Origin of the sequence: Streptomyces cyaneus, from assembly GCF_004028635.1 — a bacterium.
In the GTDB taxonomy this organism is placed as follows: domain Bacteria; phylum Actinomycetota; class Actinomycetes; order Streptomycetales; family Streptomycetaceae; genus Streptomyces; species Streptomyces cyaneus.
The window spans coordinates 1-53,007 of sequence record NZ_RQJW01000026.1; the positions used below are offsets into that span (position 1 = coordinate 1).

At 71.0% G+C, this 53,007-nt stretch carries 50 protein-coding genes and 1 pseudogene; 38 read left to right on the forward strand and 13 right to left on the reverse strand.

The window, feature by feature from the left end; translation table 11 throughout:
- Positions 1-296 precede the first annotated feature (296 nt).
- The gene (locus EHO50_RS42795) at positions 297-1,325 is read left to right on the forward strand and encodes a 4-hydroxy-3-methylbut-2-enyl diphosphate reductase (RefSeq protein ID WP_128437297.1); all 1,029 of its coding nucleotides are present in this window, start codon (positions 297-299) and stop codon (positions 1,323-1,325) included.
- A 29-nt stretch (positions 1,326-1,354) separates the two neighbouring features.
- The gene (gene ppgK, locus EHO50_RS42800; RefSeq protein ID WP_128437298.1) at positions 1,355-2,104 is read left to right on the forward strand and encodes a polyphosphate--glucose phosphotransferase; all 750 of its coding nucleotides are present in this window, start codon (positions 1,355-1,357) and stop codon (positions 2,102-2,104) included.
- 51 nt (positions 2,105-2,155) lie between these two features.
- On the opposite strand, the gene EHO50_RS46225 is transcribed toward ppgK, so the two are convergent.
- Positions 2,156-2,557 carry a DUF6542 domain-containing protein gene (locus EHO50_RS46225; RefSeq protein ID WP_425472384.1) on the reverse strand — a complete coding sequence of 134 codons (402 nt, stop codon included), beginning with the start codon at positions 2,555-2,557 and terminating at the stop codon, positions 2,156-2,158.
- A gap of 707 nt (positions 2,558-3,264) precedes the next feature.
- On the opposite strand from EHO50_RS46225, the gene ychF reads away from it, so the two are divergent.
- On the forward strand, positions 3,265-4,353 hold the full coding sequence (gene ychF, locus EHO50_RS42810) for a redox-regulated ATPase YchF (protein ID WP_128437300.1): 1,089 nt from the start codon (positions 3,265-3,267) through the stop codon (positions 4,351-4,353).
- A gap of 44 nt (positions 4,354-4,397) precedes the next feature.
- Here ychF and EHO50_RS42815 read toward each other — a convergent pair whose 3' ends face one another.
- Positions 4,398-5,558, reverse strand: a complete 1,161-nt coding sequence (locus EHO50_RS42815) for an MFS transporter (RefSeq protein ID WP_128437342.1) — start codon at positions 5,556-5,558, stop codon at positions 4,398-4,400.
- 38 nt (positions 5,559-5,596) lie between these two features.
- Positions 5,597-6,166 carry a Chromate resistance protein ChrB gene (locus EHO50_RS42820; RefSeq protein WP_128437301.1) on the reverse strand — a complete coding sequence of 190 codons (570 nt, stop codon included), beginning with the start codon at positions 6,164-6,166 and terminating at the stop codon, positions 5,597-5,599.
- 235 nt (positions 6,167-6,401) lie between these two features.
- Here EHO50_RS42820 and EHO50_RS42825 point away from each other — a divergent pair, with 235 nt between their 5' ends.
- The 3 genes and pseudogenes from EHO50_RS42825 (at position 6,402) to EHO50_RS42835 (ending at position 8,539) form a co-directional block, all read left to right on the forward strand.
- On the forward strand, positions 6,402-6,617 hold the full coding sequence (locus EHO50_RS42825; protein ID WP_128437302.1) for a hypothetical protein: 216 nt from the start codon (positions 6,402-6,404) through the stop codon (positions 6,615-6,617).
- A gap of 141 nt (positions 6,618-6,758) precedes the next feature.
- Positions 6,759-7,082 (forward strand): annotated as a pseudogene (locus tag EHO50_RS42830) (helix-turn-helix domain-containing protein); the annotation flags it as partial.
- Between the two features lie 38 nt (positions 7,083-7,120).
- The gene (locus tag EHO50_RS42835; protein WP_128437303.1) at positions 7,121-8,539 is read left to right on the forward strand and encodes an ATP-binding protein; all 1,419 of its coding nucleotides are present in this window, start codon (positions 7,121-7,123) and stop codon (positions 8,537-8,539) included.
- Between the two features lie 93 nt (positions 8,540-8,632).
- On the opposite strand, the gene EHO50_RS42840 is transcribed toward EHO50_RS42835, so the two are convergent.
- A complete protein-coding gene (locus EHO50_RS42840) occupies positions 8,633-9,073 on the reverse strand; it encodes a nuclear transport factor 2 family protein (protein ID WP_128437304.1) in 441 nt (146 codons plus the stop codon).
- A 73-nt stretch (positions 9,074-9,146) separates the two neighbouring features.
- Here EHO50_RS42840 and EHO50_RS42845 point away from each other — a divergent pair, with 73 nt between their 5' ends.
- The 10 genes from EHO50_RS42845 to EHO50_RS42890 all read left to right on the forward strand — a co-directional run bounded on the left by EHO50_RS42845 (position 9,147) and on the right by EHO50_RS42890 (position 18,144).
- A complete protein-coding gene (locus EHO50_RS42845; RefSeq protein WP_128437305.1) occupies positions 9,147-10,070 on the forward strand; it encodes a 3-hydroxyacyl-CoA dehydrogenase NAD-binding domain-containing protein in 924 nt (307 codons plus the stop codon).
- Positions 10,070-11,056 (forward strand): quinone oxidoreductase family protein, encoded by a 987-nt coding sequence (locus tag EHO50_RS42850; protein WP_246101834.1) that lies wholly within the window; start codon positions 10,070-10,072, stop codon positions 11,054-11,056. The genes EHO50_RS42845 and EHO50_RS42850 overlap by 1 nt, the downstream gene beginning before the upstream one ends.
- A 109-nt stretch (positions 11,057-11,165) precedes the next feature.
- A complete protein-coding gene (locus EHO50_RS42855; RefSeq protein ID WP_128437307.1) occupies positions 11,166-11,804 on the forward strand; it encodes a hypothetical protein in 639 nt (212 codons plus the stop codon).
- A 30-nt stretch (positions 11,805-11,834) separates the two neighbouring features.
- Positions 11,835-12,755: an NADP-dependent oxidoreductase gene (locus tag EHO50_RS42860; protein ID WP_128437308.1), complete on the forward strand. Its 921-nt coding sequence runs from the start codon at positions 11,835-11,837 to the stop codon at positions 12,753-12,755.
- Entirely contained in the window at positions 12,752-14,374 is a 1,623-nt protein-coding gene (locus tag EHO50_RS42865) for an MFS transporter (protein WP_128437309.1), read from the forward strand. The genes EHO50_RS42860 and EHO50_RS42865 overlap by 4 nt, the downstream gene beginning before the upstream one ends.
- 1 nt (position 14,375) lies before the next feature.
- Positions 14,376-14,771: a PPOX class F420-dependent oxidoreductase gene (locus EHO50_RS42870; RefSeq protein WP_128437310.1), complete on the forward strand. Its 396-nt coding sequence runs from the start codon at positions 14,376-14,378 to the stop codon at positions 14,769-14,771.
- A 122-nt stretch (positions 14,772-14,893) separates the two neighbouring features.
- On the forward strand, positions 14,894-15,727 hold the full coding sequence (locus tag EHO50_RS42875; RefSeq protein ID WP_128437311.1) for a DUF6081 family protein: 834 nt from the start codon (positions 14,894-14,896) through the stop codon (positions 15,725-15,727).
- A gap of 38 nt (positions 15,728-15,765) precedes the next feature.
- Positions 15,766-16,650, forward strand: a complete 885-nt coding sequence (locus EHO50_RS42880; protein WP_128437312.1) for an NmrA/HSCARG family protein — start codon at positions 15,766-15,768, stop codon at positions 16,648-16,650.
- The gene (locus EHO50_RS42885) at positions 16,647-17,810 is read left to right on the forward strand and encodes an acyl-CoA dehydrogenase family protein (RefSeq protein WP_128437313.1); all 1,164 of its coding nucleotides are present in this window, start codon (positions 16,647-16,649) and stop codon (positions 17,808-17,810) included. Before EHO50_RS42880 ends, EHO50_RS42885 begins: the two co-directional genes overlap by 4 nt.
- Positions 17,803-18,144 (forward strand): antibiotic biosynthesis monooxygenase, encoded by a 342-nt coding sequence (locus EHO50_RS42890; RefSeq protein ID WP_128437314.1) that lies wholly within the window; start codon positions 17,803-17,805, stop codon positions 18,142-18,144. Before EHO50_RS42885 ends, EHO50_RS42890 begins: the two co-directional genes overlap by 8 nt.
- Here EHO50_RS42890 and EHO50_RS42895 read toward each other — a convergent pair.
- Entirely contained in the window at positions 18,110-18,940 is an 831-nt protein-coding gene (locus EHO50_RS42895) for a TetR/AcrR family transcriptional regulator (RefSeq protein WP_425472386.1), read from the reverse strand. The two genes, EHO50_RS42890 and EHO50_RS42895, sit on opposite strands and share 35 nt — an antisense overlap.
- A 90-nt stretch (positions 18,941-19,030) precedes the next feature.
- Here EHO50_RS42895 and EHO50_RS42900 point away from each other — a divergent pair, with 90 nt between their 5' ends.
- The 3 genes from EHO50_RS42900 (at position 19,031) to EHO50_RS42910 (ending at position 23,824) form a co-directional block, all read left to right on the forward strand.
- Positions 19,031-20,767, forward strand: a complete 1,737-nt coding sequence (locus EHO50_RS42900; RefSeq protein WP_128437315.1) for an MFS transporter — start codon at positions 19,031-19,033, stop codon at positions 20,765-20,767.
- Entirely contained in the window at positions 20,768-22,903 is a 2,136-nt protein-coding gene (locus tag EHO50_RS42905; protein ID WP_128437316.1) for an MMPL family transporter, read from the forward strand.
- A 153-nt stretch (positions 22,904-23,056) separates the two neighbouring features.
- Positions 23,057-23,824, forward strand: coding sequence for an AfsR/SARP family transcriptional regulator (locus tag EHO50_RS42910; RefSeq protein WP_128437317.1), 768 nt, complete (start codon positions 23,057-23,059; stop codon positions 23,822-23,824).
- Positions 23,825-23,920: 96 nt separating this feature from the next.
- On the opposite strand, the gene EHO50_RS42915 is transcribed toward EHO50_RS42910, so the two are convergent.
- Positions 23,921-24,706 carry a 3-oxoacyl-ACP reductase gene (locus EHO50_RS42915; protein ID WP_128437318.1) on the reverse strand — a complete coding sequence of 262 codons (786 nt, stop codon included), beginning with the start codon at positions 24,704-24,706 and terminating at the stop codon, positions 23,921-23,923.
- A gap of 75 nt (positions 24,707-24,781) precedes the next feature.
- Between EHO50_RS42915 and EHO50_RS42920 the strand changes: the two genes are divergently transcribed.
- Genes EHO50_RS42920 through EHO50_RS42955 form a run of 8 tightly spaced genes read left to right on the forward strand, consistent with a single transcriptional unit; the run spans position 24,782 to position 31,939 of the window.
- Positions 24,782-26,191, forward strand: a complete 1,410-nt coding sequence (locus EHO50_RS42920; protein ID WP_128437319.1) for a beta-ketoacyl-[acyl-carrier-protein] synthase family protein — start codon at positions 24,782-24,784, stop codon at positions 26,189-26,191.
- Positions 26,188-27,411 carry a ketosynthase chain-length factor gene (locus EHO50_RS42925; protein WP_128437320.1) on the forward strand — a complete coding sequence of 408 codons (1,224 nt, stop codon included), beginning with the start codon at positions 26,188-26,190 and terminating at the stop codon, positions 27,409-27,411. The genes EHO50_RS42920 and EHO50_RS42925 overlap by 4 nt, the downstream gene beginning before the upstream one ends.
- Before the next feature lie 35 nt (positions 27,412-27,446).
- Positions 27,447-27,707 (forward strand): acyl carrier protein, encoded by a 261-nt coding sequence (locus tag EHO50_RS42930; protein ID WP_128437321.1) that lies wholly within the window; start codon positions 27,447-27,449, stop codon positions 27,705-27,707.
- Positions 27,704-28,693, forward strand: a complete 990-nt coding sequence (locus EHO50_RS42935) for an aromatase/cyclase (RefSeq protein WP_128437322.1) — start codon at positions 27,704-27,706, stop codon at positions 28,691-28,693. Before EHO50_RS42930 ends, EHO50_RS42935 begins: the two co-directional genes overlap by 4 nt.
- Positions 28,690-29,583, forward strand: a complete 894-nt coding sequence (locus EHO50_RS42940; RefSeq protein ID WP_128437323.1) for an MBL fold metallo-hydrolase — start codon at positions 28,690-28,692, stop codon at positions 29,581-29,583. The genes EHO50_RS42935 and EHO50_RS42940 overlap by 4 nt, the downstream gene beginning before the upstream one ends.
- Before the next feature lie 10 nt (positions 29,584-29,593).
- Positions 29,594-30,127: a flavin reductase family protein gene (locus tag EHO50_RS42945; protein ID WP_128437324.1), complete on the forward strand. Its 534-nt coding sequence runs from the start codon at positions 29,594-29,596 to the stop codon at positions 30,125-30,127.
- 19 nt (positions 30,128-30,146) lie between these two features.
- On the forward strand, positions 30,147-31,724 hold the full coding sequence (locus EHO50_RS42950; protein WP_128437325.1) for an acyl-CoA carboxylase subunit beta: 1,578 nt from the start codon (positions 30,147-30,149) through the stop codon (positions 31,722-31,724).
- On the forward strand, positions 31,721-31,939 hold the full coding sequence (locus EHO50_RS42955) for an acyl-CoA carboxylase epsilon subunit (protein ID WP_128437326.1): 219 nt from the start codon (positions 31,721-31,723) through the stop codon (positions 31,937-31,939). The genes EHO50_RS42950 and EHO50_RS42955 overlap by 4 nt, the downstream gene beginning before the upstream one ends.
- Positions 31,940-32,010: 71 nt before the next feature.
- On the opposite strand, the gene EHO50_RS42960 is transcribed toward EHO50_RS42955, so the two are convergent.
- Positions 32,011-32,940, reverse strand: a complete 930-nt coding sequence (locus tag EHO50_RS42960) for a LysR family transcriptional regulator (RefSeq protein ID WP_128437327.1) — start codon at positions 32,938-32,940, stop codon at positions 32,011-32,013.
- A 55-nt stretch (positions 32,941-32,995) separates the two neighbouring features.
- Between EHO50_RS42960 and EHO50_RS42965 the strand changes: the two genes are divergently transcribed.
- Positions 32,996-33,826 carry an oxidoreductase gene (locus EHO50_RS42965; RefSeq protein ID WP_128437328.1) on the forward strand — a complete coding sequence of 277 codons (831 nt, stop codon included), beginning with the start codon at positions 32,996-32,998 and terminating at the stop codon, positions 33,824-33,826.
- A gap of 200 nt (positions 33,827-34,026) precedes the next feature.
- Entirely contained in the window at positions 34,027-35,604 is a 1,578-nt protein-coding gene (locus EHO50_RS42975; RefSeq protein WP_128437329.1) for a S8 family peptidase, read from the forward strand.
- A 28-nt stretch (positions 35,605-35,632) separates the two neighbouring features.
- Here the strand turns inward: EHO50_RS42975 and EHO50_RS42980 are convergent, their stop codons facing one another.
- Positions 35,633-36,793 (reverse strand): serpin family protein, encoded by a 1,161-nt coding sequence (locus EHO50_RS42980; protein WP_246101835.1) that lies wholly within the window; start codon positions 36,791-36,793, stop codon positions 35,633-35,635.
- A 132-nt stretch (positions 36,794-36,925) separates the two neighbouring features.
- Here EHO50_RS42980 and EHO50_RS42985 point away from each other — a divergent pair, with 132 nt between their 5' ends.
- The 6 genes from EHO50_RS42985 (at position 36,926) to EHO50_RS43010 (ending at position 43,752) form a co-directional block, all read left to right on the forward strand.
- A complete protein-coding gene (locus EHO50_RS42985; protein ID WP_128437330.1) occupies positions 36,926-38,155 on the forward strand; it encodes a DUF4190 domain-containing protein in 1,230 nt (409 codons plus the stop codon).
- Positions 38,156-38,302: 147 nt separating this feature from the next.
- Entirely contained in the window at positions 38,303-39,055 is a 753-nt protein-coding gene (locus EHO50_RS42990; RefSeq protein ID WP_128437331.1) for a GntR family transcriptional regulator, read from the forward strand.
- 391 nt (positions 39,056-39,446) lie between these two features.
- On the forward strand, positions 39,447-39,638 hold the full coding sequence (locus EHO50_RS42995) for an SPOR domain-containing protein (RefSeq protein ID WP_128437332.1): 192 nt from the start codon (positions 39,447-39,449) through the stop codon (positions 39,636-39,638).
- Between the two features lie 44 nt (positions 39,639-39,682).
- Positions 39,683-40,090, forward strand: a complete 408-nt coding sequence (locus tag EHO50_RS43000; protein WP_128437333.1) for a (deoxy)nucleoside triphosphate pyrophosphohydrolase — start codon at positions 39,683-39,685, stop codon at positions 40,088-40,090.
- Between the two features lie 255 nt (positions 40,091-40,345).
- Entirely contained in the window at positions 40,346-40,756 is a 411-nt protein-coding gene (locus tag EHO50_RS43005; protein WP_425472388.1) for an ATP-binding protein, read from the forward strand.
- A gap of 296 nt (positions 40,757-41,052) precedes the next feature.
- Positions 41,053-43,752, forward strand: coding sequence for a SpoIIE family protein phosphatase (locus tag EHO50_RS43010; RefSeq protein ID WP_128437335.1), 2,700 nt, complete (start codon positions 41,053-41,055; stop codon positions 43,750-43,752).
- Positions 43,753-43,820: 68 nt separating this feature from the next.
- Here the strand turns inward: EHO50_RS43010 and EHO50_RS43015 are convergent, their stop codons facing one another.
- Positions 43,821-45,497 carry a hypothetical protein gene (locus tag EHO50_RS43015; RefSeq protein WP_128437336.1) on the reverse strand — a complete coding sequence of 559 codons (1,677 nt, stop codon included), beginning with the start codon at positions 45,495-45,497 and terminating at the stop codon, positions 43,821-43,823.
- A gap of 414 nt (positions 45,498-45,911) precedes the next feature.
- On the opposite strand from EHO50_RS43015, the gene EHO50_RS45525 reads away from it, so the two are divergent.
- Together EHO50_RS45525 and EHO50_RS43025 are read left to right on the forward strand one after the other, a co-directional pair.
- Complete coding sequence (locus tag EHO50_RS45525) at positions 45,912-46,037, forward strand: hypothetical protein (RefSeq protein WP_425472389.1); 126 nt, start codon at positions 45,912-45,914, stop codon at positions 46,035-46,037.
- A 5-nt stretch (positions 46,038-46,042) separates the two neighbouring features.
- Entirely contained in the window at positions 46,043-46,366 is a 324-nt protein-coding gene (locus tag EHO50_RS43025; protein WP_128437337.1) for a hypothetical protein, read from the forward strand.
- Here EHO50_RS43025 and EHO50_RS43030 read toward each other — a convergent pair.
- From EHO50_RS43030 to EHO50_RS43045, 4 genes are read right to left on the reverse strand one after another with little or no spacing between them, the layout of a single operon-like run.
- Positions 46,347-47,117, reverse strand: a complete 771-nt coding sequence (locus EHO50_RS43030; protein ID WP_128437338.1) for a succinate dehydrogenase/fumarate reductase iron-sulfur subunit — start codon at positions 47,115-47,117, stop codon at positions 46,347-46,349. The two genes, EHO50_RS43025 and EHO50_RS43030, sit on opposite strands and share 20 nt — an antisense overlap.
- The gene (locus EHO50_RS43035; protein ID WP_128437339.1) at positions 47,114-49,057 is read right to left on the reverse strand and encodes a fumarate reductase/succinate dehydrogenase flavoprotein subunit; all 1,944 of its coding nucleotides are present in this window, start codon (positions 49,055-49,057) and stop codon (positions 47,114-47,116) included. Before EHO50_RS43035 ends, EHO50_RS43030 begins: the two co-directional genes overlap by 4 nt.
- Positions 49,058-49,077: 20 nt before the next feature.
- Positions 49,078-49,899, reverse strand: coding sequence for a hypothetical protein (locus EHO50_RS43040; protein ID WP_128437340.1), 822 nt, complete (start codon positions 49,897-49,899; stop codon positions 49,078-49,080).
- A 31-nt stretch (positions 49,900-49,930) separates the two neighbouring features.
- Positions 49,931-50,221, reverse strand: a complete 291-nt coding sequence (locus EHO50_RS43045) for a hypothetical protein (RefSeq protein WP_128437341.1) — start codon at positions 50,219-50,221, stop codon at positions 49,931-49,933.
- 395 nt (positions 50,222-50,616) lie between these two features.
- Here EHO50_RS43045 and EHO50_RS43050 point away from each other — a divergent pair, with 395 nt between their 5' ends.
- Positions 50,617-52,860 (forward strand): ABC transporter family substrate-binding protein, encoded by a 2,244-nt coding sequence (locus EHO50_RS43050; RefSeq protein ID WP_128437344.1) that lies wholly within the window; start codon positions 50,617-50,619, stop codon positions 52,858-52,860.
- Positions 52,861-53,007 lie beyond the last annotated feature (147 nt).

The window sequence follows — 53,007 nt, forward strand, 5'->3', positions numbered from 1 at the left end:
CCTACCCGTCCCGTCCTTGAAGGGGCTCCGCCCCTTCGACCCCGCCAGGGGGCTCTGCCCCCTGGACCCCCGCTCCTCAAACGCCGGAGGGGCTGAGTTACTCAGCCCGTCCGGCGTTTGAGGACGAGGCCCCTTCAGGGCCGAAGCGGGGGTCTGGGGGCCGCAGGCCCCCAGGTACGGGACGGGTAGGGGCGGCGGGGGCGAGGAACCCGGGCCCTCACCCTCACAGCCCACCGTCACTCTCCCCACCAACCCGTCACCCGCGCGATCTTCGACCCCCCGGACGCACCCTTACGATGGGACGCATGACTGCTTCGTCTGGCCGCCGTGTTCTGCTCGCCGCCCCCCGTGGCTACTGCGCGGGTGTGGACCGCGCCGTGATCGCCGTCGAGAAAGCCCTGGAGCAGTACGGCGCTCCGGTGTACGTCCGGCACGAGATCGTCCACAACAAGTACGTCGTGCAGACCCTGGAGAAGAAGGGCGCCGTCTTCGTCGAGCGGACGGAGGAGGTGCCGCCGGGCAACATCGTGATGTTCTCGGCGCACGGCGTCGCCCCCGTCGTCCACGAGGAGGCCGCGCGCGGCAAACTCGCCACCATCGACGCGACCTGCCCGCTGGTCACCAAGGTCCACAAGGAAGCCGTCCGCTTCGCCAACGAGGACTACGACATCCTCCTGATCGGGCACGAGGGCCACGAAGAGGTCATCGGTACGTCCGGCGAGGCCCCCGACCACATCCAGCTCGTCGACGGCCCGGCCGACGTCGCCAAGGTCGAGGTCCGTGACCCGTCGAAGATCGTGTGGCTGTCGCAGACCACCCTCTCCGTCGACGAGACCATGGAGACGGTCGACGCGCTGAAGGAGAAGTTCCCGCAGCTGATCTCCCCGCCCAGCGACGACATCTGCTACGCCACGCAGAACCGCCAGCTCGCGGTGAAGCAGATGGGCGCCGAGGCCGAGCTGGTGATCGTGGTCGGCTCCCGCAACTCCTCCAACTCCAAGCGGCTGGTCGAGGTCGCCAAGCTGGCCGGTTCGCGCGAGGCCTACCTCGTGGACTTCGCGAGTGAGATCGACGAGGCCTGGCTGGAGGGCGTGACGACGGTGGGTGTCACCTCCGGCGCCTCCGTCCCGGAGGTGCTCGTCGAGGAGGTCCTGGAGTGGCTCGCCCAGCGCGGCTACGGCGACGTCGAGCTCGTCAAGGCGGCCGAGGAGTCCATCACCTTCTCCCTGCCGAAGGAGCTGCGCCGCGATCTGCGCGAGGAGGCGGCGGCGCTGATCGCCGAGCGCACGAGGGCCGATGCCGGCTCCGGTGACTCCGGGGAGTGACTGTCAGTCCGCCGTCGTAACGTAGGGCCATGCAGATCTTCGGCTTGGACATCGGTGGATCCGGGATCAAGGGTGCCCCGGTGGACCTCGACAGGGGCGATCTCGCTCAGGAGCGCTTCAAGGTGCTCACTCCGCACCCGGCCACGCCCGACGGGGTGGCCGACGGTGTGAAGCAGGTCGTCGAGCACTACGGCTGGACGGGGCCGGTCGGGCTGACGTTCCCCGGCGTGGTCACCGACGGCTCCACGATCCGTACGGCGGCCAACGTCGACAGAAGCTGGATCGACACGGACGCACGCGCGTTGTTCAGCGAGCGCCTCGGCGGCCTGCCGGTGACGGTGGTCAACGACGCGGACGCGGCCGGCGTGGCCGAGATGCACTTCGGCGCGGGCCGCGACCGCCGGGGCACCGTGATCCTCCTCACCTTCGGCACGGGCATCGGCAGCGCGCTGTTCATCGACGGAGCCCTGGTCCCCAACACCGAGCTGGGCCACCTCGAACTCCACGGCCACGACGCCGAGAAGCGCGCCTCCAGCAAGGCCAAGGAGGACGAGGACCTGTCGTGGGAGCACTGGGCGCACCGCGTCCAGAAGTACCTCGCCCATGTCGAGATGCTGTTCTCCCCGGAGCTGTTCATCGTCGGCGGCGGGGTGAGCAGGAAGTCCCAGAAGTTCCTGCACTACATCGAGGGCATCAAGGCGGAGATCGTCCCGGCGCAGCTGCAGAACAACGCGGGGATCGTGGGGGCGGCGATGCGGGCGGCGGAGAAGGACGGCTGAGGGGCAGCTGAAGGTCAGCTCAAGGACTGCTGTACGACAGCCGGGCGACGCTCACACCGACCGGCGGCGGGCCGCTGCCCTGCGCACCATCAGGCGGACCCTTCGTACGGTCACGATGAGACCGGCGATCAGCGTCCCCCCGTACAGCCACCCGGCCTGAGTGGCGAGGGCGGTCACGATCCCCATCAGGTGACCGCCGAGCCCCCCGCCCTGGTCGGCCACCGGAACCAGCCCCACCGCGAAGGCGATCGGCACGACCACCGGCGCGGTCATCAGGTCGCCCCTGCGCACCCAGACCGCCGTCAGCACGCACACCGGCAGGAACAGCACGCTGTACACCACGAGCGACGACCCGAACAGCAGCGCGTCGAGATAGCCGAGCAGGAACATCACGGCACCGCAGAACAGGCCGCCGCCCAGGCCGGTGAGCCGGGGGTTGGGAAACCGGCGCACGGCCTGCGGCGCCGGGGACGGCCCGGGTCGCCGTACCGCCGCCGCCACCGGGGCCGTACCCGGGCGGCGCTGCGAGACGGGCCGGGTCGACCGGGCGGGCTGGGTCGGTGCGGTGGCTCGGGACGACCGGACGGGGCGGGAGGACCTTGCCGCCGGGGCGGAACCGGATGGCCGGGACGCCCAGACGGACCGATCCGAACCCCTCACGCCACCAGCACCCCTCACACCACTGGCACCCCCTGGACCGCCCCCACCGTCCCGACCGCCCCCACCTCGCGCGAACCCGCCCGCGCCGCGCCTCGTACGACCTTCGCCCCACTCCACACTGTCCCCGTCCGACGCGAACCCGCGCTCACCCCGCGCGTACCCGCCCCCGCCCCGCCCCGCACCACCCCCACCCCGTGCTGCCTGCGGCGGCAGCGGAGGCGGCGTACCGCGTCGCGAGTCATACCCGGCAGGTCGCGCCCTGTCTGGCTCCACCACACCAACCTAGGTCGGTTTATGTGGTGAATCGGTCCTCAGACACGCCCTGGGGCCGACCTTGGCCAGGTGTTCGATACGACGGCCCTCGGCCGCCGGGGTCCGGTCCCGGTACGCCGTAGACTGGTGGATCGGCCCGTGCATCTGCGTCATCTGCATCGAAGATCGAAGAAGGACCGGGCCCCAGCCCAGCCCCTGAAGTCCTCTCACGTACGGGAAGTCGCAACGTGTCGCTCACGATCGGAATCGTCGGTCTGCCCAATGTCGGCAAGTCGACCCTGTTCAACGCCCTGACCAAGAACGACGTGCTGGCGGCCAACTACCCGTTCGCCACGATCGAGCCCAACGTGGGCGTCGTGGGCGTCCCGGACGCGCGCCTCACCAAGCTGGCCGAGATCTTCTCCTCCCAGCGCGTCCTCCCGGCCACCGTCGACTTCGTCGACATCGCCGGCATCGTGCGCGGCGCCTCCGAGGGTGAGGGCCTGGGCAACAAGTTCCTCGCGAACATCCGTGAGTCCGACGCGATCTGCCAGGTCATCCGCGCCTTCAAGGACGAGAACGTCGTCCACGTCGACGGCAAGGTCTCGCCCAAGGACGACATCGAGACGATCAACACCGAGCTGATCCTCGCCGACCTCCAGACCATCGAGAAGGTCCTGCCCCGCCTCCAGAAGGAGTCGCGGATCAAGAAGGACATCGCGCCGAAGCTGGCGGCGGTCGAGGCGGCCAAGGAGATCCTGGACGCGGGCCAGACCCTGTTCGCGGCCGGGATCAAGCAGGACTCGGACCAGGAGGCCCTCCTGCACGACCTGCACCTGCTCACCACCAAGCCCTTCCTCTACGTCTTCAACGTCGACGAGGACGAACTGGTCGACGAGGACTTCAAGAACGAGCAGCGCGCCCTGGTCGCCCCCGCCGAGGCGATCTTCCTGAACGCCAAGCTGGAGGCCGACCTCGCCGAGCTCGACGAGGAGGACGCGATGGAGCTGCTGGAGTCGGTGGGCGCGCAGGAGCCGGGCCTCGCGACCCTGGCCCGTGTCGGCTTCAACACCCTCGGCCTGCAGACCTACCTCACGGCCGGCCCCAAGGAATCCCGCGCCTGGACCATCAAGAAGGGCGCCACCGCCCCCGAGGCCGCCGGCGTCATCCACACCGACTTCCAGAAGGGCTTCATCAAGGCCGAGGTCATCTCCTTCGCCGACCTGGTGGAAACCGGCTCGGTGGCGGAGGCCCGCGCCAAGGGCAAGGCGCGGATGGAGGGCAAGGACTACGTCATGCAGGACGGGGACGTGGTGGAGTTCCGCTTCAACGTGTGAGCGGATGCAACAACACCGCGTCGCTGACGTGGCGAACAAGCAGGTCAGAAGGGGTCAGGTTCTTCGGAGCCCGACCCCTTCGCCGATCCGTAGGCCAGCGCGATGAGGGGGCCTGCGGCGAGCAGGGCCGCCAGGGTCGCGTAGCCGTAGGTGAGGGTGGTGAGCGTGGCTACTCCGGCGACTAGCAACGGGCCGCCCGCGTCGCCGAGTTCGCGGCCGAGTTCGGCGGAGCCCATGGTCTGGCCCAGGCGTTCCTGAGGGGTCGCGGAGGCCAGGGCGGCGAAGCCGAGGGGGGTGATCAGGCCGGTTCCGGCTCCGATCAGGGCGGCTGCGGACAGTACGCCGGTCAGGCCGGGCAGCATGGCGCAGGCCAGGCCGGTGGCGGTGAGCAGCAGACCGGCTGTGATGCCGGTGCGGGTGGTGAGACGGCCGTCGTCCAGTGCGCGTCCGGCCTTCGGCTGGACGATCGCGGCGCAGGCGGCGAGTACGGAGATGGCGGCGCCGGTGGCGACCGTGCCGAGTCCGGCCGCCCGGCCGGAGACGGGCAGGAAGCCCACGCCGACCGAGAGGGCCGCGGTCGCCGCGGCCAGCGCGCCGGTCGGGGCGAGGAAGGCAGGGTCGGCCAGCCGCCGGGCCAGGTCCAGCACCGTCTGTCGGGCCTTCGGCAGCGGCGGGACGACGGGTACGGCGATGGCCGCCCAGGCCGCGACCGCCGCGCCCAGCACCGCCAGTACGGCGAACAGGAGCCGCAGGCCGCCCGCCCAGACCAGGACGCCGCCGAGCAGTGGGCCGAGGGTGTAGCCGATGGACTTGTAGAAGCCGTAACTGCCGAACGCGCGGCCGTGCTTGGCGGCCGGGTTGAGGCGGGCGACCAGCGCGGAGGCGGACGGGGAGAAGGCGGAGGCCGCTGCGCCCTGGCCGAGTCGGGCGGCCCACAGCCAGCCCGGGCTGTCCGCCACGACGTACAGCGCGGAGGCCGCGGCGAAGGCGATGAGCCCGCCGAGCAGCACCGGGCGGGCGCCGATCCGGTCGGCGAGGGTGCCGAAGACCGGCTTGAGGACCACCTCGGCGCCGTCGTACAGGGCGAGCAGGCCGCCCAGCACCAGCAGGGAGGTGACCGCGTCCTCGGAGAAGCCGCCGAGGTTCGCGGCGATGCCGTGCGCGCCGAACGCCGTGGTGAACCCGGCGGCGTAAAGGGGCCACATCTGCCGGGCAGGCGCCGACTTCGCTGTCGTCGTCCCGCTCATCGGTCGTGGCCCCCAGGTGTCTCGTGCAGGGCCCGGAAGACGCGTTCCGCGTAGTCCTCGCAGGCGGCGGTGCACTCCTTGAGCCGCTTGCCGGCCGTGGCGGCCTCCGGTGCGCCGAACACGTCGCGCGCGGTGAGATCGCGGTGCCAGCGCCGCAGCCGCTCCAGCGACTGCTCCTCTTCCTCCAGTTCGGCCAGGGTGAACTTGGCGATGCGGATCTCCTTCGCCAACTCCGCCTCGAACTTCCCGCAGTCGGCGAGGAACTCCGTCCAGTCCTCGGACCGCGCGGCGGTGAACATCGCCTGGAAGCGGGCCGCGTCCTCGGCACCGCGTCCGGACGCGGTGAGGGTCATGGCCTGTCCGCCGGCCTGCTCGGTCAGCGTGATCACCCGGGAGACGCCGTCCGCGAAGACCGGTACGTCCGGCACGGCCCACACGCCCTGCCCCAGGGAGAGTGCACCGATCCGGCGCAGCTCACGCCAGACGGCGACGCGGTGTCGGGAGGGTTCTGCGGGCACCTTGATCACGAGGACGAGCCAGCGAACGGGCGCTTCGTTGTTCGGCACATCGAGGAATGTAGCAGCGGTTACATGTACATGTGTACGACTGACGAATGAGGGGGCCGCACACCGGATGGCGGTGACATCCGACGGGCATCGTCGTGCCCAGCGGTCTCGCCGATGAGTGGTGCTTACGGCCGCTGCCGCTGCCGCTGTCACCCGATCGGCTCACGCTGTGCTGTGCGGGCGTGGGTGATCCGGTCTCCTGGGCAGAGACAACATCCATCCAGGGAGGCCCCTGATGTACGAGATGTGTCCCGCTCTCGACGCCCACGGCATAGCCGTGGTGTGGCACCTGAAGGCCAAACAGAGCGCGCAGGCCCTGTGCGGACAATTGCTCACCGGACGCCTTGAACACACCGAACACTCCGACGCCGACACCGCGCAGGCGGAAACCGCACCCCACTGTCAGCCGTGCATGACCTCATTCGCCCAGCTGGTGGACCAGCGCGGCTAGCAGCAGCCGCGCTCAGAACACGGTGTTGGCGTTCTCGGACGTGGGCGGGATGACCTCTCCTCGTCGGGCCAGAACTGGTGGCAGTGCAGGACGACGTGGTCGCCCTCGGCGAAGGCCCTCTTGAACTCGACGCGCTTGCCCGGGTACTCGGGCGGCCCCGCCCCCGATCCCGACGCCACCTATCTGCGCTTCCGTGACGCCGTGGAGAAGGACTTCACCCGCACCCGCCGGGTCGAGGACTACGCCCACTTCCTCGGCTACTCGGCCCGCACCCTCTCCAGAGCCGCCCTCGCCGCCGCCGGCCTCGGCGCCAAGGAGTTCATCGACCGTCGCGTCGTACTCGAAGCCAAACGCCTCCTGGCCCACAGCGACCAGACCGCCGCCCGCATCGCCGACCGTCTCGGCTCCGGCCATGTTGCTAACATTGGTGTTACTAACTTTTCTGTTAGTGTCCGGCGCCGAACGAGCGTCTGAGGCGGCTGAGCGTCTGAAGGTCGGCAGTCATGGTGGATTTCGTCGGTCGTCGGCAGGAGCTGGCGACGCTGGAGCGCGAGCTGCAGAAAGTCGCCGCGGGGGTCGGAGGAGAGCGGCCTGGGCGGTGCGTGATGCTGCGGGGGCGACGCCGGGTGGGCAAGTCGCGGCTGGTCGAGCGGTTCGTCGAGCGCTGCGGGGCGCCGTTCCTGTTCTACGCCGCCACCGGCGCGTCCCCTGGGGATGATCTGGCACGGCTGGCCCGGGACGCCCAGGCGTCGACTCTGCCGCTGGCACAGCTGGTGGCCGCCGCTCGACCGGAGAGCTGGGACGCCGCGTTCGATGTGCTGGCCGCGGCACTGCCCGCCGACCGGGCGAGTGTGCTGGTCATCGACGAGGTGCCGTACCTGATGGATGCCGACGGCGCTTTCGAGGGGATGCTGCAGCGGGCATGGGACCGGGTGCTGGAGACCAAGCTCGTGCTGCTGGTCCTCATCGGCTCGGATCTGTCGATGATGGAGGCGCTGAACAGCTACGGGCGGCCTTTTCACCAGCGCGGCCGGGAGATGGTGCTCGGGCCGCTGAACCCCGCCGAGGTCGGGCGGATGCTGGGACTGGAGCCGGCGGAAGCCTTCGACGCCGCGCTGGTCACCGGCGGACTGCCGCTGATCTGCGCGGACTGGCCGCGCGGCGCGGGGCTGTGGGACTTCCTTGCCGAGGCGTTGAATGATCCGGTCTCGGCGCTACTGGTGTCGGCCGAGCGCTCGCTGGCCGCGGAGTTCCCGCCGCAGGCTCAGGCACGTACGGTGCTGGCGGCGATCGGCAGCGGCGAGCGGACCTTCACCAACATCGCCCGCGCGGCCGGCGGGATCGGGGCCACGCCGCTGCAGCGAGCGCTGGAGCTGCTCACCGACAAGCGGATCGTCGCCGCGGAGCTGCCCGTGTCGCTGCGTCCGTCGAAGGACCGCCGCTACCGGGTGACGGATCCTTACGTGCGGTTCTGGCTGCACCTTCTCGGTCCGTCCATGGGGGAGATCGAGCGGGGACGGGGCGATCTCGCCCTGGCGCGGATCCGGGAGAGCTGGACCAGCTGGCGCGGCCGGGCCGTCGAGCCGCTCGTCCGCGAGGCGCTCGCCCGGACACTGCCCGACGATCAGCTGCCTGCGGCCCCCGCGGTGGGCGGCTACTGGACCCGCACCAACGACATCGAGATCGACATCGTCGGGGCGGACCGCGCCCCCGTCGCCAAGAAGCTGCTGTTCGTCGGCTCGATCAAGTGGCAGGAGCGATCCCCCTTCGACCGGCACGACCTGGCAGCCCTGCACCGCCACCGTTCCGCCCTCACTGCAGAACCCGTCCCGGTCGTGGCGGTCTCGCGCAGCGGCGTCGACTGTGCGGGACTCGACGCCGCCTACGGCCCCGGCGAACTGCTGGCCGCCTGGCCGCTGTGAGGGGGCGAGCTCAACAGAGCCCGACCCCCTCCGCGTTCCCGAGCTGGATCGGTGCTGCCGACTTCTCTGAAGACGCTCAGCCGGGAAAGACGCTCAGCCGGGAAAGACGTGGTCGTGGGTGACATGGCGGGACCGCAGCAGCAGCTCGCCGTCCTCGCCCCGGACCAGGACGTCGTGCACGACGCAACTCGGGCCGAACTCGGGCTCCTTGACGTCGGCGTGGACGGTGAGGACCAGGCAGTAGCTCGTCGCCGTGATCGAGCCGTCGGCCGCCTCGCTCAGCGCCACGTGGTTGAACCAGTGCCGGCGCTGGATCTTGCTCGCGTCGAACTTGCGGTGGAAGTCCTCCAGGACGGCGGTGATCCCGGCACGGGTGCGGGCGGCCGGCAGCGACGGGGAGTGCTTGAACTCGCCGTCCTCGGTGAAGGTCGCGGCGTAGCCGGCGAAGTCACGGCCGTCCAGCTTCTGCATCTGGTGGCCGTAGAACGACAGGACCTCGGCATACAGGCCGGTGGGAAGCGCGGTGATGGTCATGCGGCCACGGTCGCCCCGTGGCCTCGAAGCCCGCTCGAGCCGGGTTCGAGCAGGCCCTGCCAGCCTCGACGTCATGAGCACCGTGACAGTGATCGGGGCGGGCACGATCGGCCTGGGATGGATCAATCTGTTCAGCGCCTACGGGCTGACCGTACGGGTCAACAGCCGCAGGCCTGACGCCCGTCGCATCGTGCGCGAGGGGCTCGAACTGTTCTCTCCGGGCCGGGCGGACGAGCTGGAGACGCGGATCGAGTACGAGCCGGACGTCGGCCGGGCGGTGACCGGCGCGGACTTCGTCTCCGAGAACGCCCCCGACGACCTGCCCCTCAAGCAGCGGCTGTTCGCCGAGATCGGCGAGGCCGCCCCGGACCACTCCCTCGTCCTGTCCTCGACGTCGAAACTGCTCCCCGACGACCTGAGCCGGGACATGCCCGGACCGGGCCGGCTGGTCGTCGCCCATCCCTTCAACCCGCCGCACATCGTTCCGCTGGTCGAGGTGATCGGCGGGGAACGCACCGACCCCGACGCCGTCGACAGGGCGGTGGCCTTCCTGGAGTCGGTCGGCCGTACCCCGGTCGTGCTGCGCAGGGCGCTGCCCGGCTTCGCCGCCAACCGGCTGCAGTCCGCGCTGCTGCGCGAGAGCATCCACCTCGTCCTCGAAGGCGTGGTCACCGTCGAGGAGTTGGACCGCATCGTCACCGACTCGATCGGGCTGCGCTGGTCCACCGTCGGCCCGTTCCACGCGTTCCACCTGGGCGGCGGCCCGGGCGGCCTGCGCAAGTGGCTCGAGCATCTCGGCAGCGGCCTCGAACAGGGCTGGCGTGGGCTCGGACAGCCCGCCCTCACCCCACAGGCCGTCGAGACCGTGGTCGAACAGACCGAAGCCGCCTACGGCCACCGCACCTATGCCGAGCTGGTCCGCGACCGCGACGACCGGCACCACGCCGTGCTGGCCGCCCTGGGGCGGACCGAACAGTCCCAGGAGGAGAAGAAGTGATGCGTGCCGTCCAGTTCGACCGGTACGGGGATCCCGACGTGCTGTACGTCGCCGAGCGCCCGGTCCCCGAGCCCGGCCCCGGCCAGGTGCGCATCGCCGTCGAGGCGGTCAGCGTCGGCCATGCGCAGACCCAGATGCGGCGCGAGGTCTTCCCCGCGCCGATGTGGAAGCCGGTCTTCCCCGTCGTCCTCGGCGGCGACGTGGTGGGCAGGATCTCCGCGGTGGGACCTGACGTCGCGGGCCTGCGCCCGGGGGACCGGGTCGGCGCCTTCACCCTCTACGGCGCCTACGCCGAGCAGGTCGTCGTCGACGCCGCCACCGTCGTACCCGTACCCGAGGAACTGGACGCCACCGAGGCCGCGGTCCTGCCGGGCACCGGGCTGATCGCCCTCGGCATCCTGCGGACCGGGCAGCTGAGCAAGGGCGAGACGGTGCTGGTGCACGCGGCGGCCGGCGGCGTGGGCCATATCGCGGTCCAGCTGGCCCGGGCAGCCGGGGCCGGCCAGATCATCGGCACCGCGGGCGAGGCCGGCAAACGCGAGTTCGCCCGCACCGTGGGCGCCGACGCCGTCGTCGACCACCGCTCCCCGCACTGGGCCGAGGAGGTCCGGGAACTCACCGGGGGACGCGGACCCGACCTGATCCTGGACGGCGTCGGCGCCGAGGTCCTGCAGCAGGGCATCCGCCTGCTCGCCCCGGGCGGCCGGCTGGTGTTCTACGGCTCGTCCGGCGGCGAGCTGGAGATCCCGCGGGTGTCGGTGATGGACCTCATCGGCATCAAGTACGTCACCGGCTTCGCGCTGTCGGCCTGGCGGGGCGGCCGCCCGCACGACTACGAGGCGGGCGTCGCCGAACTCACCCGGCTGCTTCTCGACGGCCAGGTGAAGTCCGCCGTCCACGCCCGGCTGCCCCTGGAGCGGGCCGCCGAGGCGCACACCATCCTCGAGGCCAGGGCCCAGCTGGGCCGGGTCGTACTCATTCCCTGACCCTTCCCCGGCCTTTCCCTGGCCCTTCCCTGACCTCCGTTCCGAGCCGCGAGCGAAGGGTTCGCGCTCCAAGAGTTCGTATTCCAAGAGTCCGAAGGAGACCTTTTCCATGACCTCGTCGCGTCAACACGTGATACGTCTGACCACCGCGTCCGCCATCGCCCTGGGGGCCGTCATGAGCCTGGGCACCAGCGCGCATGCCGCGAACGTGGACGTGCCGTACGAGTGCCGCACCTGGGTGCAGGGCAACACGCACCCGGTCTACGACTACAAGCGCGGGTTCGATGTCACCGTGCCCGCCTCGGTCGAGGCGGGCAAAAAGTTCCAGGCCACGTACGACCCGGCCCCGATCACCGCCTTCGCCGAGTACAACAAGACCGTCAAGGACGTGCGGGTCGCCTACCGGATCCCGGAGGGCGCGAAGGTCAAGAAGCTGAAGCTCACCGGCGGCAGCGGCCTCGGTGACTCCGCTCTCACCGTCAAGGTCGAGGGCGCGGACATCGTCGTCAGCGCGTCCGGTCCGCTCGAGGGCGGTGTCGAGTTCGACCTGCCGACGCTGAAGGTCACCTACAAGGCGCCGAAGGACCCCGGTACGCTCAACTTCGTTCCGGGCGGCTCGAGTTACGAGCAGCCCGGCTTCTACTGGTACCGCTACCAGCCGATCCTGGACGAGTGGGGCCCCTTCGAGTGCTTCCCGGACCCGGCGAAGCCCCAGACCGTCCTGGCCAGCACACAGGTCGCGAAGTAACAGCAGCCGTCAAGCGAATGTGGAGAACGCATGCCTAAGGCCGTAGCCATCCACCAGTTCGGCGGGCCGGACGTACTGGGCCTCGTCGATGTGCCCGAGCCGGTACCAGGACCGGGCCAGGTGACGGTCCGGGTGCGGGCCGCCGGGGTCAACGGGTTCGACTGCCGGGTGCGCTCCGGCGGCATGCGGGGTCGTTATCCGGTCGAGTTCCCGCAGATCATCGGCAACGAGTTCGCCGGGGTCGTCGAGCGGACCGGACCGGAGGTGACCGGGTTCGCGCCCGGCGACGAGGTGCTGGGGTTCGCCGTCATGCAGTCCGGCACCGAGCTCCTCGCCGTCGGCGCGGACCAGATCACCGCCAAGCCGACGGAGCTGTCGTGGGAGGTCGCGGGGTCCCTGTCGGCCGTCGGGCAGACCGCGGACATCGCCCTGGACGCACTGCGCGTCGGCCAGGGGGACACCGTGCTCGTGCACGCCGCGGCCGGCGGCGTCGGCAGCCTCGCCGTCCAGCTCGTGCGCGAGCGGGGCGGCACGGCGATCGGCAGCGCCGGCGAGCACAACCACGAGTTCCTGCGCTCGCTGGGCGCGCTGCCCGTCGCCTACGGGCCGGGCTTTGCCGACCGGGTGCGCGCCCTGGCCCCGGGCGGCGTCGACGCGGCCCTCGACTGCCACGGCGGACCCGAGGCGCTCGCCGTGTCGCTCGAACTCGTCGCGGACCGGGCCAGGATCGCCACCATCGCCAACTTCCGCGCTGCGGCCCAGGAAGGCATCGTCATGCCGCAGGTGGTGCGGTCCGCCGAGCGCCTCGCCGCCCTGGCCGCACTCTGCGCCGAGGGCCGGCTGCGGCCGCACGTCGAGGCCGTCTTCCCCTTCGCCAAGGCGGCCGAGGCCCACCACAGGCTGGAGCAGGGCCATGTGCGCGGCAAGCTCGTCCTGGTGCCGGACCTGTGACATCGGCTCCCGCTCGACCGGGCGGCCCGGCGCCGGGCGGCCCGGCGCACGAGGGGCATCCGCGGCGCTGGGCCATCCTCGCGGTGCTGGTCCTGAGCCTGGTGAGCATCATCCTCGACAACACCGTGCTCAACGTGACGCTGCGCACCCTCACCGACCCGGAGCAGGGCCTCGGCGCCTCGCACAGCCAGGTCGAATGGGTGCTCAGCGCCTACACCCTGGCCTTCGCGGCGACGCTGTTCACCTGGGGTGTGCTCGGCGACCGGCTGGGCCGCAGGCGCGTACTCCTGCTGGGCCTCGGCCTGTTCGGACTCTCGTCCCTGGCCGGGGCCTACGCCGGGTCCCCGGAGCAGCTCATCGCCGCCCGCGCCTGCATGGGGGTGAGCGGCGCGGCGGTCCTGCCGAGCACCCTGGCCACCATCGCCGCCGTCTTCCCGATGCGCGAGCGCCCCAAGGCCCTCGGGATCTGGGCGGCTTCGGTCGGCTTCGCCCTGGGCATCGGACCGGTCACCGGCGGGCTGCTGCTCGCGCACTTCTGGTGGGGCTCGGTCTTCCTGATCAATGTGCCGATCGTCGCGGTCTGCCTGGTCGCGGTGGTGCTGCTGGTGCCCGAGACCCGGGGCGCCAAGGGCAAGCGCGTCGACGCGGCCGGGCTGCTGCTCTCGATCGCCGGTCTCGTGTTCCTCGTCTACGGCATCATCGAGGCCGGCCGCACCGGCGGGGTCACCGAGCCCACGGTCTGGGGAACCGGCCTTGCGGGTTTCGGCCTGCTGGGTGTGTTCCTGTGGCATGAGCGCCGTACCGCGGAACCCTCGCTGGAGCTCGGCTTCTTCCGGTTGAAGGCCTTCTCCGCCGCCGTCGTGGCCGTCGGCTTCGTCAGCTTCGCGATGATGGGGTTCCTCTTCTTCAGCGCCTTCTACCTGCAGAGCGTGCGCGGCTACACCCCGCTGCAGGCCGGGAGTTGCACCGTGGCGCTGGCCGTCGCGAACGTGGTCTGCGGGCCCCTCAGCACAGTCCTGGTCCGCTCGATCGGGCCCCGGAACGTGTGCGCGGCGGGCATGCTGGCCGTGACCGCCTCACTCTCCGGAGTCGTCTTCGTGACCCAGCACGCTCCGCTCTGGCTGATCCTCGCCTTGTTCGCCGCACTGGGAGCAGGCGTAGCCTGCGTCATGCCGACCGCAGCCGTGTCCATCATGAACGCGATTCCACGCGAGAAGGCGGGCGTGGCCTCCGCGATGAACAACACCGTGCGCCAGCTGGGCGGCGCCCTGGGCGTCGCGGTGCTCGGTTCCCTGATGGGCGCCGCCTACCGCAGCGGCATCGAGGACGAGCTCGCCGTACTGCCGCCCTCCATGCGGCACGAGGCCGGCGAGTCCCTGGACGCCACGCTGCTGGCCGCGACTCGGCTGGGGGAGAGCGGACTTGTCGGTCCCGCACGGCAGGCCTTCCTGGACGCCATGCATCTGGCCGCCGGGGCAGCCGCCGCGGCGGCCCTCGTGGGCGCCCTCGCCGTGCTCCGCTGGCTGCCCTCCACCGTCATGACCGCGAAGCCCGGGGCGGGCCCCGTGCCCGGCCGGGAGCATTCCGACCACACCAAGACCAAGGCCCAAGGAAGCTGACATGCCTTTTACTCCTGACGAGCTCGAGTACTACGCCTCCCAGAACCTCGGCCGGCTGGCCACCGTGGCGGCCGACGGGCAGCCCCAGGTCAATCCCGTCTCGTTCACGATCAACACCGAGACCGGCACGATCGACATCGGCGGGCACAACCTGACGGCCAGCAAGAAGTTCCGCAACGTCGGCAAGAACGACCAGGTCGCCTTCGTCGTCGACGATCTGCTCTCCATGCAGCCGTGGAACGTACGCGGTATCGAAGTGCGCGGCCGGGCCGAGGCACTGACCGACGCCCAGCCGCCGCACCCGTACTTCGGCACCGCGATGATCCGTATCCACCCCAAGCGCATCATCACCTGGGGCCTCGGCGAGGACACCGCTCAGCGCGGCCGCAACGTCTGACCGAGGCGCCTTCTGACTGAGGCGCCTGTGACCCAGGCGCCTTCGACTCCGCTTCGAGCGGACCTCGATGCCCTCTTGCCAGGGTGGAGCCCGTAGGACGGGCACACCACGGGGAGGGCCGGATGAGCACAGAAATCTTCCGCGAGGATTTCACCGGGGGACTGGTGACCGAGGGACCGGGCGCGCCATGGCGGCTGCGCCCGGTCGACGGTCTCCCCGAAGGAGACGGGGTGGTCCGCGGCGGCCCTGACGGCCTGACGGTCGTGCCGAGCGCCGTCCAACCTCGAACCAGGCGGCCGGCGTTCACCGAGCCGAAGCCGGGGCCGGACGGTTCCCCGCTCCATCTGCGGTGGGGGGCCTTCACCACCGGCGGCACCGCCTCCGCGCGCGGCGGGTTCACCGCGGTGCCGGGCGAACTGCTCTCGGTCAAGGCCGAGATGGGACTGCGCGGCTTCGGCCTGCGCTCCCACCCGTACGACGACGTCGCCGAGGCGACGACGGACGCCCGGCTCGGCGCGGGCGGTCTGATCTCGGTCGACCTCGAGACCGGCATGATCTTCGACTTCTTCCTCACGCACGGCCGCCTCTACGCGGTCTACGAGCGACTCGCGCTGCAGCCGGACGCCGAGTTCGCGTCCTTCACCTACTGCGTCCCGGTCGCGGACCGCACCCCTGGCACGCTCCACCGGCTCGAGGTCGGTTACGACGCCGCGGCCGGCACCGTCCACTGGAAGGCCGACGGGCAGGAGGTGCTGTCCGTGGACCGGATCGGCTTCCGCGCGCTGGACGCGCGCTGGCTCCGGCGGGACAACGGCGGCCGGGAGGAGGCCGTACGGCCGCGCGGACTCGCCTTCGGCCTGGGGCTCTTCCTGGAGCGCTACTTCGGTCAGGGGGTGCGGCTGTCGGCCCGCCGGCTCTCGGTGTCCACCTCGCCCGCCGGTTCCCGCGACGCGTGACGACCGACTCGTGACGACGACCAACGAAAGGCACAGCCATGCCCGATGAGAACAAGCCCGTACTGGTCCTCGGCGCCACCGGCAAGCAAGGCGGCTCCGCGGCCCGGTACCTGCTGGAACGCGGCTGGACCGTGCGGGCCTTCGTCCGCGACCCGGGCGCGCCCAAGGCCAAGGAGCTGCGCGAACTGGGCGCCACCCTGCACACCGGCGACCTCGAGGACGCCGAGTCGGTGCGCGCGGCGATGAAGGGCGCGTACGGCGTCTTCAGCATCCAGACGCCGATGACACCGGCGGGCGTGGAGGGCGAGGAGCGGCAGGGCAAGATCTGCGCCGACGCCGCCCGTGACCTCGGCATCCAGCACTACGTCCACAGCTCGGTCGGCGGGGCGGAGCAGCCGGAGGGCGTGAACTGGCGGCTGTCCAAGCTCGCGATCGAGCAGCGGATCCAGGAGAACGAGCTCAACTTCACCTTCCTGCGGCCGTCGTACTTCATGGAGAACCTGAACCACGACATGTCGCCCCTCGTCATGGAGGACGGCGTGCTGACCTTCCGGCGGGGGCTCGGGCCGACCAACACCCTGCAGATGATCAGCGGCCCCGACATCGGGTACTTCGCGGCCGACGCCTTCGACGACCCCGAGACCTTCGGCGGCGCCAAGATCGAGCTGGCCGGGGACGAGTTGACCGGCGAGCAGATCGCGGACGCGTTCGGCCGGCACACCGGACTGCCCGCCCGCTTCGTCTCGGTGCCGATACCGGAGCTGCACCGCACGGGCTTCGAATGGCAGGCGATCTCGTACACCTGGCTCAACGGGATCGGCTACCACGCCGACATCCCCACGCTGCGCGCCCAGTTCCCGCAGATGCTCACCCTCGACCAGTGGCTGGCCAAGACCGGCTGGGCCCCGATGGACGCGGCATGAGCGAGGACGCGATGACCCAGCAGACCCAGGAGATCCAGGCGCGGTCACCGCTGGTGGCCGGCGCCCACCGGATCGCCGAGCTCGCCGGGAAGCGGGCGGCCGACGCCGAGCAGCAGCGCCGGCTGAGCCCCGACGTCGTCCGTGCGGTCCTCGAGGCCGGTTTCGCCGCCCACTTCGTCCCGGTGGCGCACGGCGGCCGGGCCGCGACCTTCGCCGAGCTCGTGGAGCCGGTCGCGGTGCTGGGCGAGGCCTGCGCCTCCACCGCCTGGTACGCCTCGCTCACGGCGAGCCTCGGCCGGATGGCCGCCTATCTGCCGGACGAGGGCCAGTCCGAGCTGTGGTCCGACGGCCCCGACGCGCTGATCGTCGGTGCCCTGATGCCGCTCGGCAGCGCCGAGAAGACGGCGGGCGGCTGGCACCTCTCGGGCACCTGGCCGTTCGTCAGCGTCGTCGACCACTCCGACTGGGCGCTGGTGTGCGCCAAGGCGGGGGAGGAGCCGTGGTTCTTCGCGGTGCCGCGAGACGCGTACGGCATCGTCGACAGCTGGTACCCGATGGGCATGCGCGGAACGGGCAGCAACACCCTTGTCCTCGACGGGGTGTTCGTGCCGGACTCGCGGGCCTGTACCCGTGCGGCCATCGCGGCCGGCGTCGGTCCGGGGGCGGAGGCGATCTGCCACACCGTGCCCATGCGGGCGGTCAACGGGCTGGCTTTCGCGCTGCCGATGCTCGGCGCGGCCCGCGGCGCCGCGGCCGTGTGGACCTCGTGGATCGCCGCGAAGCTGGCCGGGCCGACCGGGCAGAACGCCGTCTCGTCCCAGGACCGTGTGCTGTACGAGCACACCCTGGCCCGGGCCACCGGCGAGATCGACGCGGCCCAGCTGCTGCTGGAGCGGGTCGCCGCGGTCGCCGACGCGGGCGGGGTGACCGGTGAACTCGTCGGCCGTGGGGCGCGGGACTGCGCGCTTGCGGCCGAGCTGCTGACCGCCGCGACCGACCGGCTGTTCGCCAGTGCGGGCACCAGGGCGCAGTCGCAGGACAGCCCGCTGCAGCGCCTCTGGCGCGATGTGCACGCGGCTGCGAGCCATATCGGGCTGCAGTTCGGGCCGGGAGCGACGCTGTATGCCGGAGAGCTGCTGAGGAGGAGCAACGATGGCTGAAGTGAACGATCCCCAGGTGGGCTTTGTCGCCGTCGTCACCTTCCCGGTGGACGGCCCCGCCACCCAGCGCAAGCTGGTGGAGCTGGCCACGGGTGGCGTGCAGGAGTGGATCCGCGAGGTGCCCGGCTTTCTGTCGGCCACGTATCACGCGAGCACGGACGGCACCGCGGTCGTCAACTACGCCCAGTGGGAGAGTGAGCAGGCCTACCGGGAGAACTTCAGCGCCGACCCGCGCTCGGCGAAGCTGCGGGAGGCGCTGAGCTCTCTGCCCGGTCTGATGGGACCGCCGAAGGCCGTCTTCATGACCCCACAGGGGTCGATCCTGCCGGCCTGACAGTGGCGGCCGCACTGTTGCTGCCACCGTCGTCCGCACCGTCGCCGGCCCCGGCTCCGGCCACCAGGCCGGCAATGATGATCTCGAGTCCGAGCTCGAACCGGCGGTCGGAGTCGAGCGAGGTGATCGGGCCGGCCAGATGGACCAGGTTCGGGAACTGGGCGGTCGGCAGCGACTTCAGATAGCCGTGGAGCTGGTCGGCGAACATGCCGGCCTGCTCCTCGCTCTGCTCCGCACCGGAATGCCGGGACGACTGCTCCAGGGCCTCCGCCGTGACGAAGGTCGACAGCAGGTCGCCCCCGTAGGCGGCGAGTTCGTCCTGCAGGCCCCCCGCGCGCAGCAGGTTCAGGGTGCGCTCCATCCCCATGATCCCGTTGGGGCCGAGCGGGACCCGGTCGATCGCGATGCGCGCCAGGTCCCGGTGGGCCAGGAACATCCGCCGCAGTGACCGGCACATCTCCTTGACCTGCTCCGCCCAGCGCCCCGGCTCCGGCTCCGGGATCTCCACCTCAGTCAGTACGAGGTCGAAGACGAGGTCGAGCAGCTCGTCCCGGTTCCCCACGTGCGCGTACAGCGAGGCGTGCCCGGTCTTCAGCTCCTGTGCGAGCCGCCGCATGCTCAGCGCGTCGAGTCCCTCGGCGTCGAGAATGCCGAGCGCCGTGTCGACGATCCGGTCCTGGGTCAGGGGCATGCGCGGCGGCGCCTTCTTCGGCCGGCGCCACGGAGGTACGGGGATCTCCTCGGGCATGGGCCTCCTTCCATCGCTTCGCAGCAGGTGGCACCCATCGTATGGCATCGACGGGCCACCGTTTCTTGACACGACCACCGTTCCACTATAGAACGGTGGTCGTCCATAGACCTGCTGTCGAACACCTCGGGGGATGCCATGAGTTCCGTTGAAGCAGAAGGGCCGGACGGGGGCGCCGCGCCTCCGACGGCACTGGTGTCGGGGCAGGATCCCGGGCCGGACGCAGCCGCGGCCGAGCCCCCGGCCTACGCGCGCCGCTGGGCTGCGCTGGCAGTCATCCTCGGCGCCGAGATCATGGACCTGCTCGACGGCACGGTCATGAACATCGCCGCGCCCGCCGTCCGCGCCGACCTGGGCGGCAGCCTCAGCGTCATCCAGTGGATCACCGTCGGATACACGCTCGCCTTCGCGGTCCTGCTCGTGGTCGGCGGCCGACTGGGCGACATCTACGGCCGCAAGCGCATGTTCGTCATCGGCGCCGTCGGATTCACCCTGGCCTCCGTGCTGTGCGCGGTGGCGGGCAGTTCCGAGATGCTCATCGCCGCGCGCTTCCTGCAGGGCGGGCTGGGCGCGCTGATGATTCCGCAGGGGCTCGGCCTCATCAAGCAGATGTTCCCGCCCAAGGAGAGCGCGGCGGCGTTCGGCGCGTTCGGGCCCGCCATCGGACTGGGCGCCGTGCTCGGCCCGATCATCGCCGGATTCCTGGTCGACGCCGATCTGTTCGGCACCGGCTGGCGGTCCGTCTTCCTGATCAACCTGCCGATCGGGGCAGCCGTGATCATCGGTGCGGTGCTGCTGCTGCCCGAGGGCAAGGCGCCCGTACGACCGAAGTTCGACGTCGGCGGCATGCTGCTGGTGACGCTCGGGCTGACCCTGCTGATCTTCCCGCTAGTCCAGGGGCGCGAACGCGGCTGGCCCGCCTGGACGTTCGTGCTGATGGCGGCCGGAGCGGCCGTGCTCGCCGCCTTCGTCGCCTACGAACTTCGGCAGGAGAAGCGCGGCGGCGCCACGCTCATCGAGCTCAGCCTGCTGCGCCGGTCCCGCTATGCCGCCGGCCTTGCGGTGGCGCTGGTGTTCTTCACCGGCATCTCCGGAATGTCCCTGCTGCTCGGTCTGCATCTGCAGATCGGCCTGGGCTTCAGCCCGACCCGGGCCGCGCTGACGATGACGCCCTGGTCGGTGTTCCTGGTCGTCGGCGCGATCCTGACCGGGGCGGTGCTGGGCGCGAAGTTCGGCCGCAAGGCCCTGCACGGCGGGCTCGTGGTGATGGCACTCGGCGTCCTGATCATGCTGCTGACCATCGGCGACCAGGCCGGCGGACTGACCAGCTGGGAGCTCGTCCCCGGCATCGCCGTGGCCGGACTCGGCATGGGCATCATGATCGGTCTGCTCTTCGACATCGCCCTGGCCGACGTCGACAAGCAGGAGGCCGGCACCGCCTCCGGCGTCCTCACCGCGGTCCAGCAACTCGGCTTCGCGGTCGGCGTCGCGGTGCTCGCGACGCTGTTCTTCGGGCTGCTCGGCTCCCAGGCCACGGCGAGCGTCGCCGACGGCGAGAGCCGGACCCGGGCCGAACTCACCGCCGCCGGGGCGACGTCGGCCGAGCAGGACCGGCTCCTCGCCGACCTGCGGGACTGCCTGAAGGAATCGGCGAGCCAGAAGGACTCCGAACGGACGCCGGACAGCTGCCGGAACATCCAGCAGGCCCGGCCGGAGCTGGCCGAGGCCACGGCGCGGGCCTGGCAGACCGCCCACACCGAGAACTTCAGCACCGCGATGGTCCGCACGCTCTGGATCGTGATCGGACTGCTCGCGGTGGCCTTCGCGCTGGCCTTCCGGCTGCCGCCCAAGCCTCGTGAGGAAGAGGGATTCTAGATGACACGCAAACTGCTGGCCTGGCCCGGCGGCCGCCGGCTCAAGTGGCTGGTGCTCGTGGGCTGGATCGGTCTGCTGATCGTGCTCCAGCCGCTGGCCGGAAAGCTCGGCGACGTCGAGTCGAACGACGCCGCCGCCTGGCTGCCCGGCAACGCCGAATCGACCGAAGTACTCGAACTCTCCGAGAAGTTCCAGCCCGCCGACACCAGCCCGGCCATCGTCGTCTACGACCGCGCCTCCGGGATCACGGCCGCCGACGAGGCGAAGGCTCGGGCCGACGCCGCGAAATTCGCGGACGGCAAGAACGTGGTGGGCGAGCCGTTCGGCCCGGTGCGCTCCAAGGACGGCAAGGCCCTGCGCACCGTGGTCAACGTCCACCTCGGCAAGGAGGGCTGGGAGGGGCTCAACGAGGCCACCAAGGATCTGCGCAAGGCCGCGCAGCCGAACGCACCCGACGGTCTCGGCGTCCATGTGACGGGCCCGACCGGCTATGCCGCCGACTCCGCGGAGTCGTTCAGCAGCGCCGACTTCAAACTGACCCTGGTCACCCTCCTCATCGTCGTGACGATCCTCGTCGTCACCTACCGCAGTCCGCTGCTGTGGCTGCTGCCGATGATCTCCGCGGGCATGTCCCTGGTGATCTCGCAGGCCATCATCTACCTGCTGGCCAAGCACGCGGGACTCACGGTCAACGCCCAGACGGCGATGATCCTCACGGTGCTGGTGCTCGGCGCGGCCACCGACTACGCGCTGCTGCTCGTCGCCCGCTACCGGGAGGAGCTGCGGCGGCACGAGGACCGGCACGAGGCCATGGCCGTGGCGCTGCACCGGGCGGGTCCCGCCATCGTGGCCAGCGCCGCCACCGTCGCCATCAGCATGCTCGTCCTGCTGCTGGCCGCGCTGAACTCCACCAAGGGCCTCGGGCCCGTCTGTGCCGTCGGCGTGCTGGTCGGCCTGCTGTCGATGATGACGCTGCTGCCCGCTCTGCTGGTGATCTTCGGACGCTGGATCTTCTGGCCGGCCAAGCCGAAGCACGGCGTGGAGCCCGACATCACCCGGGGCGTGTGGACGCGGGTCGCCCGCATGGTCTCCGGCCGCCCGCGTACGGTCTGGATCACGACCAGCCTGGTGCTGGGCGCCGTGGCCGTGCTGGCCGTCACCCTGAACGCCGACGGGCTGCAGCAGAAGGACGGCTTCAAGACCAAGCCGGAGTCGGTGGTGGGTGAGGAGATCCTCGCCCGGCACTTCCCGGCCGGTTCCGGTGAGCCGATGGTCGTCATCGCCAAGGAATCCTCGGCGGCCGAGGTGCGCGGCGCGCTGGAGAAGGTGCCCGGCGTCACTGAGGTCGCGGAACCCCAGGTCAAGGACGGGCTGGCCTATCTCGAGGCGACGCTCAGCGCCGGAGCCGACAGTCCGGCGGCCATGGACGCTGTCACCGCGGCCCGAGAGAGCCTCGGCCGGCTGGACGGGGCGGAGGCGATGGTGGGCGGCAGCAGTGCCGTCGTGCACGACATGCGCGAGGCGTCCAGCCGCGACCGCGGCCTGATCATCCCGGTGATCCTCGCCGTGGTGTTCTGCATCCTCGCGCTGCTGCTGCGGGCCCTGGTGGCTCCGTTGCTGCTGATCGCGAGCGTGGTGCTGTCCTTCTTCACGGCGCTCGGTCTCGCCGCCTTCTTCTTCAACCACGTCTTCGACTTCGCGGGGGCAGATTCCGCCTTCCCGCTCTGGGTGTTCGTCTTCCTGGTCGCCCTGGGCGTCGACTACAACATCTTCCTCGTCACCCGGATCAGGGAGGAGAGCAACCGGTTCGGCACCCGGCAGGGGGCGCTCAAGGGCCTCACCTCGACCGGTGGCGTGATCACCGCGGCCGGTCTGGTGCTGGCCGGGACCTTCGCCGCCCTGGCCACGCTGCCGCTGGTCTTCATCGCCGAACTCGGCTTCACGGTGGCGGTGGGCATCCTGCTCGACACCATGATCGTGCGGTCGGTCCTGGTCACCGCGCTCACCCTCGATGTCGGCCGGTGGATGTGGTGGCCGCACGCGCTCTTCCGGCGCGAGGACACTCCCGCGGAAATGGCCGGATCGGGAATTTCCGATTCTGCGAATTCGGAGGCACCGGCTCCTGTTTCCCAGTGAAAAGCAGTAAAGTGTGAATCAGCGCAGCTTGCTGCGCTGATTTATATTTTGACAAATAAATGATCTTCTGTGACCCCAACCACATTGAAGTTTGTCAAGTAGGCCTGTTATCGTCGCCCCTAAGAAAACGGAGAATCTCGACGGGGGCGCAGGATGAGATTCAATCTGTTGGGGCATGTTCATGTAATCACTGATACGGGGCGGTTAATTCCGCTTAAATCCTCGAAAGCAACGCAACTCCTGGCGTTGCTGCTGCTCAGACGGCATGAGGTGGTGGGCGCGGGGGTGCTCATCGAGGAACTGTGGGCGGACGATCCGCCGCGCAGTGCCATGACGACATTGCAGACCTACGTCTACCACACCCGCCGGCTGCTGGCGGAGCATCAGGTGACCGGCGAGGAACGGGAGTTGGTCCTGACCCGGCCACCCGGCTACTTCGCCCTGATCGACGACGACGAGCTCGATGTCACCATCGTCGAGCGGCTGATCCGCAACGGCAGCAGGCTGCTCGAGGAGGGCCGGCCCGAGGAGGCACTCGCCTCGCTGAACGCGGGACTGGATCTCTGGCGCGGCCCGGCGCTGTCCACGGTGCCGTGCGGCCGGGTGCTCGAAAGTCATATCGCTCATCTGGAAGAGCTCCGGCTCTTCGGAGTGCAGCTCCGCATCGACGCGAATTGGCGGCTCGGCAGGATAGGGCCGATGATTCCGGAGCTGAGGTCGCTGGTAATTTCACATCCGCTGAACGAGACCCTGCACGCCAAGCTGATGGGCGCGCTCTACCAGGTGGGGCGGCGGGCGGAGGCACTGGCATCGTACCGAAATCTCCGGCAGATACTCTCCGACGAACTGGGGGTGGATCCGACACCCGAAATCCAGCGCATGCATATGGAGATTCTCAACGGTGACCACGTGCTCGCGTAGACACCGGCCGGCCCGTGAACGCGGTGGAGCCCCTCGCAGACTGCGAGGGGCTCCACCGCGTTCACGGACCGCCAGGAGTCGGTGCGCCGCCGGGCGTCAGTAGTTCCCCAGGCCGCCGCAGACGTTCAGCGCCTGCGCGGTGACCGCGGCCGCCCCGTCCCCGATCAGATAGGCCACCATCTCCGCCACCTCGGACGGCTGCACATACCGGCCGATCGGCACGCGCGCGGTGATCCGGTCGAAGGCCTCCTCGGTCGACACCTCCCAGATCTCCGAGTAGTGCTCGCGCACGTTCGCGGCCATCGGCGTCTCGACGAATCCGGGGCAGACGGCGTTCACCGTGATGCCGGTCCTGGCCAGTTCGAGGCCGAGCGCCTTGCTGAAACCGACCACGCCGTGCTTCGACGCCGAGTACGGGGCGGCGTGCACCACACCCTGCTTCCCGCCCGTCGAGGCGATGTTGATGATCCGGCCGGATCCCCGCTCGAGCATGCCGCCGGCCTTCAGGACCTGCTTGGTCACCCGGAACACGCTGGTGAGATTGGTGTCGATCACATCGAGCCAGAGCTCGTCGGCGAGCTCGGCCGTGGCACCGCCACCGGGCCGGCCCGCGTTGTTCACCAGGACGTCGATCGGACCGTAGCGCTCGACGACCGCCGCGACCAGGGCCTCGATCTCGGCGACCGAGCGGACGTCGCAGGTCCGGCCGTCCGCCTCCACGCCCGCTTCCCGCAGCTCCTTCAGCGTCGTGCGCAGCCCTTCCTCGCCGCGCGCGCAGACGTAGACCTGCAACCCCTCCTTACCGAGCCTTCGGGCGATCTCCAGCCCGATACCGCTCGTTGCGCCCGTCACCAGTGCGACCTTCGAGCCCTGCGTGGCCATGTGTCCCTCTCCCTGCTTAGTGGTCCCTCACCTGCCCAGCCTTGGGCGCCAGGCTCGAACGCCGGTCGAAGAGAGGTGGGGTGCGGCTGGGACGCCGCGACGGTGGATCCGGCATCGAGGGGCTTGGTATCGGCCTTCGAGCCGCTTTCGAGTCACGGCGCCGACGATGACGAAGACCACCGGACGAACTCATCGAAGGAGCTGTTCGGATTGAAGCGCAGAGTCGTCATCACGGGCGTCGGCGTCCGCGCCCCGGGCGGGAACGGCACGCGGCAGTTCTGGGAACTGCTCACCTCGGGGCGGACGGCGACGCGCCGGATCTCGTTCTTCGACCCCTCGCCGTACCGTTCGCAGGTTGCCGCGGAGGCCGATTTCGACCCGGTCGCCGAGGGCTTCGGCCCGCGCGAGCTCGACCGTATGGACCGGGCCTCGCAGTTCGCCGTGGCCTGTGCCCGCGAGGCCGTCGCCGCGAGCGGACTCGAGTTCGATCGCCTGGACCCCACCCGGGTCGGGGTCAGCCTCGGCAGCGCGGTGGCCGCCGCGACCAGCCTGGAGCGCGAGTACCTGCTGCTGTCGGACTCCGGCCGTGAATGGGAGGTCGACGCCGACTGGCTGTCCCGGCACATGTTCGACTACCTGGTGCCCAGCGTCATGCCGGCCGAAGTGGCCTGGGCGGTCGGCGCCGAGGGCCCGGTCGCGATGGTGTCCAACGGCTGCACCTCGGGCCTGGACTCCGTGGGCCACGCGGTGCGGCTGATCGAGGAGGGCAGCGCCGACGTGATGCTCGCCGGGGCCGCCGACACCCCGATCACCCCGATCGTCGTCGCCTGCTTCGACGCGATCCGCGCCACCACGTCGCGCAACGACGACCCGGAGCACGCCTCGCGGCCGTTCGACGGCACGCGCGACGGCTTCGTACTGGCCGAGGGAGCCGCGATGTTCGTCCTGGAGGACTACGACAGCGCGCTGGCCCGCGGCGCCCACATACACGCCGAGATACCGGGGTACGCGACGCGCTGCAACGCGTACCACATGACGGGGCTGAAGGCCGACGGCCGCGAGATGGCCGAGGCCATCCGGGTCGCCCTCGACGAGTCCCGCACCAACGCCACGGACATCGACTACATCAACGCCCACGGCTCCGGCACCCGGCAGAACGACCGTCACGAGACCGCGGCGTACAAGCGGGCGCTCGGCGATCACGCCCGGCGCACGCCGGTCAGCTCGATCAAGTCGATGGTCGGCCACTCGCTCGGCGCGATCGGCTCGCTGGAGATCGCGGCCAGCGTGCTCGCCCTCGAACACGGCGTGGTGCCACCGACCGCGAACCTGCACACCAGCGACCCCGAGTGCGATCTCGACTATGTCCCGCTCGAGGCACGAGAGCGGAAGCTGGGGACCGTACTCACCGTGGGCAGCGGCTTCGGCGGCTTCCAGAGCGCCATGGTCCTGCGCAGCGCCGAGGCTGCGGGGGCTGTCGCATGAGCATCCTCATCACCGGAGTCGGCGTCGTCGCACCCAACGGTCTCGGCCTGGAGCCGTACTGGGCGGCCGTGCTGGCCGGCCGCTTCGGCCTCGGCCCGGTCACCCGCTTCGACGTGAGCCGGTACCCGGCCACGCTCGCCGGCCAGATCGACGACTTCCACGCGCCGGACCACGTCCCGGGCCGGCTGCTGCCGCAGACGGACCCCTCCACACGGCTCGCGCTGACCGCCGCGGCCTGGGCACTCCAGGACGCGAAGGCCGACCCGGAGTCGCTGACCGACTACGACATGGGCGTGGTCACGGCCAACGCCTGCGGCGGATTCGACTTCACGCACCGTGAGTTCCGCAAGCTGTGGACCGAGGGCCCCAAGTCGGTCAGCGTGTACGAGTCCTTCGCATGGTTCTACGCGGTGAACACCGGCCAGATCTCCATCCGGCACGGCATGCGCGGCCCGAGCAGTGCCCTGGTCGCCGAGCAGGCCGGGGGCCTGGACGCCCTCGCCCATGCCCGCCGCACGATCCGCCGCGGCACCCCGCTGGTGGTCTCCGGCGGCGTCGACTCGGCACTCGACCCCTGGGGCTGGGTCTCACAGCTCGCCGGCGGGCGGGTCAGCACCGCCACCGACCCGGCCCGGGCCTATCTGCCCTTCGACGAGCAGGCGGCCGGCTACGTCCCGGGCGAGGGCGGCGCCATCCTCGTCCTGGAGGACAGCGCCGCGGCCGAGGCCCGGGGCCGGCACGAGACGTACGGGGAACTCGCGGGCTGTGCCTCGACCTTCGACCCCGCCCCCGGCTCCGGACGGCCCCCGGGCCTGGAGCGCGCGATCCGGCTCGCGCTGACCGACGCCGGGCTCGGCCCCGAGGACGTCGACGTCGTGTTCGCCGACGGCGCGGGCGTACCCGAGCTGGACGCCGCTGAGGCCCGGGCCATCGGCCAGGTGTTCGGCAGCCACGGCGTGCCCGTCACCGTCCCGAAGACGACGACCGGTCGCCTCTACTCCGGCGGCGGCCCGCTCGACGTGGTCACCGCCCTGATGTCCCTGCGCGAAGGCGTGATCCCGCCGACCGCGGGCGTGCGGTCCGTACCGCAGGAGTACGGCATCGACCTGGTGCTCGGAGAGTCGCGCACCGCGCCCCTGCGCACCGCCCTGGTCCTGGCCAGGGGCCGCTGGGGCTTCAACTCGGCGGTCGTCCTGCGCCGCCCCGAACCGACCTCGTAGCCACCCCATAGCGACACCGAGAACTGGAGACCGTAATGGCAACCCTGCTGACCATCGACGACCTGCGCCGCGTCCTCATCGAATGCGCGGGTGAGACGGACGGAACGGACCTGTCCGGGGACATCCTCGACACCCGCTTCGAGACCATCGGTTACGACTCGCTCGCCCTGATGGAGACGGCGGCGCGGCTGGAGAGCCGCTACGGCGTGGCCATCCCCGACGACGTCGCGGGCCGTGTCGACACCCCTCGCGAGCTGCTCGACCTGGTCAACGGCGCGCTGGCCGAGGCAGCATGAGCCGGCCGGAAGAGCACCGGGTGGAGCACCGGGTGGTCCACACCCGCAAGACGCCGGCCCCGGCGCGACGGCTGTACGAGCTGGTCGCGCGGGCCGAACTCTGGCCGGCCGTCTTCGAACCCGCGGTGCATGTGCGGATCCTGGAGCGCGACCGGGGCACGGAACGCTTCCAGATCTGGGCGAGCGTGGCCGGCCAGGTGAAGACCTGGACGTCCCGCCGGACCCTGGACCCCGATGCCCTGCGGGTCACGTTCCGGCAGGAGCGCACCCAGCCGCCCATCGCCTCGATGGGCGGGAGCTGGGAGTTCCGGGAGGACGGCGGCGGCACCGAGATCGTGCTGACCCACGACTTCGCCGCCGTCGACGAAGCCGCCCTGCCGGGACTGCGCGCGGCGCTGGACGCGAACAGCGAGAAGGAGCTGGCCGCGCTGGCCCGGCTCGCGGAGCAGCAACACCCCGTCGAGGAGCTCCTGTTCACGTTCGAGGACACGCTCCAGGTGCCGTCCGCCGACGACGCCTACGCCTTCATCGAGCGCAGCGACCTGTGGCCGGACCGGCTGCCGCACGTGGGGAAGGTGACGCTGACCGAGGAGGCGGCGGACACCGGTTCCCCCGGCGTACAGGACATGACCATGGAGACGGTGACCGCGGACGGCAGCACGCACACGACCCGTTCGATCCGGCTCTGTTTCCCCGGCGAGAGCATCGTGTACAAGCAGCTCGTCCCGCCCGCCCTGCTCTCCGGACACAGCGGCGCCTGGCTGTTCGACAAGAACGACAAGAACGACAAGAACGACAAGGACACAGTCACCGCCCGCCACACCGTGGCGATCGACCCGACCCGGATCGAAGAGGTCCTGGGCGAGGGCACGACCGTCGCCGACGCCCGCGCCTATCTGCGTGAGGCGCTCGGCGCCAACAGCCGGGCCACGCTCAACCACGCGGCTGCAGCTGCAGCCGCCGCTGCTGCCAGGCCGGCGCCATGACGGCCGCCGTCCATGAGGTCGCCGAGGGGGTCTACGCCTACGAGCAGGCCCCCGGCGGCTGGTGTGTCAGCAACGCGGGCATCGTCGTGGGCGGCGACGGCGCCCTCGTCGTCGACACGCTGTCGACGATCCCGAGGGCGCGGCGGCTGGCCGAGACGGTCGACAAGCTCGCCGCGGGCCCGGGCCGCACCGTGGTCAACACCCACTTCCACGGCGACCACGCGTTCGGCAACCAGGTCTTCCCGCCGGGGACGCAGATCATCGCGCACGAGGACATGCGGACCGCCATGGTGACGACGGGCCTGGCCCTCACCGGGCTCTGGCCGCGCGTCGACTGGGGCGAGATCGAGGTGACGCCGCCGACCGTGACCTTCCGCGACCAGCTCACCGTGCACGTCGGCGAGCGACGGACCGAACTGCTTCGCGTCGGCCCCGCGCACACCGACCACGACGTGGTGGTCTGGCTGCCCGAGGAGCGGGTGCTGTTCGCCGGGGACATCGTCATGTCGGGCGTCACCCCGTTCGTGCTCTTCGGTTCGGTGTCCGGCACGCTGGCCGCGCTCGACCGGCTGGCGGAGCTGGAGCCCGAGGTGGTCGTCGGCGGGCACGGCCCGGTGGCGGGACCCGAGGTGCTGGATGCCAACCGGGAGTACCTGCGCTGGGTCCAGCGGCTTGCCGCCGAGGCGGCCGACAGCGGACTGACACCGCTCGAGGCCGCGCGCGAGGCGGACCTCGGCACCTACGCCGACCTGCTGGACGCGGAGCGCCTCGTCGCGAACCTGCACCGGGCGCACGAGGAGCTGCTGGGCAGGCCCCCGCGGGACGCCATGGAGATCTTCTCGGAGCTGGTCGCCTACAACGGTGGGCGGCTGCCCACCTGCCTCGCCTAAGGAGTCAAAGATGGCCGCCGACCAGGGAATGCTCCGGGACGCCATGGCCCGGGTGCCCGCCGGGGTGGCGCTCGTCACCGCCCATGACCGCGGGGGAGTCCCGCACGGATTCACCGCCAGCTCGTTCGTGTCCGTCTCGATGGAGCCGCCGCTCGCGCTGGTCTGCCTGGCCCGTACGGCCAACTCCTTCCCGGTGTTCGACAGTTGCCGCGAGTTCGCGGTGAGCGTGCTGCGCGACGACCACACCGAGCTGGCGATGCGCTTCGCGCGCAAGTCCGCGGACAAGTTCGCGGGCGGGGAGTTCATCCGCACCGCACGGGGAGGCACCGTGCTCGACGGGGCGCTCGCGGTCGTCGAGTGCACGGTCCACGAGCGCTACCCGGCGGGCGACCACATCATCCTGCTCGGCGAGGTCCAGTCCGTGCACGTCGAGGAGAAGGGGGCGCCGGCGGTCTACGTGGACCGCAGGTTCGCCGCCCTGTGCTCGGGGACGGGCGCCTGCCTGGCCGCCGCCGAGCGGGGCGCGCACGCGCACGCCGGCTGAGGAAACGTAAGGGGGAACCATGTCCGTGACCGACGAGGTGACCGGTGAGCTGACCGGCGAGCACCTGGCCGGCCTTGCTCGGATCCGGGCGCAGGCCGAGGCCGGCCCGGGGGAGCAGGCGACCCGGGCGCAGCACGCCAGAGGGAAGCTGACGGCCCGGGAGCGGATCGCGCTGCTGCTGGACCCCGGCTCCTTCCAGGAGGTGGAGCAGCTGCGCCGGCACCGGGCGAGCGGCTTCGGCCTCGAGCACAAGCGGCCGTACACGGACGGAGTGATCACCGGCTGGGGCACGGTCGACGGCCGCACGGTCTTCGTCTACGCGCATGACTTCAGGATCTTCGGCGGCTCGCTCGGTGAGGCGCACGCCGCGAAGATCCACAAGATCATGGACATGGCGCTCTCGGCGGGCGCCCCGCTCGTCAGCCTCAACGACGGGGCCGGGGCACGGATCCAGGAGGGCGTGTCCGCGCTGGCCGGCTACGGCGGGATCTTCCGGCGCAACACCCGTGCCTCCGGGGTGATCCCGCAGATCTCGGTGATGCTCGGCCCGTGCGCGGGCGGCGCGGCGTACTCGCCGGCGCTGACGGACTTCGTGTTCATGGTCCGCGAGACCGCGCAGATGTTCATCACCGGCCCGGACGTGGTCAGCGCCGTCACCGGCGCGCAGCTCACCCAGAACGCGCTGGGCGGCGCGGATGTGCACGCCTCCACGTCCGGTGTGGCGCACTTCGTGTACGAGGACGAGGAGACCTGTCTGGCGGAAGTGCGCTACCTGCTCTCCCTGTTGCCGTCCAACAACCGGCAGAACCCGCCCGTCCACCCCACGGACGACCCGGTGAACCGGCTCACGTCCACGCTCTACGACCTGGTGCCGCAGGACGGCAACCAGCCGTACGACATGCACAAGGTGATCGAGGAGCTCGTCGACGACGGCGACTGGCTGGAGGTCCACGAGCGCTGGGCCCGGAACATCGTCTGCGGCCTGGCCCGGCTGGACGGCCGGGTGGTGGGCATCGTCGCCAACCAGCCGCAGACGCTGGCCGGGGTCCTGGACATCGCGGCCTCGGAGAAGGCCGGTCGCTTCGTGACGATGTGCGACGCCTTCAACATCCCGATCGTGACCCTGCTCGACGTGCCGGGCTTCCTGCCCGGGGCGGACCAGGAGCACGGCGGCATCATCCGCCACGGCGCGAAACTCCTCTACGCCTACTGCAACGCCACCGTCCCCCGCGTCTCGATCGTCCTGCGCAAGGCCTACGGCGGCGCGTACATCGTGCTGGACTCCCAGTCCATCGGCGCCGATCTGACCTTCGCCTGGCCGACCAACGAGATCGCGGTGATGGGCGCGGAAGGCGCGGCCAACGTCATCTTCCGGCGCGACATCGCCGCGGCCGACGACCCCGAGGCCAAGCGCGCCGAGATGGTCAAGGAGTACAAGTCCGAGCTGATGCACCCGTACTACGCGGCCGAGCGGGGTCTGGTCGACGATGTCATCGACCCGGCGGAAACCCGCGAGATCCTGATCCGTTCGCTCGCGATGCTCCGTACGAAGCACGCCGACCTGCCGTCGCGCAAGCACGGCAACCCCCCGCAGTGAGCGCCACGGCCGGCGCGGTCGCCGCCGAACTCCGCGTCGAGAAGGGGCAGGCGAGCGCCGAGGAGATCGCAGCCCTCACCGCGGTCCTCCTCGCCCGAGCCGCCGCCCGGCCCGACTCCGCCACGGCGCCCTGCGCCGACAGCACGGCGGGCTGGCGCCGCCTGGAACGCACACCGGGCTTCCGCGCCCCGCACAGCTGGCATGAGTCAGGGTGATGGGCGGCGCCCCTCACTGGAGTAAGTGAGGGGCATGGCACGGAAGTTGATGCCGTGTGCGGAAGCCGACGCTATGTCATGAGGCCCGCAAGCCCGGGCCTCGGCACCCGCCGGCACGCCTGCGCATACGCCCGCACCAGCGGCCGCCCCTCGTCCTCCCTCCGCCAGGCCAGCGCGTAACGGCTCGGCGAGAGCCTGCGTACCGGGCGCGTCACCACCCCGCCCAGGGTGATGAGGGGTGCGTTGCCCGTCGCGACCAGGCAGATGCCGAGGCCCGCGACCAGTGCCTCGTACGTCTCCTCCGTGCTCGCGATCTCCGCACCGATCCGCGGCGCACGGCCGCCCCGCTCCTCCAGCGCCAGCCAGTAGTCGCGCAACGGCCCCGCGCTCGCCGGCAGGGCGAGAAACGGCTCGTCCAGCAGGTCCCTGAAGTCGATCTCCGCCCGGGATGCGAGCGGGTGGGACTCCGGGAGAGCGACCAGCCGGGGCTCCTGCGCGACCACCGTCCAGGCGTAGCGCTCGGCGTCGGGCAGGGGCAGCCAGACGAAGGCCACGTCGGCGTCGCCACCGGCCAGGCCCGCCGTCGGGTCCTCCCAGCTCACCTGGCGCAGGCGCAGGACCGTCTCCGGGTACGCGGCGGTGAAGCGGGAGCGGATCGCCGGGAGCAGGCCACCGCGCCCCGGGCTGGTGCTCATGCCGACCACCAGTGTGCCGCGCGCCGCCGCCCGGGCGGCCTCCAGCGCCGCCGCCCCCTCCGCCCAGGCGTCCAGCACCCGCCGCGCATGCGGCAGCAGGGCCAGGCCGGCCTCGGTCAGGGCCACGCCCTGCGGATCGCGGCGGAACAGCTCCACGCCCAGCTGTCGCTCCAGCGCCCGTACCTGTTTGCTGAGCGCGGGCTGGGAGACGTACAGCCGCTCGGCCGCGCGGGTGAAGTGCAGCTCCTCGGCCACCGTCACGAAGTAGCGCAGGTCCCGCACATGAACGTCCATCGTCATAACCATCGGTTATCAGCGTGGGTCTTGGACGCGCAACCGGCGCTGGTTGCAGGCTTGTGCCATGAACAAGGTCTGGATGATCACAGGGGCGAGCAGCGGATTCGGGCGGGCCATCGCGGAGGCCGCGCTCGCCGACGGTGACGTGGTGGTGGGTGCGGTACGGCGGCCCGAGGGGCTGGACGACCTCGTGGCCGCGCACCCCGATCAGGTGGAGGCGCTGCGCCTGGACGTCACGGAGACGGGGGCCGCCGAAGCCGCCGTACGGGACGTGATCGCGCGCCACGGCCGCATCGACGTCCTGGTCAACAATGCGGGCCGCACGCACGTGGGCGCCTTCGAGGAGACCACCGAGCAGGAGTTGCGCGCGTTGTTCGACGTGCATGTCTTCGGGCCCGCCGCCCTCACCCGTGCCGTACTGCCGCACATGCGCGAGCGGCGCTCCGGCGCGATCGTGCAGATGAGCAGCATGGGCGGGCAGATGTCCTTCGCCGGCTTCTCGGCGTACAGCGGAACGAAGTTCGCCCTGGAGGGCCTGTCCGAGGGCCTGGCGGACGAGGTCGCCGAGTTCGGCATCAAGGTGCTGATCGTCGAGCCGGGTTCGTTCCGCACCGCACTGTTCGAGACCGGCCGGGCCGGGGCCAGCACGGACAGCGGCCTCTACCCCAAGGTGAGCGACACCCGCGGCTTCGTCTCCGACGGCGACGGCAGCCAGCCCGGCGACCCGGCGAAGGCGGCGGCCCTCATCCTGGCCGCGCTGGAGGCCGAGCAGACCCCGCTGCGGCTGCCGCTGGGCGACGACGGGGTGACGGCTGTACTCGGTCACTTGGACCAGGTGCGCGCGGACGTCGCCGCCTGGGAGAAGCGCACTCGCGCGACTGCCTTCGACGACTGACCGGTTACCTACTGGGGCCTCTGCACGGCGTCCGGCCTCCCCCGCGGGGGCGGAGTTCGCCGTGCAGGGCCCTTGTGCAATTCCTGTGGAGGCCTCAATCTTTCGGCTGACACACAGGAGAGGCACAGCGAATTGACATGCCCCTGCCGTCTCTGGTGTCACCCCCACAAGCGCACCACCACTCGAGGAGGACCCCTCAGATGGCAGTGATGCGTAACTCCCGAAGAGACAACCGGCGAAGACTGGCCGCCCTCAGCGCCGCGGCCACCGCGGTGCTCACCGCGGGCCTCGTCTCCGCTCTCCCCGCCGCGGCCGCTCCCGAGGGCCGTATCCAGTACGCGGGCGCGGCAGACGCCGTTGCCGACAGCTACCTCGTGAACCTCAAGGCGGACCACGCCCGTTCGGGCTCCAAGGCCGGGCGCGCCCTGGTCGAGAAGTACGGCGCCGACATCGAGCGGACGTACAAGAAGGCCCTCAACGGCTACGCGATCGAGGCGTCCGAGGCAGAGGCCAAGGCGCTCGCCGCCGACCCGGCCGTCGCCTCCGTCGTCCAGAACCGCACCTTCAGCATCGACGCGACCCAGACCAACCCGCCCTCCTGGGGCCTGGACCGCATCGATCAGAAGAACCTGCCGCTGAACAGCTCGTACACCTACCCCGACTCGGCCGGCCAGGGCGTGACCGCGTACGTCATCGACACCGGCGTCCGCATCACCCACAGCGACTTCGGCGGGCGTGCCTCCTACGGCTACGACGCCATCGACAACGACAACACCGCCCAGGACGGCCACGGCCACGGCACGCACGTCGCGGGCACCGTCGCCGGGACGTCGTACGGCGTCGCCAAGAAGGCGAAGATCGTCGGCGTCCGCGTCCTCGACAACTCCGGTTCGGGTACGACCGCCCAGGTCGTCGCCGGTATCGACTGGGTCGCCCAGAACGCGGTGAAGCCGGCCGTCGCCAACATGTCCCTCGGCGGCGGCGCCGACTCCGCCCTCGACACGGCCGTACGCAACGCCATCGCCTCCGGCGTCACCTTCGCCGTCGCCGCCGGCAACGAGTCGACCAACGCCTCCACCAGGTCGCCCGCCCGCGTCACCGAGGCCATCACGGTCGGCGCGACCACGAGCGGCGACGCGCGCGCGAGCTACTCCAACTACGGGTCGGTCCTGGACCTGTTCGCGCCGGGCTCGTCCATCACCTCGAGCTGGAACTCGAGCGACTCGGCGACCAACACCATCTCCGGTACGTCGATGGCGACCCCGCACGTCGCGGGCGCGGCCGCGCTCTACCTCGCCGCCAACCCCTCGTCCACCCCGTCCCAGGTCGCCTCGGCCCTGACGTCCGCCGCCACGACCGGCGTCGTCACCAGCCCCGGCACGGGCTCGCCCAACCGGCTCCTCTACGTCGGCGGCGGCACGACCACCCCGCCCGGCCCGCGCTTCGAGAACACCGGTGACTACGCGATCGCCGACAACTCCACGGTCGAGTCCCCGGTGACGGTCTCCGGCGTCTCCGGCAACGCGCCCTCGGCCCTGGCCGTCGAGGTGCACATCGTCCACACGTACATCGGCGACCTCCAGGTCCAGCTGATCGCCCCCGACGGCACGGCGTACACGCTGAAGTCGTACGGCACCGGCGGCAGTTCGGACAACATCAACACCACGTACTCCGTGAACGCCTCCTCGGAGGCTGCCAACGGCACGTGGAAGCTCCGCGTCAGCGACAACGCGAACCTCGACACCGGGCGGATCGACGCCTGGGCCCTGCAGTTCTGACCTCGCGTCTGCTGACCCCGCGTCAGGGTCAGTAGTCCTCCTCGTCCTCGCGGTACGGCACCGGGTCCGTGACCCAGCCGGCCGCGAGGACGAGCCGCGTGTGGCGGTGCAGGGCGAGAAAGCCGAAGGGGCGGTCGAAGACGGCCTTGACGCTGGTGGTCACCCAGCGCAGTGCGGGCGGTGCGCTGCCCGGGGCGGTGGAGAAGGCCGTCACCGCGGCCGCCCGGAAGCCCAGGGCGCCGAACTGCGCCATCGCGGACTGCCCAGCCGAACCGACGGCCAGCGGGAAGTCACTGACGCCGGGGAAGTGGCCGCGGCTCGTGTCCATCGCCGTCGTCAGGCCGAACACGCGGTGCAGCGCCAGCAGGTCGTGGCGAGCGCTCATGTCGAACGCCACCGTCCTCATGTCCAGCGTCGGCGGTACCGGGCGGGTGTTGCGCTCCTTCACCACCCTCAGTCCCGGTCCCACATCGCCGTAAGGGAGTTGCGGTCCCGGCACCACCGGGTGCCTGCGCGCCAGGACGTCCACCCCGGCCCCCAGCACCTCCCCGGCCGTCATCCCCTCCTCGCCGAGCAGCAGATGCACGTCGATCGCGTTGTCGCCCAGCACCTTCAGCTCGGTGACATGACCGGCCGGTGTGTCCGCGACCCCGACCCGGTCCAGCAGCTCGCTGCGGCGGCGCAGGCCGAGCAGCGTACGGTCGCTCCAGGGTCCGTTCTCCGGCGTCATCGGCCACTCCCAAAAGCGCCGCAGCCATTGAGTCCGCAACGCCAGCGCACTCGCCAGCACCAGATCGGTGTCCTCGGCCGGCAGGACGGGCATCTCTTCGATCAGCCCACCCGTCCGCTTCACCGCCCAGGCGTCCAGCGCACCCTTGTCGGCCTGCGCGTCCCCCGTCAGCACCCCGTGCGCCTCCGCGGGCAACCCCGCCTCCCACCGCTCCCGCAGCTCCAGCGTCCGCTTGGTCCACAACCCGAGCGCCGAGTCCAGCCCCCGCATCGCCCCCAGCAGCTCCCGCGCCGCGCCCGCAACTTCGTCCGCCGGCAGCCCCACCGCGTCCGCCAGCTCCGCCCGCGCCGGGCCACCCGCCCCGTCCGCCAGGAACGCGAGCAGCGGCCACACACCCGCCGCCGAGAAGACGGTGCCGCCTTCAGAAGCCCCCGAAGCCCTCGCCCACCGGACGGACAACCCATTGACCGCCCGGATCGTCGTATTCGTAAGCCCGATTACGTCCCCCCTCGCCCCGCCCTTACCATTCGCCCAGTCGTACGCCAGTTCCCACCGCCCGGCACCGCCGCCTGAACCAGGAGCACGGTACCCGTGTCCATACCTCCGCCCTCCGGACCCCAGCAGCCACAGGGGCCCCCGGAGCAGCCCCAAGGGCCGTACGCGCAGGGCCAGTACCCACCGCCGTCGCCGTCCCCCTACGGCGCACCCGGTGCCCCGGGACCGTATGCGTACCCGTACCACCCCTACGGCCCCTACGGCCGTCCCGCGCCCGTCAACGGCGTCGCCATCGGCGCCCTCGTCCTCGGCATCCTCTGCTTCGTGCCGGCCGTGGGGTTGGTGCTGGGGCTGATCGCGCTGGCGCAGATCAAGAAGAAGGGCGAGCGCGGCAAGGGCATGGCGATCGCCGGTTCCGTGCTGTCCTCCGTCGGGCTCGCGCTGTGGGCGCTGGCGCTGTCCACGGGCTCCGCCTCCGACTTCTGGGACGGCTTCAGGGACGCCGCGAGCGGTCAGGGCACCGCCTACGCGCTCGCCAAGGGCGACTGCTTCGACACGCCGACCGGCAACCTGGAGGGCGACGCCTACGACGTCGACGAGGTGCCCTGCGCCCGCGAGCACGACGGCGAGGTGTTCGCCGTCGTCACGCTGCCGGGCGGCTCCTTCCCGGGTGACGACGAGGTCGAGCGGACCGCCGACGACAAGTGCTACGGGCTCCAGGACGGTTACGCCATGGACACCTGGGCCGTACCGGACGACGTGGACGTCTACTACCTCGTCCCGTCCCGGCAGAGCTGGCGCATCGGCGACCGCGAGATCACCTGCCTGTTCGGCAGCACGCAGGAGAACGGCAAGCTGACCGGCTCGCTGCGCGGCGACTCGACGACCCTCGACGCGGACCAGATCGCCTTCCTCTCCGCGACCAACGCCATCGACACCGCGCTGTACGAGGAGCCCGAGGAATACCCCGAGGACGACCTGGCGGCGAACCAGGCCTGGGCGAAGGACGTGGAGGCGGAGCTCGGCGAACAGATCGAGGCGTTGCGTGGGCACACCTGGCCGGCCGGTGCCAAGAGGCCGGTCGCCGACCTGATCGAGGAGATGCGGGACGCGCAGAAGGACTGGGCGCGGGCGGCCGCCGCCACCGACGCGGACACGTACTACACGCACTACGACAAGGGGTACGAGTACGTCGACGGCCCCACCACAGTCACCGCCCGCAAGGCTCTGGGCCTGGACACCACCGCGCCGACGTACGAGGACGACTACGAGAGCGGGGAGGGGAGTGGAGAGGAGAGCGGTGGCGCGGGTGGCCTCGAGGTGTGAGCGCGGCTATAGCGGGGAGAAAGTGCCTGCGTAAAGCCCTCCGCACACACAAGTCATCACATCGAGTGATTCTCTGGCCTTTGCTTGCATGGGACAACCCACGGTTGCCACGCTGTTGCTGTCTGTACAGCCTGATGGGAGCGGCCAGTGACTTTCGGTGAGCAGCCGGCGTACCTGCGCGTCGCGGGTGATCTCCGCAAGAAGATCGTCGACGGCTCGCTGCCACCGCACACCCGCCTCCCGTCCCAGGCGAGAATCCGCGAGGAGTACGGCGTCTCGGACACCGTCGCGCTGGAGGCGCGCAAGGTGCTGATGGCCGAGGGCCTGGTCGAGGGCCGTTCCGGCTCCGGGACGTACGTCCGTGAGCGGCCCGTGCCCCGCCGGATCTCCCGCTCCGGCTTCCGCCCGCCGAGCGGTGCCACACCCTTCCGTCAGGAGCAGGCCGACGGCGAGACGCGCGGCACCTGGGAGTCCAGCAGTGAGCAGGCCGAGGCGAGCGGCGCCGTCGCCGAGCGGCTCGGCATCCGGCCCGGCGACCGCGTCATGTGCACGAGGTACGTCTTCCGGGACGCGGGCGAGACGATGATGCTCTCCACGTCCTGGGAGCCCCTCGCCGTCACCGGCCGCACGCCCGTGATGCTGCCCGAGGAGGGCCCGCTCGGCGGCATGGGCGTCGTCGAGCGCATGGCGGCCATCGACGTCGTCGTGGACAACGTCACGGAGGAGGTGGGCGCGCGCCCCGGCCTGGCGGAGGAACTGCTGACGCTGGGTGGCGTCCCCGGTCATGTGGTCGTGGTCATCCAGCGCACCTACTACGCGTCCGGCCGCCCCGTGGAGACGGCGGACGTGGTGATCCCGGCGGACCGCTACCGGGTCGCGTACCACCTCCCGGTGAAGTAGCGCACTCGTTGGTGAAGTAGCGCACACCTTTACGGCAGTTGCGGTCGACTGAGCCTCAACTCCCGCTCCGTCCCCGCCCGTTGGATTTTGGCCGTTTTCGCAGGTCGTGACGGGCGTGTTCGATATGCCCCGTGACCGGATGCATCGACGTCCGCGCACGGCGCATTCGATGCCGTGCGCCCCCTGCGACTTGGCTGGTTGCGTACCTCTTTGTGAAAAGCCGTATTCGCTGCGTAAAGGTTAGGCGTAGGCTCGGGCATATGCGGATTGCGGTTTCCTTAGCGGGCGGGGCACGGCACAGGCCGCGAGCGAAGCGAGATGGGGGTCCCCCCGGCCGAAGGCTGGGGGAGGGACTCGGGCGGTCGTGGGCGGGAAGGAGCAGTGGGGCGCGATGAACGACAGCACGATCACTCTTCCCTGGCTCGTCGTTCGACAGGACGACAGCGGCAATCGCTATCGCGTGGGCCGGTACGCGACACGGGCGGAGGCCCAGAAGATCGCGGACAGCCTCGATAGCCGTGGGCACAAGCAGCTGTACTGGGTCGAGCGGATCGCGCCGAACGGAGACAGCGCCGACCACTGACGTGCCGACCACTGGCATATCGCTGCTCCCGTAGGCTCCGACGCATGACGGAACGGATCGTGGTCGGGGCCGCGCTGTTGGAGGGGGGCCGCCTGCTCGCGGCGCGGCGCAGTGCGCCCGAGGAGCTGGCCGGGCGCTGGGAGCTGCCCGGCGGGAAGGTCGAGCCCGGCGAGACGCCCGAGGCGGCGCTCGTGCGGGAGCTGCGGGAGGAACTCGGTGTGGACGCCGAGGTGGTCGAGCGGGTGCCGGGGCAGTGGCCCCTGAAGTCACCGTACGTCCTGCACGTGTGGGTGGCCCGCCTCCTCCCCGGCGCCGGCGAACCCAAGCCCCTCCAGGACCACGACGCGCTGCGCTGGCTGGCGCCCGGGGAACTCTGGGACGTGGACTGGCTGGACCAGGACGTGCCGGCGGTTCGGGAGGTGGCGGGCCGGCTGGGAGCGGGCAGCGCCTGAGCCCGGAGGGCGGGGGTGCCCCTGAGTCCGGAGGCCGGGGGTGGCCTGAGCCCGGAGGTCTGGGGTACCTGAGCCCGGAGGCCGGGCGTGCCTGTGCCTGAAGATCGGGGCTGCTTGAGCCCGTATGCGGGGCCTGTCTGAGCCAGGCGGGGGTAGTTGAGGCACCGGACCCCTCATGCGGTACTGCCTACCGAATATCGGGTATGTGCCCATTAACCCCATGAAACCGGACATGGGGATCCGCTGGCCCGGGAAGTGATCGGCGTGATCGACTCCGAAGACGGCTGCGCCGAGTGGACCTTCCCCGCAGAGGCGGGTGCCGTGCGGGCCGCTCGGGCCGCCGTTCGCGGCCGACTGCGCGACTGGGGCCTGGACAGCCTCGCCGACATCACGGCGCTCCTGGTCAGTGAGCTGGTGACCAACTCCCTGCGGCACGCGACGGGCCCCATCGGCGTACGCCTGGTACGCCCCGTCGATCTCAGCGGCGTCCTCCTGGTCGAGGTCTCCGATCCCCTCCCCGACCCACCCCTCGAACGAGTTGCCGACCCCGAGGACGAGAGCGGCCGCGGACTCCAACTCGTGGCGCACTCCTCGCGCCGCTGGGGAACCAAGCCGGGGCGGAACACGGGCAAGACGGTGTGGTTCGAGCTCGTGGTGCCGCAGTGATCCGCTGGTCTCGCCGGTCTCTCTACGACCCGTCAGTAGGCGTCCATGGCGGTGTACGTGCGCCCCTGCCCTGTCGAACGAATGGTTCAGGCCAGTGGCAGTTGGCGCCCCGCGTGATTCGATGGCGTGTCCGCTGGTTAGAAGACTGGAAGTGTTTCCACGGCCGGGACCGAAAACCATCGGGACCGTGCTGTGATCGTGAACACCGTGTCGTGCGGGGCCGTAGTGCTGGATACTGCGGGCAGCCGCTGCCGGTGACCGGTGCCGGACGCGGTGAGCTGGAGGGGACGGTTCGCGTGAGCGAGATACCAGCGAAGGCCACGGAGTCCGAGGACCCGTCGGACGGCGCGAGGGCGAAGGCCACGGGAGAGCGGGTCTACGACACCCGGGCCTCCCAGGACGCACAGGCCTCCCGAGACGCACGGGCCTCGCAGGGCACACAGGCATCCCGCGACACACAGGCCGCCGACGATTTCCGCCCCGGCGAGGCCGTCTGGCAGAGCAGTCCACCCGGCTCGATCTACGACTACATCAAGGTCGCGTCCTTCTCCATCGGCCCCGACGGCCTGGTCGACCAGTGGAGCCTGCGCGCCGAGCAGCTCTTCGGCATCCCGGCCGAGCGCGCGGTCGGCATGGACCCCATCGAGGCGTTCATCGACCCGGACCTGCGCGAGCAGGGCCAGCGCAAGATGGCCGAGATCCTCGACGGGCGGGAGTGGACCGGTGTGGTCCCCTTCCGGATGCCGGACGACTCCGACGGTGGGCGCGGCACGGACGGCCTCGCCGAGGTGTACGTCATGCCGACGCGGACCGAGGACGCCGAGAAGGCTGCCGTGTGCATCGTCGTCGACGTCCGCACGCTGCGCCGGATGGAGACCGACCTCGCCGCCTCGCAGGCGATATTCGGTCAATCTCCGTTCGGCTTCGTGCTGATCGACCCCGAACTGAAGGTCCGCCGCGTCAACCATCGGTTCGCCTCCCTCTTCGGCGGCACACCGGACGACCACAGGGGCCACGATGTCCACGACTATCTGCCCCGCCCCGAGGCCGACCGCGTCGCGGCCACCCTGCGCCGGGTCCTGGAGAGCGGCAACTCCATCACGGACATGCACGTCACGGGCTTCCTGCCCGGTTCCGACGAGCGCCGCCACTGGTCCGTCAACCTCTACCGGGTGCGCAGCGGCAGCGGCCGTCCCATCGGCATCGCATGGCTCGGAATCGACATCACCGCCCGCCGCGCCGCCGCCCGCGAGGCGGCCGCCGCGCGGCGCAATCTCGCCCTGCTGAACGAGGCCGGTGCCCGTATCGGCAACTCCCTGGACCTGGAGACCACGGCCCGCGAACTCCTCGACGTCGTGGTGCCCGGCTTCTGCGACCTGGCCACGGTCGACCTCTACCAGGGCCTGCTGGCCGGCGACGAGACCCCGCCCGGCCTCGCCGACGGCAGCGCGGAGCTACGCCGCGTCGCCTTCGCCAGCGCGGTCTCTGACGCTCCCTTCATCGGCTCCGGCACCCAGGTCGCGGTCGGCGCCGTCCACCACTACCCCTTCAACTCGCCCTGCGCGGACGCCCTGCGCACCGCCCGGCCGCAGCACGTGCCCGGCGAGGAGGGCGGCCTCGTGCAGTCCACGCTCGCCGTGCCGATGGTCGCCCACGACACGGTCGTAGGACTGGCGCAGTTCGCCCGTACGAAGGGCAGCGAGCCGTTCGGCGACCGGGACCGCGAGTTGGCGGTGGAGCTGGCGGCGCGGGCGGCCGTGTGCATCGACAACGCCCGCCTGTACCGGCGTGAGCACGAGCGCGCGCTGATACTGCAACGGTCCCTGCTCCCGCCGGGGGACCCGGTCGCGTCCGGCCTGGACATCGCCTGCCGCTACCTTCCCGGCAACGCCTCGTCCGACCGCCCGAGCGAGGTGGGCGGTGACTGGTTCGACGTCATCGAACTGCCCGGCCACCGTACGGCGTTGGTCGTCGGGGACGTCATGGGCCGAGGGTTGCGCGCGGCCGTGGCGATGGGCGAACTGCGTTCGGCCGTCCGAACGCTGGCGTTGCTGGACCTCGAACCGGCCGAGGTCCTCTCGGCGTTGGACGAGATCGCACGCGGCCTGGGTGCCCCCGGCGGCGTCCAGCAGGCCACCCGCGCGGCCCGCCGGCCCCGCGAGGCGGACCTGTCCGAGGTGTACCTGGCGACGTGCGTGTACGCGGTCTACGACTCGGTCACGCGCCGCTGCACCTTCGCGAACGCCGGTCACCTCCCACCGGTCCTGGTCGAGCCCGGCGAGGCGGCGCTGATGCTGGACGTGCCGCCGGGGATGCCGCTGGGCGTGGGCGGGGAGCCCTTCGAGGAGGTGGAGGTCGAGCTGCCGGAGGGTGCGCTGCTGGCGCTCTACACGGATGGACTGGTCGAGTCCCGCGACCACCCCCTGGACGAGGGCCTCCAGGCCTTCGTGGGCGCGCTCACCGACCCCACGCGCCCCCTGGAGGACGTCTGCGACCACGTCCTCAACACCCTCGACAGCCACCATGGCGAGGACGACATCGCCCTGCTGATGGCCCGCGTCCAGGGCCTGCCCGCCGAGTCGGTCGGCGACTGGACGCTGCCGCGCGAGCCGCGCAGTGTGGGCCGGGCCCGCGAGTACGCCCGCGGCCAGCTGCTGTCGTGGGACCTGGAACCCCTGGTCGACACGACGGAGCTGCTGGTCAGCGAGCTGGTCACGAACGCCCTTCGGTACGGGGAGGGGGAGATCAGGCTCAGGCTGTTGCTGGACCGCACGCTGGTGTGCGAGGTGTGGGACTCCGGGCTGGTGCAGCCGCGGCGGCGCCGGGCCCGTGACACGGACGAGGGCGGGCGAGGTCTGCAACTGGTCGGCCTGCTCAGTGCGGCGTGGGGCTCACGGCGTACGCCGCGGGGCAAGACGGTGTGGTTCGAACTGCCGCTGCCGGACGGGGAGAACGGGCTTGCGGATCCGGCGGAGGCGTTGCTGAGCCTGTTCTGAGTGCCAGTGACGTCCGGCTTCGCCTTCGGCCGGGTGTTTCCCGCCCACACCACGAGTCTGTGAGCCCCTCACGCAGGTGCCGTCCCTCCGCGGCGGCCCCGGGTGTGAGGGCCGCCGAAACTCGTGGGAGGGCCGCCGCCCGGTTCGCCGCCCAGCAGGACGCCGCCGAGGACGGCTCCGGCGAGTCCGTTGACGTCCTCGCCGGGACCGTCGACGGGATGGCCGTGCACCCGTACGTCCTGTTCGGCCAGTTCCCGGGCCTGCTGGGCCAGGGTGTCGGCGGCGAGGAGGTCGGCAAGCTCCCGACGCGGGGACCGACCGGTCGGCGCGGGGGCCGGGGCGGTGAGCAGCCGCCGGGCCTCTGCCAGCCGGGTCCGGGCCTCGCTGCCCACAGCGGCCCGGTGTGTCGCCACCACATCGTCCGCATCGGCGACCGCGCTGCGTGCGCACACCAGCGCGGCGGCCGGAAACACACCGGCCCGCCCGGCGACGACGGGCCCGACGCCCCGCACGATCCGCCGCAGCAGGTCGAGGGGGTCGTACGGCCCGGCGATCAGCATTTCCCGTACGACGGCCAGGGCGAAGTCGGCATGGGTGACACGGGCGCGCAGCTCACCGGGAGGGACGTCCACGTACGCGTCTCCCACTCCCTCCGGCGATCCCCGGGCCCCGGCGATCTCCACCTCCCCGCCGGTCAGCGCGGCCGGAACCATCGCGGCGGCCGTCGCGAGCTCCCCGGCGAGCCGGTCGATGCCGTCGATGAAGACGGCCGCCTGCGCGATGGCTCCCTCGGCGGACCGCAAGTGGCCCGCAGCCCGCCCGTTCTCGCCCGAGTCGGCCCTCTGGCGGGCCTGGTTGAGGCTGGTCGTGGCGAACACCAGGCGGTCCTTGGCCTGCTCGACGTGGCCCACGACGGCGGCGAGGGCCGAGGGGGCGTACCGCTCGCCGAGGTCGCGGAGAGCCGCGTCGGCACCGCCGGTACGCCCGGCCAGCTCCCGGAACCGCGCCTCCGCCACGGCCAACGCCTCGCTCAGCCCTCCGCCCAGGCCCTCCTCCAGCCCGCGCAGCCGGTCGAACGCGGCGGCCTGCGCGTCCAGCAACCGCCCCGCCTCCTCGGCCCGCCCGACGATCCCCGCCAGCACATGCCGCCGAGCCGCGTCCTCCCCCGGAACCCCGCTCTCGTACTGCCACCGCATCCGAAAGGCGACCGCCAGCTCGGCCTCGGCATCCCGCAGGACCCGCGCGAACGGCTCTACGTCCGCCGCCCCGAGCGAGGCGTCCGGGCGGACGCCGACGACCCCGACCCGCCCCTCGACGAACCCGAGCTCCTCCCGACTGACCCGCACCCAGTCGTCGGCCTCGACCAGCAAGGCCCGCGCCCGCTCACCGAGTTCCGCGACGGCAGGCTCGGTGACCCGAACCGGCGCCCCACCCGGTGTCGTACGCCCCCGCGCCCGACGCCTCCGCCGCAGGAACCCGTACGCCGCGAGCACCACCACCGCGACCAGGGCCAGCATCGGCAACACCAGCTCGACAGCGGACGTCTCCCCGACCTCCCCTTGAGCCACCGCACCGGCCACGGGCCGCTCCGCCCCGCCCGCAACCGGCCCCTCACCCCCGATCGTCATCCCCGGCAACACCAACCACGCCACCCCCACCAGCCCACCCACCAGGGCATGCACGACCCGCACCGATATGTGCGAGGCCCCACGCCGCGGCCGGCCCCGGATCAAAGATGACGTCACATTTCGGAGCGTATGAGCAGGAATGCGACCGCGCGACCGGGGTGCGCCCGGGGTGGGGCGGACCCGGGTGGGCCAGGGGAGGAGGCGGTCCGGAGCCGGACCCGAGGAGCCCGGTAAAGGACGCGCGCGCCAGGGCGGCGACCGCCTGAACCGAAAACCGCCTGCGGTCGCCGCGACAGGACGCGACCATCTGACCCATGACCACCAGACCAGGAGCCCACCACGCGGGAGCCGGGCACGCGGGAGTCCGCGGCGCGGGAGTGCGGGACCCAAGAGTCCGCGGCGCGGGAGTCCTGGACCCGGGAGCCCGGGAGCCCGGGACCCGAGAGCCCGCGTCCCGCGAGCCCGCAGCACTACGACACCCTGCGCGCCTCCGGCCTGGACGAGCAGCGGCTGCGGCTGTACCGGCTGGCCATGCACCTCAACCTCGTCGCCGGCCCGCTCCGCCTCCTCGACGGCGATTTCCCAAATCCTGGCCCGATGCGGGCCATCGCCGAGTCAAATCTCTTGCGGGTGCTGGAGCTGCTGCAGGAATCATGATCAGCATGCATGAAGCGTTGGTGACGACGGCCGCACTGGTGGTGGCGGTCGGGGTGGTGTTCGGGGTGGTCGCGATCACCACCGGACGGATCATCCCAGGACCGGAGAGCGGGCGCGCCAAGGTACTGCGGCCCCGGGTGTGGGGCTACGGCACCCTGGTCTTCGCGGTCGGGATCGGAATGTTCATCTTCCTCGGCCCGCTCCAGGGGCCGACCGGCGGGTACTCCCGGTACGCCCTGGTCGGCCTGGTCCTGAGCTCCCTCGGTCTGTACGTCCAGCGCCTGGCCGCGAAACCGGGCCGCACCGACGCTACGAAGACCTCCTCCTGATCTTCGACCCCAGCCACACCAACGGGTCGTACTTGCGGTCGACGGCCCGTTCCTTCAAGGGAATCAGCGCATTGTCCGTGATCTTGATGCCCTCGGGGCAGACCTCCGTGCAGCACTTGGTGATGTTGCAGTAGCCGAGGCCGTGTTCGTCCTGGGCCGTGGCCTTGCGGTCCAGGCCCGTCTCGGCGGCCGCGTCCAGCGGGTGCATGTCCAGTTCCGCGACGCGCATCAGGAAGCGCGGGCCTGCGAACGCCGGCTTGTTCTCCTCGTGGTCGCGCACGACATGGCAGGTGTCCTGGCACAGGAAGCACTCGATGCACTTGCGGAACTCCTGCGAGCGGTCCACGTCCTCCTGCATCATGCGGTACTCGCCCGGGGCCAGCCCCTCCGGCGGTACGAAGGACGGGATCTCGCGCGCCTTGGCGTAGTTGAAGTTCACGTCCGTGACGAGATCCCGAACCACCGGGAACGCCCGCAGCGGTGTCACCGTGATCGTCTCCTCGCGCGTGAACACCGACATCCGCGTCATGCACATCAGCCGCGGCCGCCCGTTGATCTCCGCCGAACACGAACCGCACTTGCCCGCCTTGCAGTTCCAGCGGACGGCCAGGTCGGGCGCCTGCGTGGCCTGGAGGCGGTGGATGATGTCCAGGACCACCTCGCCGTCGTTCACCTCGACCGCGAAGTCCTCCAGGCCGCCGCCCTGCACATCGCCCCGCCACACCTTGAAGCGGGCCTCGTAGCTGCTCACTGGTAGAGCTCCTCTTCGGCGAGGTACTTGACCAGCTCCTCCTTGTCGAAGAGAGCGAGCAGGTCCTGGCGGACGGGGTCGGTGGTCTCGCGTAGCAGGGTGATCTGGCCGCGCTCGGGGTCGGTCGCCGCCAACCCGCCGGTCGGGTCGGTGAGTTGGCACAGCAGGTTGATGTTGCGCCACTTGCGGTCCATCGTCGGGTGGTCCTCACGGGTGTGGCCGCCCCGCGACTCCGTGCGCTCCAGCGCCGCCCGGGCCACGCACTCGCTGACCAGCAGCATGTTGCGCAGGTCGAGCGCGAGGTGCCAGCCGGGGTTGAACTGGCGGTGGCCCTCGACGCCGGCCCGGCGGGCGCGTACGCGCAGCTCCGCCAGCTTCTCCAGGGCCTGCTCCATCTCGCCCTCGCGGCGGATGATGCCGACGAGGTCGTTCATGGTCTGCTGCAGTTCCTGGTGGAGGGTGTACGGGTTCTCCGGCGGACGCCCGTCGTCCTCGGACCCGGCCGGCCCCTCGGCCGAGAAGGGGCGCAGCGCCTCCGCGGCCGCCGTGTCGACCTCCATGTCACTGACCTCGGGGCGTTCGAAGGCCCGCGCGGCCGCGTACTCGGCGGCGTGCCAGCCGGCCCGGCGGCCGAAGACGAGCAGGTCGGACAGGGAATTCCCGCCCAGGCGGTTCGAGCCGTGCATCCCGCCGGCCACCTCACCGGCCGCGTACAGGCCCGGCACCCCGCGCGCCGCCGCCGTGTCCGACTCGACCGCGATGCCGCCCATGACGTAGTGGCAGGTCGGCCCGACCTCCATCGCCTCCGCCGTGATGTCCACGTCCGCCAGCTCCTTGAACTGGTGGTACATGGAGGGCAGGCGACGGCGGATGACGTCGGCCGGCATCCGGGTGGACACGTCCAGGAAGACCCCGCCGTGCGGGGAGCCGCGCCCCGCCTTCACCTCGGCGTTGATGGCCCGAGCCACCTCGTCACGCGGGAGCAGCTCCGGGGGGCGCCGGTTGTTGTCCGGGTCGTCGTACCAGCGGTCGCCCTCCTCCTCCGACTGGGCGTACTTCTCCTTGAAGACGTCGGGGATGTAGTCGAACATGAACCGCTTGCCCTCGGAGTTGCGCAGCACCCCTCCGTCGCCGCGCACCGACTCCGTGACCAGGATGCCCTTCACCGACGGCGGCCAGACCATGCCCGTCGGATGGAACTGCACGAACTCCATGTTCAGCAGGGGTGCCCCGGCGAGCAGCGCCAGCGCATGGCCGTCGCCGGTGTACTCCCAGGAGTTCGACGTCACCTTGAAGGACTTGCCGATGCCGCCCGTCGCGACCACCACGGAGGGTGCTTCGAGGACGAAGAAACGGCCGGTCTCGCGGTCGTACGCGAAGACACCGGAGACCCGGCTTCCGTCCTTGAGGATCCGGGTGACCGTGCACTCCTGGTAGACCTTCAGCCGGGACTCGTAGTCCCCGGTCTCCTTCTTGTCCTGCTGCTGCAACGAGACGATCTTCTGTTGCAGCGTGCGGATCAGCTCCAGGCCGGTGCGGTCGCCGACGTGCGCGAGGCGCGGGTATTCATGGCCGCCGAAGTTGCGCTGCGAGATGCGGCCGTCCTTCGTACGGTCGAAGAGCGCGCCCCACGTCTCCAGCTCCCACACCCGGTCGGGGGCTTCTTGCGCGTGCAGCTCGGCCATCCGCCACTGGTTGAGGAACTTGCCGCCGCGCATGGTGTCGCGGAAGTGGACCTGCCAGTTGTCGTGCTCGTTGGCGTTGGCCATGGCCGCCGCGATGCCGCCCTCGGCCATCACCGTGTGCGCCTTGCCGAACAGCGACTTGCAGATCACGGCCGTGCGGGCGCCTCGCTCCCGTGCCTCGATCGCCGCCCGGAGGCCCGCCCCGCCGGCGCCGACCACGACGACGTCCCACTCCTGCCGTTCGACCACGGACATCTGTTCAGTCCCCACCAAATCTAGAAGAAGCGCGGATCGTCGAAGACCCCGGACGCGACGAGATAGACGTAGAAGTCGGCGAGCGCCACGCTCACCAGCGACGCCCACGCGAGCAGCATGTGGCGGGCGTTGAGCTTCCCGATCCACTGCCACATCCGGTAGCGCACCGGGTGTTTGGAGAAGTGCTTGAGCTTGCCGCCGACGATGTGCCGGCAGGAGTGACAGGAGAGGGTGTACGCCCAGATCAGCACGATGTTGGCGAGGAAGACGAGCGTGCCGAGGCCCATGTGGCCCCACTCGTAGTTCTCGTCGCGGAAGGCGAGCACCGTGTCGTACGTCAGGATCCCGGCGACCGGGATCGCGGCGTAGAAGAAGTACCGGTGGATGTTCTGCAGGATCAGCGGGAAGCGGGTCTCACCGGAGTACTTCTTGTGCGGCTCCGCCACCGCGCAGGCCGGGGGCGACATCCAGAAGCCGCGGTAGTAGGCCTTGCGGTAGTAGTAGCAGGTCAGACGGAAGCCGAGCGGGAAGATCAGGATGATGATCGCGGGGGAGATGCCCCACCAGCTCCCGAACAGGTCCCAGTTCGGCCCGGCGCGCATGGGCTCGCAGTTCTCCGCCAGACAGGGCGAGTAGAACGGGGAGACGTACGGCGCCGCGTAGTAGTCCGCGTTGGCGAAGGCCCGCCAGGTCGAGTACACGATGAACGCCAGCAGACCGGCCGCGGTGGCGGCCGGGGCCAGCCACCAGCGGTCGGTCCGCAGGTGCGGGGCGGAGATCGCGGCGCGCGTACCGGTTCGTACGCCGCCGCTGTTCAGATGGGGTTCCGTACCAGTGGCCAATGGATGACTCCGGTCGGGTCAGGGGGAGGGATCAGGGGGCGCGGCGGTCCCGGGCGCCGAGACCCTCGTCATCGGTGTCGATCCACAGAGAGTCGTCGTACGGCGTGTCGGGGATGGTGACCAGCTCCGGCTTGCGCTGCGTGGCCGGCGTCGCGGCCGCGTCCCGCAGCAGCGCCACGCTCTCGCGCAGATGGTTGGCGTCGGTGCGGACGCGCCGCATCTCCAGCCCGCCGGTGCCCAGCTGTTTCTCCAGCCGGCCCACCGACCGGGCCAGGTCGTCGAGGCAGCGCTGGACAGTTGTCAGGTCGTCTTGCACGGACATGACGTGACCTCACTTCCGTGGGCCCTTCGGCCCTGGGTGGCAACGTTCATGCGCCTGCGAGTGTTGCGCGTCACACCTATCGCTGTGAAGGGATGTGCAGCGATTGGCGGATTGCACGCCTCCGACACGCGCCCGCATGCGCTCTGTGTACGCCGGGGGAGCTGCAGGAGTGCGCGGGCGCGTTGCTCCACTCGCGTGGGAGCGCATTGCTCCACACGGGTGGCCTTGCGCGCCCCCGACGCCGTGTCGTCTCCGCCTGGCGAACCCTTTCCTCTTCAGTGGGGGCCCATAGATCTGATCAACTCCAAAATACCGCCAAACGTGATCAGAACGCACTTATTGTCACCGGCGGGAGCCGCTCCCCGGAGGTACCAGAGATGTCCTACGACGGAGAGATGTCCTACGACGGCGTCGGACCCAGGCCCGGCCGCGGCGCGGTCATGCGCTCGGTCGCCTTCCTGGCCGCTGGTGTGCTCGCGGTGCCCGTGCTCGCCGGTTGCAGCGACCCGGACCCGGCCGGAAAGCCACTGGCCGGGCAGGACATCGCCCCGGCCGGCCGGGCCATGCTCGCCGACGGCGGCACGCTGCGGTGGGCCGTGGACGCCGTACCGGAGACGCTGAACACCTTCCAGTCGGACGCCGACGCGACCACGACCCGGATCGCGCAGGCCACCCTGCCGTCGATGTTCCGGCTCGACGAGAGCGGGCGGCCGGAGCGCAATCCGAACTACCTGGAGTCCGCCAAGATCGTCGAGACCGAGCCCAAGCAGGTCGTCCTGTACAAGCTCAACCAGCAGGCCGTCTGGAGCGACGGCCGCGAGATCGGCGCCGCCGACTTCGCCGCCCAGTGGCGGGCCCTGTCCGGCAAGGACAGCGCCTACTGGACCGCCCGCAACGCCGGCTACGACCGCATCGAGAAGATCGAGCGCGGCGCCAACGACCTGGAGGTGCGGGTCACCTTCGAGCGGCCGTACGCGGACTGGCGGTCGCTGTTCTCGCCGCTGTACCCGAAGGAGGTCATGGGCACGCCGGACTCGTTCAACGACGGGGCGCGGCGCAAGCTCAAGGTCAGCGCCGGGCCGTTCGCCGTGAAGAAGATCGACCGCAAGGACGACGAGGTCCGGCTCACCCGCAATCCGCGCTGGTGGGGGAAGCCGGCCAAGCTGAACGAGATCGTGCTGCGGGCCGTGCCGCGCGACGAGCGGGCCGCCCAGCTGGCCGCCGGGCAGCTCGACCTGGCCGAGATCGACCCCGCTGCGGCCCGGCGCATCGCGCTCGCCTCGCCTCCTCGCAGTGCGACCGCCAGTGCCACCGGTACGGCGCTGATGGGCCCGAATCGGGGCAGCAGGACGACGACCACCAAGGAGCGCCGGCAGCAGGCGGCGTTCCGGGGCTTCGAGGTACGCAAGTCCCTGGAACCGGCGTACACCCAACTCGCCCTCAACGGCGCCGACGGTCCGCTCGCCGACGAGCGGGTGCGGCGGGCCGTGGCGCGCGCGCTCGACCGCCAGGAGCTGGCCAAGCTGGTCCTCGCCCCGCTCGGCCTGCCCACCGAGCCGGTCGGCAGCCACCTCGCACTGTCCGGCCAGGCCGCGTACGCCGACAACAGCGGCGCGATCGGCGGCCAGGACACGGCGGAGGCGCAGGCGCTGCTGGCGGACGCGGGGTGGGTGCGGGGCGGGCCGATCAAGGAGAAGAAGGGGGAGAAGGCGGCTGGGGCGGAGGGGGAGAAGGCGGGGAAGAAGGCGGGGAAGAGCGAGAAGGATGAGAACGGCGAGAAGAGCGAGAAGAGCGAGAAGGCCCACAAGAAGTCGGAGTCGAAGGTGGACTCGGACACGGGGGCCTCGGGGTCCTCGGGGTCCTCGGAGGGCGGGGACGACGGGACGTACATCGTCGGTGAGGACAACAAGGCGGACGGCGGCCAGGGCCGGGACGGGGAGCATCTCGCCCAGGACGGCAAGCAGTACGGCAACAAGCAGGTGCAGCAGGGCGGGGCGGCCGGCGCGTACGCTCCGCGGGGCACTGCGGCTCCGCAGGGTACCGCCGCTCCGGCGGGCGCGGCGGTCCTGCCGCTGGCGAAGAACGGCAAGCCGCTGACGCTGCGCTTCGTGGTGCCGTCGGGGGAGGGTTCTCAGACGCTGCGGACGGTGGCGGACCGGATCGGCCTCATGCTGGAGCGGGTCGGTATCCGGACCGAGATCGCCAAGGTCGAGGACGAGAGCTACTTCAAGGATCACATCGCGTCCGGCCAGTACGACCTCGCCCTGTACTCGTGGCCCGCCTCCGCCTACCCCGCCACCGACGCCCGGCCCATCTACGCCAAGCCGGTGCCGGCGGCCGACGGTTCCCTGAACGTCGAGCAGAACTACACGCGGGTCGGCACCGACCAGGTCGATCAGCTCTTCGACCAGGCGATCGCCACGCTCGACGAGTCCGAGTCGCGGTCCCTGATCCGCAAGGCCGACTCCCGCATCTGGGCTGCGGCCGGCTCGATTCCGCTGTACCAGCGGCCCCAGCTGGCAGCGGCGAGGAAGAACGTCGCCAACGCGGGTGCCTTCGGCTTCCGGACACCGGTGTACGAGGACATGGGCTTCCTGAAGAAGGGCGCGAAGCCGTCACCGAGCGCGTCGCCCAACTGACCTTCCTCGCCCCCGCCGCCCCTCCCCTTCCCGTCATTTAAGGGGCTCCGCCCCTTCGACCCCGCCAGGGGGCTCCGCCCCCTGGACCCCCGCTCCTCACACGCCGGAGGGGCTGAGTTTTTCAGCCCGTCCGGCGTTTGAGGACGA

Excerpts from the sequence above, each read along its gene's own strand:
- EHO50_RS42795 (WP_128437297.1), top strand. The coding sequence starts at position 297 with ATGGGACGCATGACTGCTTCGTCTGGCCGCCGTGTTCTGCTCGCCGCC.
- ppgK (WP_128437298.1), top strand. The coding sequence starts at position 1,355 with ATGCAGATCTTCGGCTTGGACATCGGTGGATCCGGGATCAAGGGTGCC.
- EHO50_RS42815 (WP_128437342.1), bottom strand. The coding sequence starts at position 5,558 with ATGTGGCCCCTTTACGCCGCCGGGTTCACCACGGCGTTCGGCGCGCAC.
- EHO50_RS42825 (WP_128437302.1), top strand. The coding sequence starts at position 6,402 with ATGTACGAGATGTGTCCCGCTCTCGACGCCCACGGCATAGCCGTGGTG.
- EHO50_RS42835 (WP_128437303.1), top strand. The coding sequence starts at position 7,121 with ATGGTGGATTTCGTCGGTCGTCGGCAGGAGCTGGCGACGCTGGAGCGC.
- EHO50_RS42840 (WP_128437304.1), bottom strand. The coding sequence starts at position 9,073 with ATGACCATCACCGCGCTTCCCACCGGCCTGTATGCCGAGGTCCTGTCG.
- EHO50_RS42845 (WP_128437305.1), top strand. The coding sequence starts at position 9,147 with ATGAGCACCGTGACAGTGATCGGGGCGGGCACGATCGGCCTGGGATGG.
- EHO50_RS42850 (WP_246101834.1), top strand. The coding sequence starts at position 10,070 with ATGCGTGCCGTCCAGTTCGACCGGTACGGGGATCCCGACGTGCTGTAC.
- EHO50_RS42855 (WP_128437307.1), top strand. The coding sequence starts at position 11,166 with ATGACCTCGTCGCGTCAACACGTGATACGTCTGACCACCGCGTCCGCC.
- EHO50_RS42860 (WP_128437308.1), top strand. The coding sequence starts at position 11,835 with ATGCCTAAGGCCGTAGCCATCCACCAGTTCGGCGGGCCGGACGTACTG.
- EHO50_RS42870 (WP_128437310.1), top strand. The coding sequence starts at position 14,376 with ATGCCTTTTACTCCTGACGAGCTCGAGTACTACGCCTCCCAGAACCTC.
- EHO50_RS42875 (WP_128437311.1), top strand. The coding sequence starts at position 14,894 with ATGAGCACAGAAATCTTCCGCGAGGATTTCACCGGGGGACTGGTGACC.
- EHO50_RS42880 (WP_128437312.1), top strand. The coding sequence starts at position 15,766 with ATGCCCGATGAGAACAAGCCCGTACTGGTCCTCGGCGCCACCGGCAAG.
- EHO50_RS42885 (WP_128437313.1), top strand. The coding sequence starts at position 16,647 with ATGAGCGAGGACGCGATGACCCAGCAGACCCAGGAGATCCAGGCGCGG.
- EHO50_RS42890 (WP_128437314.1), top strand. The coding sequence starts at position 17,803 with ATGGCTGAAGTGAACGATCCCCAGGTGGGCTTTGTCGCCGTCGTCACC.
- EHO50_RS42895 (WP_425472386.1), bottom strand. The coding sequence starts at position 18,940 with ATGCCATACGATGGGTGCCACCTGCTGCGAAGCGATGGAAGGAGGCCC.
- EHO50_RS42900 (WP_128437315.1), top strand. The coding sequence starts at position 19,031 with ATGAGTTCCGTTGAAGCAGAAGGGCCGGACGGGGGCGCCGCGCCTCCG.
- EHO50_RS42905 (WP_128437316.1), top strand. The coding sequence starts at position 20,768 with ATGACACGCAAACTGCTGGCCTGGCCCGGCGGCCGCCGGCTCAAGTGG.
- EHO50_RS42910 (WP_128437317.1), top strand. The coding sequence starts at position 23,057 with ATGAGATTCAATCTGTTGGGGCATGTTCATGTAATCACTGATACGGGG.
- EHO50_RS42915 (WP_128437318.1), bottom strand. The coding sequence starts at position 24,706 with ATGGCCACGCAGGGCTCGAAGGTCGCACTGGTGACGGGCGCAACGAGC.
- EHO50_RS42925 (WP_128437320.1), top strand. The coding sequence starts at position 26,188 with ATGAGCATCCTCATCACCGGAGTCGGCGTCGTCGCACCCAACGGTCTC.
- EHO50_RS42930 (WP_128437321.1), top strand. The coding sequence starts at position 27,447 with ATGGCAACCCTGCTGACCATCGACGACCTGCGCCGCGTCCTCATCGAA.
- EHO50_RS42935 (WP_128437322.1), top strand. The coding sequence starts at position 27,704 with ATGAGCCGGCCGGAAGAGCACCGGGTGGAGCACCGGGTGGTCCACACC.
- EHO50_RS42940 (WP_128437323.1), top strand. The coding sequence starts at position 28,690 with ATGACGGCCGCCGTCCATGAGGTCGCCGAGGGGGTCTACGCCTACGAG.
- EHO50_RS42945 (WP_128437324.1), top strand. The coding sequence starts at position 29,594 with ATGGCCGCCGACCAGGGAATGCTCCGGGACGCCATGGCCCGGGTGCCC.
- EHO50_RS42950 (WP_128437325.1), top strand. The coding sequence starts at position 30,147 with ATGTCCGTGACCGACGAGGTGACCGGTGAGCTGACCGGCGAGCACCTG.
- EHO50_RS42960 (WP_128437327.1), bottom strand. The coding sequence starts at position 32,940 with ATGGTTATGACGATGGACGTTCATGTGCGGGACCTGCGCTACTTCGTG.
- EHO50_RS42965 (WP_128437328.1), top strand. The coding sequence starts at position 32,996 with ATGAACAAGGTCTGGATGATCACAGGGGCGAGCAGCGGATTCGGGCGG.
- EHO50_RS42975 (WP_128437329.1), top strand. The coding sequence starts at position 34,027 with ATGGCAGTGATGCGTAACTCCCGAAGAGACAACCGGCGAAGACTGGCC.
- EHO50_RS42995 (WP_128437332.1), top strand. The coding sequence starts at position 39,447 with ATGAACGACAGCACGATCACTCTTCCCTGGCTCGTCGTTCGACAGGAC.
- EHO50_RS43000 (WP_128437333.1), top strand. The coding sequence starts at position 39,683 with ATGACGGAACGGATCGTGGTCGGGGCCGCGCTGTTGGAGGGGGGCCGC.
- EHO50_RS45525 (WP_425472389.1), top strand. The coding sequence starts at position 45,912 with ATGCACCTCAACCTCGTCGCCGGCCCGCTCCGCCTCCTCGACGGCGAT.
- EHO50_RS43025 (WP_128437337.1), top strand. The coding sequence starts at position 46,043 with ATGCATGAAGCGTTGGTGACGACGGCCGCACTGGTGGTGGCGGTCGGG.
- EHO50_RS43035 (WP_128437339.1), bottom strand. The coding sequence starts at position 49,057 with ATGTCCGTGGTCGAACGGCAGGAGTGGGACGTCGTCGTGGTCGGCGCC.
- EHO50_RS43045 (WP_128437341.1), bottom strand. The coding sequence starts at position 50,221 with ATGTCCGTGCAAGACGACCTGACAACTGTCCAGCGCTGCCTCGACGAC.
- EHO50_RS43050 (WP_128437344.1), top strand. The coding sequence starts at position 50,617 with ATGTCCTACGACGGCGTCGGACCCAGGCCCGGCCGCGGCGCGGTCATG.